Annotated in this window: 48 protein-coding genes and 1 pseudogene (1 of these 49 only partly in view); 28 read left to right on the forward strand and 21 right to left on the reverse strand. The window is 69.2% G+C overall.

The window, feature by feature from the left end; translation table 11 throughout:
• The 3 genes from LMJ29_RS05275 to LMJ29_RS05285 form a co-directional block, all read left to right on the forward strand.
• A partial coding sequence (locus tag LMJ29_RS05275; protein WP_417715021.1) for a calcium-binding protein occupies window positions 1–3339 on the forward strand: 3339 nt, incomplete at its 5' end.
• 106 nt (window positions 3340–3445) lie between these two features.
• Window positions 3446–3622 carry an IclR family transcriptional regulator domain-containing protein gene (locus LMJ29_RS05280; RefSeq protein WP_229604465.1) on the forward strand — a complete coding sequence of 59 codons (177 nt, stop codon included), beginning with the start codon at window positions 3446–3448 and terminating at the stop codon, window positions 3620–3622.
• A gap of 148 nt (window positions 3623–3770) precedes the next feature.
• Window positions 3771–4436, forward strand: a complete 666-nt coding sequence (locus LMJ29_RS05285; protein WP_229604466.1) for a glycine-rich domain-containing protein — start codon at window positions 3771–3773, stop codon at window positions 4434–4436.
• Between the two features lie 77 nt (window positions 4437–4513).
• Here LMJ29_RS05285 and LMJ29_RS05290 read toward each other — a convergent pair whose 3' ends face one another.
• The 3 genes from LMJ29_RS05290 to LMJ29_RS05300 form a co-directional block, all read right to left on the reverse strand.
• Window positions 4514–5200, reverse strand: a complete 687-nt coding sequence (locus LMJ29_RS05290; protein WP_229604467.1) for a spermidine synthase — start codon at window positions 5198–5200, stop codon at window positions 4514–4516.
• A gap of 153 nt (window positions 5201–5353) precedes the next feature.
• Window positions 5354–6283 carry a transporter gene (locus LMJ29_RS05295; RefSeq protein WP_229604468.1) on the reverse strand — a complete coding sequence of 310 codons (930 nt, stop codon included), beginning with the start codon at window positions 6281–6283 and terminating at the stop codon, window positions 5354–5356.
• 139 nt (window positions 6284–6422) lie between these two features.
• Entirely contained in the window at window positions 6423–6971 is a 549-nt protein-coding gene (locus LMJ29_RS05300) for a VOC family protein (protein WP_229604469.1), read from the reverse strand.
• A gap of 369 nt (window positions 6972–7340) precedes the next feature.
• Here LMJ29_RS05300 and LMJ29_RS05305 point away from each other — a divergent pair, with 369 nt between their 5' ends.
• A complete protein-coding gene (locus tag LMJ29_RS05305) occupies window positions 7341–9305 on the forward strand; it encodes a sigma-54-dependent Fis family transcriptional regulator (protein WP_229604470.1) in 1965 nt (654 codons plus the stop codon).
• A gap of 195 nt (window positions 9306–9500) precedes the next feature.
• Here LMJ29_RS05305 and LMJ29_RS05310 read toward each other — a convergent pair whose 3' ends face one another.
• On the reverse strand, window positions 9501–10214 hold the full coding sequence (locus tag LMJ29_RS05310; RefSeq protein ID WP_229604471.1) for a lipoate--protein ligase family protein: 714 nt from the start codon (window positions 10212–10214) through the stop codon (window positions 9501–9503).
• A 297-nt stretch (window positions 10215–10511) separates the two neighbouring features.
• Here LMJ29_RS05310 and lipA point away from each other — a divergent pair, with 297 nt between their 5' ends.
• Together lipA and tatA are read left to right on the forward strand one after the other, a co-directional pair.
• Complete coding sequence (gene lipA / locus LMJ29_RS05315) at window positions 10512–11477, forward strand: lipoyl synthase (protein ID WP_229604472.1); 966 nt, start codon at window positions 10512–10514, stop codon at window positions 11475–11477.
• Window positions 11478–11508: 31 nt separating this feature from the next.
• Window positions 11509–11679, forward strand: a pseudogene (gene tatA / locus LMJ29_RS05320) (twin-arginine translocase TatA/TatE family subunit); the annotation flags it as partial.
• A gap of 179 nt (window positions 11680–11858) precedes the next feature.
• Here the strand turns inward: tatA and LMJ29_RS05325 are convergent.
• The 7 genes from LMJ29_RS05325 to LMJ29_RS05355 are packed head-to-tail and all read right to left on the reverse strand — an operon-like array spanning window position 11859 to window position 18143.
• Window positions 11859–12566: a 2-oxo acid dehydrogenase subunit E2 gene (locus tag LMJ29_RS05325; RefSeq protein ID WP_229604474.1), complete on the reverse strand. Its 708-nt coding sequence runs from the start codon at window positions 12564–12566 to the stop codon at window positions 11859–11861.
• A 2-nt stretch (window positions 12567–12568) separates the two neighbouring features.
• On the reverse strand, window positions 12569–12802 hold the full coding sequence (locus LMJ29_RS05330; RefSeq protein WP_229604475.1) for a lipoyl domain-containing protein: 234 nt from the start codon (window positions 12800–12802) through the stop codon (window positions 12569–12571).
• A gap of 3 nt (window positions 12803–12805) precedes the next feature.
• Window positions 12806–13831 carry an alpha-ketoacid dehydrogenase subunit beta gene (locus LMJ29_RS05335; RefSeq protein ID WP_229604476.1) on the reverse strand — a complete coding sequence of 342 codons (1026 nt, stop codon included), beginning with the start codon at window positions 13829–13831 and terminating at the stop codon, window positions 12806–12808.
• 24 nt (window positions 13832–13855) lie between these two features.
• Window positions 13856–14929 carry a 2,3-butanediol dehydrogenase gene (locus LMJ29_RS05340; RefSeq protein ID WP_229604773.1) on the reverse strand — a complete coding sequence of 358 codons (1074 nt, stop codon included), beginning with the start codon at window positions 14927–14929 and terminating at the stop codon, window positions 13856–13858.
• 56 nt (window positions 14930–14985) lie between these two features.
• Window positions 14986–15975 (reverse strand): thiamine pyrophosphate-dependent dehydrogenase E1 component subunit alpha, encoded by a 990-nt coding sequence (locus LMJ29_RS05345; RefSeq protein ID WP_229604477.1) that lies wholly within the window; start codon window positions 15973–15975, stop codon window positions 14986–14988.
• Between the two features lie 21 nt (window positions 15976–15996).
• Window positions 15997–17577: a GMC family oxidoreductase gene (locus LMJ29_RS05350; protein WP_229604478.1), complete on the reverse strand. Its 1581-nt coding sequence runs from the start codon at window positions 17575–17577 to the stop codon at window positions 15997–15999.
• Window positions 17578–17615: 38 nt separating this feature from the next.
• Complete coding sequence (locus LMJ29_RS05355) at window positions 17616–18143, reverse strand: gluconate 2-dehydrogenase subunit 3 family protein (protein ID WP_229604479.1); 528 nt, start codon at window positions 18141–18143, stop codon at window positions 17616–17618.
• A gap of 334 nt (window positions 18144–18477) precedes the next feature.
• Between LMJ29_RS05355 and LMJ29_RS05360 the strand changes: the two genes are divergently transcribed.
• The 3 genes from LMJ29_RS05360 to LMJ29_RS05370 all read left to right on the forward strand — a co-directional run bounded on the left by LMJ29_RS05360 (window position 18478) and on the right by LMJ29_RS05370 (window position 20083).
• Window positions 18478–19038 (forward strand): histidine phosphatase family protein, encoded by a 561-nt coding sequence (locus tag LMJ29_RS05360; protein ID WP_229604480.1) that lies wholly within the window; start codon window positions 18478–18480, stop codon window positions 19036–19038.
• A gap of 69 nt (window positions 19039–19107) precedes the next feature.
• Window positions 19108–19551: a GNAT family N-acetyltransferase gene (locus LMJ29_RS05365; protein WP_229604481.1), complete on the forward strand. Its 444-nt coding sequence runs from the start codon at window positions 19108–19110 to the stop codon at window positions 19549–19551.
• Window positions 19552–19627: 76 nt separating this feature from the next.
• A complete protein-coding gene (locus LMJ29_RS05370) occupies window positions 19628–20083 on the forward strand; it encodes a hypothetical protein (protein ID WP_229604482.1) in 456 nt (151 codons plus the stop codon).
• A gap of 182 nt (window positions 20084–20265) precedes the next feature.
• Here the strand turns inward: LMJ29_RS05370 and LMJ29_RS05375 are convergent, their stop codons facing one another.
• The gene (locus tag LMJ29_RS05375; RefSeq protein ID WP_229604483.1) at window positions 20266–21018 is read right to left on the reverse strand and encodes a Mut7-C RNAse domain-containing protein; all 753 of its coding nucleotides are present in this window, start codon (window positions 21016–21018) and stop codon (window positions 20266–20268) included.
• Window positions 21019–21052: 34 nt separating this feature from the next.
• Window positions 21053–21997 carry a sensor domain-containing diguanylate cyclase gene (locus LMJ29_RS05380; RefSeq protein ID WP_229604484.1) on the reverse strand — a complete coding sequence of 315 codons (945 nt, stop codon included), beginning with the start codon at window positions 21995–21997 and terminating at the stop codon, window positions 21053–21055.
• Window positions 21998–22251: 254 nt separating this feature from the next.
• On the opposite strand from LMJ29_RS05380, the gene LMJ29_RS05385 reads away from it, so the two are divergent.
• Complete coding sequence (locus LMJ29_RS05385) at window positions 22252–23271, forward strand: M14 family zinc carboxypeptidase (RefSeq protein ID WP_229604485.1); 1020 nt, start codon at window positions 22252–22254, stop codon at window positions 23269–23271.
• Window positions 23272–23425: 154 nt separating this feature from the next.
• A complete protein-coding gene (locus LMJ29_RS05390; protein ID WP_229604486.1) occupies window positions 23426–24193 on the forward strand; it encodes an alpha/beta fold hydrolase in 768 nt (255 codons plus the stop codon).
• Between the two features lie 94 nt (window positions 24194–24287).
• On the opposite strand, the gene LMJ29_RS05395 is transcribed toward LMJ29_RS05390, so the two are convergent.
• The gene (locus LMJ29_RS05395) at window positions 24288–25220 is read right to left on the reverse strand and encodes a DMT family transporter (protein ID WP_229604487.1); all 933 of its coding nucleotides are present in this window, start codon (window positions 25218–25220) and stop codon (window positions 24288–24290) included.
• Window positions 25221–25300: 80 nt separating this feature from the next.
• Here LMJ29_RS05395 and LMJ29_RS05400 point away from each other — a divergent pair, with 80 nt between their 5' ends.
• The 4 genes from LMJ29_RS05400 (at window position 25301) to LMJ29_RS05415 (ending at window position 32001) form a co-directional block, all read left to right on the forward strand.
• Entirely contained in the window at window positions 25301–25831 is a 531-nt protein-coding gene (locus tag LMJ29_RS05400; protein WP_319942211.1) for a helix-turn-helix domain-containing protein, read from the forward strand.
• A gap of 451 nt (window positions 25832–26282) precedes the next feature.
• The gene (putA, locus tag LMJ29_RS05405; RefSeq protein WP_229604489.1) at window positions 26283–30218 is read left to right on the forward strand and encodes a trifunctional transcriptional regulator/proline dehydrogenase/L-glutamate gamma-semialdehyde dehydrogenase; all 3936 of its coding nucleotides are present in this window, start codon (window positions 26283–26285) and stop codon (window positions 30216–30218) included.
• A gap of 327 nt (window positions 30219–30545) precedes the next feature.
• The gene (locus LMJ29_RS05410) at window positions 30546–31040 is read left to right on the forward strand and encodes a DUF7673 family protein (RefSeq protein ID WP_229604490.1); all 495 of its coding nucleotides are present in this window, start codon (window positions 30546–30548) and stop codon (window positions 31038–31040) included.
• Window positions 31041–31116: 76 nt separating this feature from the next.
• Window positions 31117–32001, forward strand: a complete 885-nt coding sequence (locus LMJ29_RS05415) for a LysR family transcriptional regulator (RefSeq protein WP_229604491.1) — start codon at window positions 31117–31119, stop codon at window positions 31999–32001.
• A 9-nt stretch (window positions 32002–32010) separates the two neighbouring features.
• On the opposite strand, the gene LMJ29_RS05420 is transcribed toward LMJ29_RS05415, so the two are convergent.
• Complete coding sequence (locus tag LMJ29_RS05420; protein ID WP_229604492.1) at window positions 32011–33618, reverse strand: DUF4139 domain-containing protein; 1608 nt, start codon at window positions 33616–33618, stop codon at window positions 32011–32013.
• 245 nt (window positions 33619–33863) lie between these two features.
• Here LMJ29_RS05420 and LMJ29_RS05425 point away from each other — a divergent pair, with 245 nt between their 5' ends.
• A complete protein-coding gene (locus LMJ29_RS05425) occupies window positions 33864–34694 on the forward strand; it encodes a formate dehydrogenase accessory sulfurtransferase FdhD (protein WP_229604493.1) in 831 nt (276 codons plus the stop codon).
• 19 nt (window positions 34695–34713) lie between these two features.
• On the forward strand, window positions 34714–37047 hold the full coding sequence (locus tag LMJ29_RS05430) for an FdhF/YdeP family oxidoreductase (RefSeq protein ID WP_229604494.1): 2334 nt from the start codon (window positions 34714–34716) through the stop codon (window positions 37045–37047).
• A gap of 189 nt (window positions 37048–37236) precedes the next feature.
• Here the strand turns inward: LMJ29_RS05430 and LMJ29_RS05435 are convergent, their stop codons facing one another.
• From LMJ29_RS05435 to purU, 3 genes are all read right to left on the reverse strand, one after another.
• Complete coding sequence (locus LMJ29_RS05435; RefSeq protein WP_229604495.1) at window positions 37237–38727, reverse strand: helicase HerA-like domain-containing protein; 1491 nt, start codon at window positions 38725–38727, stop codon at window positions 37237–37239.
• A gap of 84 nt (window positions 38728–38811) precedes the next feature.
• The gene (locus LMJ29_RS05440; RefSeq protein ID WP_229604496.1) at window positions 38812–39231 is read right to left on the reverse strand and encodes a CBS domain-containing protein; all 420 of its coding nucleotides are present in this window, start codon (window positions 39229–39231) and stop codon (window positions 38812–38814) included.
• Window positions 39232–39312: 81 nt separating this feature from the next.
• Complete coding sequence (gene purU, locus LMJ29_RS05445; RefSeq protein ID WP_229604497.1) at window positions 39313–40164, reverse strand: formyltetrahydrofolate deformylase; 852 nt, start codon at window positions 40162–40164, stop codon at window positions 39313–39315.
• A 256-nt stretch (window positions 40165–40420) separates the two neighbouring features.
• Between purU and mvaT the strand changes: the two genes are divergently transcribed.
• The gene (mvaT, locus tag LMJ29_RS05450) at window positions 40421–40807 is read left to right on the forward strand and encodes a histone-like nucleoid-structuring protein MvaT (protein ID WP_229604498.1); all 387 of its coding nucleotides are present in this window, start codon (window positions 40421–40423) and stop codon (window positions 40805–40807) included.
• Window positions 40808–40901: 94 nt separating this feature from the next.
• Here the strand turns inward: mvaT and sbcB are convergent, their stop codons facing one another.
• Window positions 40902–42335, reverse strand: a complete 1434-nt coding sequence (sbcB, locus tag LMJ29_RS05455; RefSeq protein WP_229604499.1) for an exodeoxyribonuclease I — start codon at window positions 42333–42335, stop codon at window positions 40902–40904.
• Window positions 42336–42448: 113 nt separating this feature from the next.
• Between sbcB and LMJ29_RS05460 the strand changes: the two genes are divergently transcribed.
• The 9 genes from LMJ29_RS05460 to LMJ29_RS05500 all read left to right on the forward strand — a co-directional run bounded on the left by LMJ29_RS05460 (window position 42449) and on the right by LMJ29_RS05500 (window position 53716).
• The gene (locus LMJ29_RS05460; RefSeq protein WP_229604500.1) at window positions 42449–43156 is read left to right on the forward strand and encodes an RDD family protein; all 708 of its coding nucleotides are present in this window, start codon (window positions 42449–42451) and stop codon (window positions 43154–43156) included.
• The gene (locus LMJ29_RS05465) at window positions 43153–44121 is read left to right on the forward strand and encodes a stage II sporulation protein M (RefSeq protein ID WP_229604501.1); all 969 of its coding nucleotides are present in this window, start codon (window positions 43153–43155) and stop codon (window positions 44119–44121) included. Before LMJ29_RS05460 ends, LMJ29_RS05465 begins: the two co-directional genes overlap by 4 nt.
• Before the next feature lie 77 nt (window positions 44122–44198).
• Window positions 44199–45767 (forward strand): DUF4129 domain-containing protein, encoded by a 1569-nt coding sequence (locus tag LMJ29_RS05470; protein ID WP_229604502.1) that lies wholly within the window; start codon window positions 44199–44201, stop codon window positions 45765–45767.
• Window positions 45764–46936 (forward strand): DUF4350 domain-containing protein, encoded by a 1173-nt coding sequence (locus tag LMJ29_RS05475; protein WP_229604503.1) that lies wholly within the window; start codon window positions 45764–45766, stop codon window positions 46934–46936. The genes LMJ29_RS05470 and LMJ29_RS05475 overlap by 4 nt, the downstream gene beginning before the upstream one ends.
• Window positions 46933–47985 (forward strand): AAA family ATPase, encoded by a 1053-nt coding sequence (locus LMJ29_RS05480; protein ID WP_229604504.1) that lies wholly within the window; start codon window positions 46933–46935, stop codon window positions 47983–47985. Before LMJ29_RS05475 ends, LMJ29_RS05480 begins: the two co-directional genes overlap by 4 nt.
• The gene (locus LMJ29_RS05485) at window positions 47982–49316 is read left to right on the forward strand and encodes a DUF58 domain-containing protein (protein WP_229604505.1); all 1335 of its coding nucleotides are present in this window, start codon (window positions 47982–47984) and stop codon (window positions 49314–49316) included. The genes LMJ29_RS05480 and LMJ29_RS05485 overlap by 4 nt, the downstream gene beginning before the upstream one ends.
• 182 nt (window positions 49317–49498) lie before the next feature.
• Window positions 49499–50419 (forward strand): universal stress protein, encoded by a 921-nt coding sequence (locus tag LMJ29_RS05490; protein ID WP_229604506.1) that lies wholly within the window; start codon window positions 49499–49501, stop codon window positions 50417–50419.
• 124 nt (window positions 50420–50543) lie between these two features.
• Window positions 50544–51995 carry a pyruvate kinase gene (gene pyk / locus LMJ29_RS05495; protein WP_229604507.1) on the forward strand — a complete coding sequence of 484 codons (1452 nt, stop codon included), beginning with the start codon at window positions 50544–50546 and terminating at the stop codon, window positions 51993–51995.
• A 197-nt stretch (window positions 51996–52192) separates the two neighbouring features.
• On the forward strand, window positions 52193–53716 hold the full coding sequence (locus tag LMJ29_RS05500; protein ID WP_229604508.1) for a fumarate hydratase: 1524 nt from the start codon (window positions 52193–52195) through the stop codon (window positions 53714–53716).
• A gap of 101 nt (window positions 53717–53817) precedes the next feature.
• On the opposite strand, the gene LMJ29_RS05505 is transcribed toward LMJ29_RS05500, so the two are convergent.
• Window positions 53818–54972: a phospholipase D-like domain-containing protein gene (locus LMJ29_RS05505; RefSeq protein ID WP_229604509.1), complete on the reverse strand. Its 1155-nt coding sequence runs from the start codon at window positions 54970–54972 to the stop codon at window positions 53818–53820.
• Between the two features lie 167 nt (window positions 54973–55139).
• A complete protein-coding gene (locus LMJ29_RS05510) occupies window positions 55140–55925 on the reverse strand; it encodes an oxygen-binding di-iron domain-containing protein (RefSeq protein WP_229604510.1) in 786 nt (261 codons plus the stop codon).
• 249 nt (window positions 55926–56174) lie between these two features.
• On the opposite strand from LMJ29_RS05510, the gene olsB reads away from it, so the two are divergent.
• Window positions 56175–56680, forward strand: partial view of an L-ornithine N(alpha)-acyltransferase gene (gene olsB, locus LMJ29_RS05515; protein ID WP_229604511.1) — the 5' portion only. It continues 253 nt past the right edge of the window; 506 of the gene's 759 nt are visible here — the first part of the coding sequence; its start codon is at window positions 56175–56177; the stop codon falls past the right edge of the window.

Consider the following 56680-nt stretch of genomic DNA (forward strand, 5'->3'; position numbering starts at 1 on the left):
GTCACCGATGGCGACTCGATCATTGAAAGCCTGCTACCGGAAGGCGGTCTGGATACCGTGATCAGCAGCGCGGCCTACCTCGATCTCTATTCGGCCGGTATCGAGAACGTGGAGCTGGCCGCCGGGGCATTCGACGTTACCGCCAACAGCCTGAACAACGTCGTGACCGGCAACGAGCTGAACAACTTCATCTATGGCGGCGAAGGCGACGACACCCTCGCCGGCGCGGCCGGCGACGACTCGCTGATTGGCGACCTGGGTGATGACCGGCTGTATGGCGGTGATGGTTTTGACCTGCTCGATGGCGGCAATGGCAACGACCTGCTGGATGGCGGCGCCGACTCTGACGTGATGATGGGTGGCATTGGCGACGACACATATGTCTACACCGCTGGTGACACGATCTTGGAGTCCGTGATGCCCGAAGGAGGCGTGGACACTGTGATCAGCACCGTCGAATACCTGGAATTGTGGCAGCTCGGAGGGGTGGAGAATGCGGTTCTCTCCGGCAATGCCATTGCGGTCAAGGGTAATGAAGGCAACAACGAGCTGACCGGCAACGCACTGGACAACTATCTGGAAGCCGATAACGGCGACGACTCCTTGTACGGTGGCGCAGGCAACGACTACCTAAGTGGAGGCCACGGTAACGACTACCTCGAGGGCGGCGACGGCAATGATACCCTGGAAGGCGGCGACGGCGACGACACCTACCTCTACACCGCTGGCGACACAATCTGGGAGTCCGTGCTGCCCGAGGGCGGCGTGGACACCGTCATCACCTCCGAGGAATACGTCAACCTGTGGGATTGGCAATTCCAAGGCATCGAAAATGTGACCCTGACCGGCAATGGCTGGGGCATCTGGGGCAACGACGCCGACAACGTGCTGACCGGCAACGCGCTGGACAACCACCTGGTAGGCAACGCCGGCAACGACACCCTGGATGGCGGCGAAGGCATCGATATGCTGGAAGGCGGCGAAGGCGACGACATCTACGTCTACACCGCCGGCGACGTCATTTACGAAAGTTGGATGCCCGAGGGCGGCGTGGACACCGTCATCACCTCCATGGAATACGTCAGCCTGTGGGATTGGCAGTTCCAGGGCATCGAAAACGCCACCCTGACCGGCAACGGCAGGGAAATCTGGGGAACCGACGCCGACAACGTGCTGACCGGGAACACCCTGGATAACCACTTGGTCGGCAATGCCGGCAACGACACCCTGGATGGCGGCGAAGGCATCGACACCCTGGATGGTGGCGCAGGCGACGACACCTACGTCTACACCGCTGGCGACATCATTTACGAAAGCTGGTGGCCCGAGGGCGGCGTGGACACCGTCATCACCTCCCTGGAGTACGTCAGCCTGTGGGATTGGCAGTTCCAGGGCATCGAAAACATCACCCTGACCGGCAATGGCAGGGAAGTCTGGGGTAACGACGCCGACAACGTGCTGACCGGGAACGCCCTGGATAACCACTTGGTCGGCAATGCCGGCAACGACACCCTGGATGGCGGCGAAGGCTTCGATGTGCTGGAGGGCGGTCAAGGCGACGACACCTACGTCTACACCGCCGGCGACACGATTTACGAATACTGGATGCCCGAGGGCGGCGTGGACACCGTCATCACCTCCCTGGAGTACGTCAGCTTGTGGGATTGGCAGTTCCAGGGCATCGAAAATGTGACCCTGACCGGCAACGGTTGGGGCATCTGGGGTAACAACGCCGACAACGTGTTGATCGGCAACGCGCTGGACAACCACCTGGTAGGCGAAGCCGGCAACGACACCCTAGACGGCGGCGAAGGCATCGACATGCTGGACGGCGGCGAAGGCGACGACATCTACGTCCACACTCAGGGAGACATGATCTTGGAGTCCATGATGCCCGAGGGCGGCGTGGACACCGTCATCACCTCCCAGGAATACGTCAACCTGTGGGATTGGCCTTTCCTAGGCATTGAAAACGTCACCCTGACCGGCAATGGCAGGGAAGCCTGGGGTAACGAGGCCGACAACGTGTTGACCGGCAACGCGCTGGACAACCATCTGGTGGGTGGTTTCGGCAACGACACCCTGGATGGTGGCGAAGGCATCGACATGCTGGAAGGCGGCCAAGGCAACGACACCTACGTCTACACCCAAGGCGACATGATTTACGAAGACTGGATGCCCGAGGGAGGCGTGGACACCGTCATCACCGCCATGGAATACATCAACCTGTGGGATTGGCAGTTCCAGGGCATCGAAAACGCCACCCTGACCGGCAATGGCAGGGAAATCTGGGGCAACGACGCCGACAACGTGCTGACCGGCAACGCGCTGGACAACCATCTGGTGGGCAACGCCGGCAACGACACCCTGGACGGCGGCGAAGGCATCGACACGCTGAATGGCGGCCAAGGCGACGACACCTACGTCTACACCCAAGGCGACTTGATTTACGAAGATTGGATGCCCGAGGGCGGCGTGGACACCGTCATCACCGCCATGGAATACATCAACCTGTGGGATTGGCAGTTCCAGGGCATCGAAAACGCCACCCTGACCGGCAACGGCTGGGCCATCTGGGGTAACGATGCCGACAACGTGTTGACCGGCAACGCGCTGGACAACTATCTGGCGGGCAACGCTGGCAACGATACCCTGGACGGCGGCGAAGGCTTCGACGTGATGGAGGGTGGCGCAGGCGATGACACCTACGTCTACACCGCCGGCGACACGATCTACGAAGACTGGATGCCCGAGGGAGGCGTGGATACTCTGGTCAGCACGGTGGAGTACGTGGAGCTGTGGCACTTCACAGGTATCGAGAACGCGGTTCTCGCCGACAATGCCATTGCTGCCAAGGGTAACCAAGGCAACAACGAGCTGACCGGCAACGCGCTGAACAACTCTCTGGAAGCCGACGATGGCGACGACATCCTGCGTGGTGAGGCTGGCGATGACTTCCTCAACGGCGGCTACGGCAAGGACGTTCTCGTCGGCGGTCAAGGTATCGACTTCATGGACGGTGGCGAGGGCGAAGACCAGTACGTCTTCACCAACCTGCTCGACCTGAGCGTGGACGAAGTGATGACCATCGACACCATCGTGTTCGACGGGCTGGATCGCATCGACCTGTCCGGCGTAGATGCCAACGTCTTCACCAGTGAGAACGAGGCTTTCAGCTTCATCGGCGAAAGCATGGCCTTCACCGACATCGGCCAGCTGCGCTTCAGCGACGGCCAGCTGTTTGGCAACGTCGATGGCGATCTGGATGCCGATTTCGCGATCAGCCTCGTCGGTGTCACCAGCGGGGATGTCCTCACTCCGGCCAACCTGATCGTGTAAGCCTGAGCGACGAGTTTCCGGCCATGGCCGGAAGTAAGTCCGAAGGGGGAATGACTGACGTCATTCCCCCTTCGCTTTTTCGGCCCCTGTGATTTGCCGGGGCCAAGTGCCTTGCATCACTACCGGCATCCACAACCACCTGGGCGAGGTGGTCGCCGCCATCAACCTCTCCGGCCCGGACGCGGTGATGGACAGCGTGGAGTCGCAGGCGCGCTTTCGCGAGGCGCTGCTGCTGACGGCGGCGCGGATCTCGGCGGAGCTGGGTGACTGGACGACCGGCTAACACTTAGCTACCGAACTCGTCCGAAATCGAACTGGAGCGAGTCACTACATCGACTAGCCCCACCTCCATTCAGGTGTGGTCAAATCCACGGCCATCCGCCTGCGCCATCGCCCGGGCGCATTGCGCAAACAGGGATGAGGAGGAATCGATGGGCTTTGCACTGCTACTCGGGGCACTGCTGGCCGGCGGCGCCTGGCTGGTCTGGCGCGGCCGGCGGCAACGCCGCCTGGCCTTTATCGACGGCTACCGTTTCCACCCGGCGCTCAAGCGCAAGGTGCACGAGCGCTATCCGCATCTGAGCGAGGCGCAGGTGGAGCGGGTGTTCGATGGCCTGCGCGACTACTTCCATATCTGCAACCAGGCCGGCAGGCGCATGGTGTCGATGCCCTCGCAGGCGGTCGACGTGGCCTGGCACGAGTTCATCCTGTTCACCCGCGCCTACCAGGCGTTCTGCGACCGGGCGCTGGGGCGCTTTCTCCATCACACGCCCACCGAGGCGATGAAGACCCCGACCCTGGCGCAGAACGGCATCAAGCGGGCCTGGCGATTGGCCTGCGCCCGCGAGGGGATCAACCCGTCGACGCCGCTGCAGCTGCCCCTGCTGTTCGCCATCGACGCCCTGCTGAATATCGAGGATGGCTACCGCTATTCGCTGGATTGCCAGGATCGCACATCGCCGCTGTACGGCGACGGCTACTGCGCCGGGCATATCGGTTGCGCCTCCGGCTGCGGCGGCGACTCGGGCGGCGACGGCGATGGAGGCAGCGACGGGGGTGACGGCGGCGATGGCGGGGGCGGCTGCGGCGGCGATTGAGGGCCAACAGGGGGCGGCAACCTCAGCGGGTGGCATACGCCGGACCGAAGTCCGGCATGCCACGGCATGGCTCGGCCTCAGCCCTGGCGCTTTTCCGCGATCCAGATGGTGTGGCGGGTGCCCTTGTTGCCGTGGGCGTAGACCTTGACCTCTTCGGCCTTGAAGCCGGCCTGGTTGAGCCGGGCGGAGAACGCGCGGTCGGCGCTGGCCGACCACACGGCGAGGATGCCGCGCGGACGCAGGGCGCGGGCACAGGCGTTGAGACCGTCCAGCGAATACAGCCAGTTGTTGGCCTCCTGGGTCAGCCCTTCGGGGCCGTTGTCGACATCCAGCATGATCGCATCGAAGCCGTGCGGCTCGTCCTGCAGCACCTTGGCGACATCGGCGTTGACGACCTGAGCGCGCGGATCGCGCAGCGGGTTGCCGGACTTCTCGCCTAGCGGGCCGCGGTTCCACTCGATCACCCCGGGCACCAGTTCGGCCACCACCGCTTCGCCGTTCTCGCCCAGATGCCTGAGCGCCGACGCCAGGGTGAAGCCCATGCCCAGGCCGCCGATCAGCACCCGCGGCCTGGGGCGCCCGGCGACCTTCCTGCAGGGGATCTCGGCCAGGGCGTCTTCCGAGCCGTGCATGCGTGTGTTCATCAGCTGGCCGCCGTGGCCGCCCTGGATCTTGATCACAAAGTCGTCGCCGTACTCGAACAGGCACAGGGCGCCGCCGTTGTCGGGAATCGGGGCGGTGTCGAGCAGGACAAAACGTTTCATGGGCAGTCTCGCGTGGGGGTCGAAGGCCTCGACCCGGAGGTGGCTTTGGCAACCACGGCGGCCGTCATTGCCAAAGCCCTGCATTCTAGCGGCTATCCGGCGGCCCATGCGGATCGACTCGACGCAGCATGGCCGGCGCACCTGGGCGGCCGCTCAGAACGCATACAGCAACCGCAGATTGACCCGGCTGTCCTCGCGGAAACCATTGTCCACGGTGAGGTCGCGGCCGACGGTGGCGGCCAGCTGGGCATCGGGGCGGAAGAACCAGGCGAAGCCCGCCGACCACTTGCCGGTGCGCTGGCTGTCGTTCAGCCAGGAACTATCCAGGCAGTTCTCGCCGCCGTGCTGCCAGGACAGTCCGGCGCGCAGGTCGAGGGTGTCGCCGAGCGGGTAGCGCAGGAAGCCTTGGTACTGGTAGCTGGGCTTCTGCTCGTGGTGGCGCTTGCGCGGCCCGTAGTCGTCGTTGTCGCCGTAGAAGGTCACGTCCGCCGCCAGGTCGAGCGCCAGCTTCTCGCCCAGGCCGGTGACGTAGCCGGCCTGCAGGGTCAGCTTCCAGCGGTTTTCGCCGAGGTTGAGCGGCTGGTCGTGGTCGTAGCGGCCGGCGGGGATGAACAGGTACGGGGTGATGCCGAAGAAGCGCCGCCGCTCGGGCTGGTTGAGCAGCCACACCGGCATGGCCAGGATCGGATCGGCCAGGCCGCTGCTGTCGCCCAGCGCATTGCCGTCGTGGCGACCGTCGAGACGGCCGAACGGCAGGAGGATCTGCGGTGCGACCCGATAGCCGCCGAGGTCGGCGTAGTGCACCAGGCGCAGGATGCCGATCTGCGAATCGAGCCCCGGCGAGTCGGCCAGGCGGTGGCCGTCGCGGTACAGGTGATCGCGTTCGGCCTGCTGCAGGTAGAGCAGGCCGAGGGTGGTGCCGGCGGCGGCCGGCACGTAGTCGCCGGCATCCAGGTCCAGCGCGCTGGCCGGACGACTGCAGGACAGGCCGGCGCCGAGCAGCACGAGGCCCCACAGGATGATCCACAGGCGCGCGTCGAGGCGCGCGACTCCGGGCAGGCGGGTCAGACTGATGGACAACATGGTGCATCCTCTCTTGTTGTTATTCACCGGCGCACGGCTGGCCGCACGGGCCTGGCGCGCGTGTCCGGGGATGGCTGGGGAAAACCGGGATGGCGGGCGCCGCGACCTGCGCCTGGGCAGGCCGCGGTGCGCGCGCGGCCTATTGCGCCGGGAAGCGCGGGTCCCAGAGCAGGCGGGTGTGCGCCTCCTCGTAGCGCATGCCGTCGGGGAAGCTGACCAGCTCCAGCTGCAGGCCCCAGGGGGCGAGGAAGTACACCCAGGTCAGGCCGGCGGCCGGGCCGTCGGTGAAGGTGCTCGGGCTGTCCAGCACGCGTACGCCCTTGTCCTTGAGGTAGGCGATGGCGGCGTCCATGTCGTCGACGTAGAAGGCCAGGTGGTGGCCGCCGATGTCGCTGTTGCGCGGCGGACGCAGGTACTGGTCCGGCGCGCTGTACTCGAAGATCTCCAGGTTGGTGCCGTTGCCGCAGCGGACCATCTGGAAGTCGCGGATGGCGGCGCGCGGGTGCACGTTCAGATGCCGCTCCATCCAGTCGTCGTCGAACTTGAACTCGCCGAAGGTGAAGTACGGCTCGCAGCCGAGCACCTCGACGAAGAAGGCCACCGCCTCGACGAGGTTGGGTACCGTGATGCCGATGTGCTGCATCCCGCGCATGCCGGGCAGGCCGCGCGCTGGGGTCGCGAAAGTCATGGGAATGCTCCTGTTCTTGTTGTCGGCGTGCCGGCCTGGCGGCGACACGCAACGCCCATCGCAGGAGCCGTGCCAGGCCCCGTGCTGCCCAGCCAAGTCGCTGATTCGGCTAGGCTTTTCCCGCCCTGGAGAAAAGTGGCGAAACACTCCTCCGGCGCCCGCGGCTGTCAACCCGGCTTACAGCTGTAACGCCCGCCGTGACAGGCATTACAGGCTTCGCAGCGGCGCCGCGACGGGGGTAGACTGGCGACTCGTTGCCCATATCGATGGCGCGCCCGCGCGGCCCGCCGCCACAAGAACAAGATCGACACTGCGGATCCCGACGGCCTGCCCCAGGCCGCTGCTGTAGCGGTGATCCGAGGAGGCCGCATGCGAATTACCCTGCCCGGCAGTGCCCACATCGACGCCGTCCTCGCCCATGCCGACGCCACCCCGCCCCTCGCCGGCCCCGGCTCCGACCCGCTGATCTCCCGCTCGTGGAAACGCTGCATCGAGGACTACGGCCTCGACCCGGCCAAGCCGGCGCCGCCGCGCTTCGTGCCGCGCCAGGTGCTGCTCGACCACCAGGACCAGGCCGACGAACTGCTCAACGTGGCGCGCGCCGGCGTCGAGCAGCTGTACCGGCACATCGCCGAGCTGGGCTACGTGGTGCTGCTCACCGACGCCCGCGGCATCACCGTGCAGTTCCTCGGCAACCCCGACGACGAGGCCGCGCACCGCAAGACCGGCCTGTACCTGGGCGCCGACTGGAGCGAGGACCATGCCGGCACCTGCGCGGTGGGCACCTGCATCAAGGAACAGCAGGCGCTCACCTGCCACCACCGCGACCACTTCAGTGCCCACCACATCAGCCTGACCTGCACCGCGGTGCCGATCTTCAATCCGCAGGGCCAGTTGCTCGCCGTGCTGGACATCTCCGCGCTGCACTCGCCGCCGTCCAAGGACTCGCAGACCTTCGCCCTGCAGCTGGTGCGCCAGTACGCGCGGATGATCGAGGACGCCTACTTCCTGCGCCGCTACCGCGAGCAGTACATCCTCTGCCTGGACAACTCGCGCGAGTTCGTGCTGATCAACCGCCACTACCTGCTGGCGATGGCCGAGGACGGCAGCCTGCTGGCCGCCAACACCGCCGGCCGCCAACTGCTCGCCCAGTGCGGCCTCGAGCTGCCGGCGCGGCCCTCGGCGCTGGCGCCCCGGGTGCGGGTGCAGCAGCTGTTCGACTGCGAGCTGGAGGACATCTTCGGCATTCCCTATGCCAGCGCCGACCACGTGCGCGCCTTCCGCACCCACCGACAGAACGCGCTGTACTTCGCCGCGCTGATGGAGCCGCGCCGCGCCGCGCCCACGGCGACGCCCACCAGCCTTGAGGCGCCGCGCTGCGCGCTCGACGAACTGGCCGACGACGACCCGCTGATGCGCAAGATGCTCGCCCGCGCCAAGCGCCTGTGCGACGAGCCGCTCAACGTGCTGCTCAACGGCGAGACCGGCACCGGCAAGGAGCGCCTGGCGCGCGCCCTGCACGACAGCAGCCGGCGCGCCCGCGCGCCGTTCGTGGCGATCAACTGCGCTGCGGTGCCGGAATCGCTGATCGAGAGCGAGCTGTTCGGCTACCAGCCGGGCACCTTCACCGGCGCGCGCAGCAAGGGCATGCGCGGGCTGATCCAGCAGGCCGACGGCGGCAGCCTGTTCCTCGACGAGATCGGCGACATGCCGCTGCACCTGCAGACCCGCCTGCTGCGCGTGCTGGCCGAGCAGGAGGTGATGCCGCTGGGCGCCGACAAGCCGGTCAAGGTGGACATCCGGGTGATCGCCGCCAGCCACCGCGACCTGCGCCAGATGATCGACGCCGGGCAGTTCCGCGAGGATCTGTTCTACCGCCTCAACGGCGCCGTGCTGCGCCTGCCGCCGCTGCGCGAGCGGGCCGACAAGGGCTACCTGATCGAGAAGGTGTTCGCCGAGCTGAGCCAGCAGCGCCAGCGCCCGGCGCGCATCCGCGGCGACGCCATGAGCGCGCTGCTCGGCTACGCCTGGCCGGGCAATATCCGCGAGCTGCGCAACGTGCTGCAGTACGCGCTGGCCACCTGCGAGGAGGGCGAAGTCACCGCCGCCGACCTGCCCGAGGAATGCCTGCAGGGCGTCGGCGCGCGCCAGCCCGAAGCGCCGGCACCGGTGCTCGAGGTGGCCGCCGGCGACCCGGCCGCGCAGTTCACGGAAACCCTGCGCCGCCACCGCTGGAACGTCAGCGCCGCCGCCCGCGAGCTGGGGCTGTCGCGGCCGACCGTGTATCGCTGGATGAAGGTCTACAACATCGTGGCGCCCAACGCCCAGGGTTGAGTAGCGCCCTCCGCGCAGGTCAATTCCTGTAGGGGCGAATTCATTCGCCAAGCAGGCCAACGGCCTGCCCCTCATGGCTCCGGGGGGCCCTTCGCACCCCTTGGCGAATAAATTCGCCCCCACAAGAGCAATCGGCTTCGTGCGCTTGCCCGGTCCATTTCCAGGGCAGTCGTACCAATGCCTTCCAGGCCCGCTCTACGCCGGCTCCGGCAACCCCGCCAGCGCCAGATTGCGCCGGTAGCAACCTTCCAGCGCCTGCGTCGCCGTCCAGGCGTCCTCCACGCACTCCGCCAGCGCCACGTGGCTGCCCGCCCGGCAGCGGGTGTCCAGCGCGCAGTCGCGGTAGAAGGCGTTGACGACCTCCACCATCTCCTCGCGCAGGTTGTCCATCAGGATGGCGCCGTGCGCCAGGGCCACGTGGCGGCCGTCGCTGCCGCGCTTGCGCCAGCGCTGCGCGGTGCCGACCAGCTTGCGGCCGGCCAGGTTGACGTTGAAGCGGCCGTCGCAGAAGGCCCCGTCCACCGCGCCGAGGTCCGGCGCCAGGCCCAATTCCAGAAGCCAGTCGCAAAGCGGATCGCACAGGCGCAGGTAGGCGTTCTCGATGCGCTTGTGCTCGTCCTCGCCCACCGGCACCGCCCAGGCCAGGGCGACGTTGAGCACCGCCGGCGACTGCGGCACCGGCTCGCCGCCGGTGTCGCGCAGGGCCACCGGCCAGCCCGTTTCGGCGCAGCTCGCCGCGGCGCGGGCGAAGCCCTCCAGCCGCTCCAACCGGCGCGGCATCACCAGCGCCGCGTCCTGCGGACGCCACAAGAGCAGCGCGCAGTCGATCTCGCCGGCGTGCACCTGCGCCAGCAGCGCGCGCTCGGCATCCAGGCCGGCCTCGACCGGCAGGTTTCGTATCAGGGTCATAGCACCTCGCTGTTGTCGATTCGCCGCCCCGGGGCGGACTGACTGCCCGAGGCAGGATACGTGCCAGGGGCCGGCCAGCGCCCGAACCCGGGCCGCGCCGGCGCATCCGGCGGCATCGCCCGCGCCATCGACCGCCGCCCGTGCGTGCAACCCGGCAAGCGGGCTGTAAAGACGCTTACAACTGTAACGCCGCGCAATCCCTGCGGATCGCCGGCCAGGCCGCGTATTCCGGGCCTTCGGCGCCTGGCCCGCGTCTTGCTGAGTCCTCGGCGCATCCACCACATTTCGGAGATCGACGTGGAGTCCCAGCACAGCGCCGGCAAACCGGCCAAGGTAATCACCGGCACCAAGCTGCGCGGCGCCGACAAGGTGGCGCGCATTCCGGTGAAGATCATTCCCACCGAGGAGCTGCCGCGCAAGCCGGACTGGATCCGCGTACGCATTCCGGTCACCCCCGAGGTCGAGCGCATCAAGCAGCTGCTGCGCCAGCACAAGCTGCACAGCGTCTGCGAGGAAGCCTCCTGCCCCAACCTTGGCGAGTGCTTCTCCGGCGGCACTGCCACCTTCATGATCATGGGCGACATCTGCACCCGCCGCTGCCCGTTCTGCGACGTCGGCCACGGCCGCCCCAATCCGCTGGATGCCGACGAGCCGAAGAACCTCGCGGCGGCCATCGCCGACCTGCGCCTGAAGTACGTGGTGATCACCTCGGTGGACCGCGACGACCTGCGCGACGGCGGCGCCCAGCACTTCGCCGACTGCCTGCGCGAGATCCGCGCGCTGTCGCCCAACGTGCAGCTGGAAACCCTGGTGCCGGACTACCGCGGACGCATGGAAATCGCCCTCGACATCACCGCCACCCAGCCGCCGGACGTGTTCAACCACAACCTGGAAACCGTGCCGCGCCTGTACAAGTCGTCGCGCCCGGGTTCGGACTTCGAGTGGTCGCTGGATCTACTCGAGGAGTTCAAGAAGCGCGTCCCCGGCGTGCCGACCAAGTCGGGCCTGATGCTGGGCCTTGGCGAGACCGACGAGGAGGTGATCGAGACCATGCAGCGCATGCGCGAGCACGAGATCGACATGCTCACCCTCGGCCAGTACCTGCAGCCCTCGCGCAGCCACCTGCCGGTGCAGCGCTTCGTCCATCCCGACACCTTCGCCTGGTTCGCCGAGCAGGGCGAGCAGATGGGCTTCAAGAACGTCGCCTCCGGTCCGCTGGTGCGCTCGTCCTACCACGCCGACCGGCAGGCCCACGGCCTGTAAGCGGCACCCACTCCATAGAGGAGCAGCAAACATGGGTATTTTCGACTGGAAACACTGGCTGGTGATCCTGCTGGTCGCAGCGGTTCTGTTCGGCGGCAAGCGCCTGCGCAGCCTGGGCAGCGATCTGGGCGAGGCGATCAAGGGCTTTCGCAGCTCGGTGGCGGACGACAAGGAGCAGCTGTCCTCCCCCGAGGAACGCCCCTGAACCATCGCCGCCGGCGCGGCGGCCTGCCGAGCTAGCCGCCGCGCCGCGCTTCAAGCTCTCCCCGCTCCGTACCGCGCCCCTGCGCGGCGCCGGCGTTGGCCACAAACGCCGAGGCCGGCATGGCAGCCGGCCTCGGGAAAGGGGTGGAGCGCCGCCCTCCGTGGCGGCAACGCGGATCAGGAAGCGGCGGCTTCGCCCCCCTCGATCCGCCGGCACAGCGCATCGAGGAAGTCGGCCGCCGGCGCGCCGTTGACCGCGCGGTGGTCGAAGGTCAGCGACAGGCCGAGGAAGTCGGCCTCCACCAGGCTGCCGTCGGCGGCGCGCTGAAGGCGGCGCTGGCTGCAGCCGATGCCGACGATGGCCACCTGCGGCACGTTGAGGATCGGCGTGAAGTGGTGCACCCGCGACAGGCCCAGATTCGACACGGTGACGGTCGCCCCGGTCAGCTCGCGCACCGACAGCTTGCCGGCCAGCGCCTTGCCGGTGAGCACCCGGCGCGCCTCGGCCAGGGCCTCGAGGTCGAGCGAGCCGGCGTCGAACAGCGCCGGGGCGACCAACAGGTCGCCCGGCAGCGGGATGGCCACGCCCAGGTGCACCGCGCCATGCAGGGTGATCACCTCGTCCTCCAGGGTGGCGTTGAGCGCCGGATGCTCGCCCAGGGTGCGCACGATGGCGTGCAGCAGCAGGTCCTGCAGCGAGACCTGGCTGCCGGCCGCCTTGAGGCGCGCCCGCCACGCCTGCAGGGCGGTCAGCTCGCACTCGGCATGCAGGGTCAGCTGCGCGGCGGTGTGCAGGCTCTCGCTCATCTTCGCCGCGATCATCTTGCGCATGCCCTTGAGCGGCAGGCTGCCGCCGGCCAGCGGCGGCGTGTGCATCTGGCCCATGGCTAGGCCACCACGCCGATGGTGGCGCCCTTGCCGATCACCGCGTCCTCGCCCGCGAGGATCTTCAGCACGCCGGCCACCGGCGCCTCGATTTCGAACTGGGCCTTCTCCGACATGATCTCGGCAACCAGGTCGCCCGGCGCCACCTCGGCGCCGTCGCTGACCAGCCAGGCGGTGATCACCGCCTCGGCGTCGCCGTCCCACAGGTCATCGGCAATCACGATTGGGGTCGACATGGTTTATTCCTCGCTTTTCAGGTTGTGGTAGGCGGCCACGATCTTCTCGGCACTGGGCAGCGCCCACTGCTCCATGACCGGGGTGAAGGGGATCGGGATATCGGGGAAGGCCACCCGCTGCGGACGCGCCTTGAGCATGCCGAGGTCGTGCTCGACCACGCTGGCGATGATCTCGCCGCTGACGCCGTAGCTGTGATAGTCCTCGTCGACCACGATCAGCCGGCCGGTCTTGCGCACCGAGGCGATCACGTGTTCGCGGTCCAGCGGCACCAGGCTGCGCAGGTCGACCACCTCGGCGCTGACGCCCTCCTGCTCCAGCTGCTGGGCAGCGCGCAGGGCGTGGTGCACGCCGGCACCGAGGCTGACGATGGTCACGTCGCTGCCCTCGCGCACGGTCTGCGCCTTGCCGATCTCGACGGTGTAGGACTCCTCCGGCACCGCCACCGTGGCGCCCTTCTCGGTGCCCAGCCAGCCCATGCCCTGCAGGGCCTTGTGGAACAGGAAGATCACCGGATTGTCGTCGCGGATCGCCGCGGTCATCAGGCCCTTGGCGTCATAGGCGTTGCTCGGCACCACCACCTTCATCCCCGGCAGGTGGGCGAAGGTGCCGTACAGGCACTGCGAGTGCTGGCCGGCGTCCGAGTAGCCGGCGCCGGTGGAGGCCATCAGCACCATCGGCACGCGCACGTTGCCGCCGGAGAAGTAGGTGTTCTTGGCCATCAGGTTGTAGATGGCGTCCATGCATACGCCGAAGAAGTCGACGAACATCAGCTCGACGATCGGCCGCATGCCGTCGGAAGCGGCGCCCACCGCGGCGCCGATAAAGGCGGTTTCGGAGATCGGCGTATCGCGCACCCGCGCGCCGCCGAACTCCTCGTACAGGCCGCGGGTGTTGCCGAACACCCCGCCGAGCTGGCCGATGTCCTCGCCCATCACGAACACCCGCGGGTCGCTGCGCATTTCCTGGGCCACCGCCTCGGCCATGGCGCGGGCGACGGTGAGCTTGCGTTCTTTGATCACAGTGGACATGTCTTGATTCCTCCAGCGATGGGCTCAGACCGCGGCAGGCGCGGACGGCCTGACGATGATCTTCACGTTGCGGTCCTTGTGGTTCACCAGCTCCTCGAAGCCCCGTTCGAGGATGTGCTCCAGCTCGATCCGCCCGGTGATCAGCGGGGCGACGTCGAGGCGGCCGTCGGCGATCAGGGCGATGACGTCGGCGAACTCGCCGTTGTAGGCCAGCGCGCCGATCACCTGCTTCTCGGTGGCGACGATGTCGAAGAAGTTGAACTCGCTGGGCTCCTCGAAGATGCCGAGCATCACGCAGCGGCCGCCCTTGCGGATCACGTCGAGGGCCAGCTTGGCGGTGGCCTTGTGGCCGATGCATTCGAAGGACACCGCGGCGCCGTAGCCCTCGGTGAGTTCGCGCACCGCGGCGATGGCGTCGCCCTGGCTGGGGTCGATGACCTCGCTGGCGCCGACCTCCAGCGCCTTGGCCTTGCGCGCCGCGGACATCTCCAGGGCGATGATCCGCGCCGCGCCGGCGGCGCGGGCGCACATGATGGTGCACAGGCCGATGGTGCCGGCGCCGACCACCACCACGGTCTGGCCGAGCAGGCTGCCGGCCTTCTTCACCGCGTGCATGCCCACGGCGAGCGGCTCGATCAGCGCGCCGGCCTCGCTGGGGAAGCCCTCGGGCAGGCGGTACAGCAGGTTGGCCGGGACGTTGACCAGCTCGGCGAAGGCGCCGTTGTTCATCAGCCCGGTGAAGGCGAGGTTCTCGCACAGGTTGTACTGGCCCTGGCGGCAGAACCAGCAGTCGCCGCAGTGCTGGCAGGCGTCGGCGGCCACCCGCTCGCCGACGGCGAAGCCGGCGACGCCCGCGCCCAGGGCGACGATCTCGCCGCTGAACTCGTGGCCGAGGATGCACTGGCCCTTGAGGCCGGTGAGCGGATGGGCGCGGTCGGTGGGGATGAACACCGGCCCGGCCAGGTACTCGTGCAGGTCGGAGCCGCAGATGCCACACCAGTGCACGCGGATCTGCACCCAGCCGGCTTGCGGCGCCGCCGGGCGGGCGACTTCCTGCAGGCGGATGTCGCGTCGGCCGTGCCAGACCGCGGCCTTCATCGTCGATTGTTGGCTCATGGCGATTTCCTTGTTGTCGTTTGCGGGGAGGGCCGGCTTCACACGAACACCATTTCCAGCGCCTCTTCCGGCGCCGGATAGGCGCTCTCGCGGGCGAACAGCACGGCCTCGTCGACCCGGCCACGAGCGCGCGCGGCGATTTCCTCGGCCTGGGCTTCACCGAGCACACCGGCGTCGAGCAGGCGCTGGCGGTAGGCCGGGATCGGGTCGCGGGCCAGCAGCGCCTCCTTCTCGCCGGCCGGGCGGTACTGCTCGCCGTCGCCCATGAAGTGGCCGGCCAGGCGCGAGGTCTCGATCTCGATCAGGCTCGGCCCGCCTCCGGCGCGCGCGCGGGCGATGGCCTCGCCGGCGGCGGCGAAGATGGCGTCGGCGTCGTTGCCGGGGACGAACACCCCCGGCATGCCGTAGGCGGCGGCGCGCACGTAGTTGCGCTCGATCGGCGTGGAGGACTGCTTGGCCACCGAGATGCCCCAGGCGTTGTCCTCGATGACGAACACCACCGGCAGCTTCCACAGCGCGGCCAGATTCAGCGTCTCGTGGAAGGCGCCCTGGTTGGCGGCGCCCTCGCCGATGTAGGCCACCGCGACGCCGGGCTTGCCCTGCAGCTGGCGCGACAGCGCGGCGCCCACCGCCGGGCCCATGCCCTGGGCGATGATCCCCGAGCAGCAGAAGTTCACCCGCGGGTCGAACAGGTGCATGTGCCCGCCGCGCCCGCCGGACAGCCCGGTCTTCTTGCCGAAGATCTCGGCGACCATTTCGTTGAGGTCGACGCCCTTGGCCACGGCGATGTGGTGCGGGCGGTGGGTGGCGGTGACCACGTCCTCGGCGGCGAGGTGCGCGCAGACGCCGACGGCGCACGGCTCCTGGCCGTTGGACAGGTGCATCTCGCCGGGGATCGGCCCCTTGGCCATGTTGAAGACCGGGGTCTTGCCTTCCATGTAGATGCGCTCGATGGACTCTTCCAGGTAGCGGCTGACGAGCATCTGCTCGAACATCCACAGGCGCTGGGCATGGTTCGGTGCGGTCATGAGATCGGCTCCGTATCGGATTCAGAGGGCGCGCTGGCTGAACAGCTTGCCGATGTGCTCGGCCTGGCGCAGGGCCAGGGCGACGATGGTCAGGGTCGGGTTCTGCCCGCCGCTGGTGGTGAACTGGCTGCCGTCGGAGACGAACAGGTTGGGAATGTCGTGGCTCTGCCCCCACTTGTTGACCACCCCGTCGGCGGCCCTGGCGCTCATCCGGTTGGTGCCCATGTTGTGACTGGCCGGATAGGACGGCAGGCGGATCACCTCGGTGGCGCCGACCGCCTCGTAGCACTTGCGGGTCTGCTCGACGCCGTGGTCGCGCATGGCGTTGTCGAAGGCGTGGTCGTCCTTGTGCACCACCGGCACCGGCAGGCCGTACTGGTCCTTCTCGCTGGCGTGCAGGGTGATGCGGTTGCTCTCCACCGGCAGGTCCTCGCCGCACAGCCAGACCCCGGACATGTGGTCGTAGCGCTCCATGCGCGAGGCGAAGGTGCGCCCCCAGCCCTGCGGGGTCGGGTCGAGGAAGGCGGACATGAACGGCAGGCCGAGGGAGAGGATCTCCAGCCGGTAGCCGCCGACGAAGCCGCGCTCGGGCTTGTTGTAGGACTCGTCGGAGATGATCCCGGCGACCGTGGTGCCGCGGTACATGTGCACCGGCTTGGGCATCACCGCGTAGATGCCGGCGGTGGTATGGCACATGTAGTTGCGCCCGACCTGGCCGGAGGAGTTGGCCAGGCCGTCCCTGAACATCGACGACTCGGAGTTGAGCAGCAGACGCGGCGACTCGATGGAGTTGCCGGCCACGCACACCACCCGCGCCTTCTGGCGCTGCTGGCGGCCCTCGGCGTCGGCGTAGACCACCGCGTTGACCCGGCCGCGGGCGTCGTGCTCGATGCGCAGCGCCATCGACTGCGGGCGCACCTCGCAGTTGCCGGTGGCCTCGGCGCGCGGGATGTCGGTGTACAGGGTCGACCACTTGGCGCCGATGCGGCAGCCCTGCATGCAGAAGCCGGCCTGCATGCAGCCGGGGCGCTCGTCGTAGGGCTGGGTGTTGATCGCCATCGGCCCGGAGAGGATCTCCTTGTAGCCGATGCGCTGGGCGCCGCTGGCCAGCACCTTGAAGGAGTTGTGCCACTGGTGGTACGGCATGCCGGTGCTCGGCCCCGTCACCCCCATGTGCTTCTCGGCCTTGACGTACCAGGGCTCCATTTCCGCGTAGCTCACCGGCCAGTCGAGCAGGTTGGCGCCCTTGATGTCGCCGTTCTCGCTGCGCATGCGGAACTCGAAGTCGCGAAAGCGCAGGGCCACGCCCGCCCAGTGCATCGAGCTGCCGCCGACCGCCTTGACGATCCACGCCGGCAGGTTCGGATGGTTGCGTGCCACGTCCCAGCTGCCGGTGGCGATGCGTTTGTCTAGCCAGGAGATCTTGTTGAACATCGCCCACTCGTCGTTCTCGATGTCGGACATCGCGAAGCGCTTGCCGGCCTCCAGCACGACCACGCGGATGCCCTGCTTGGCCAGGGCGTTGGCCAGGGTGCCGCCGCCGGCGCCCGAACCGATGATCACGACGACGTCGCCGTCGTCCTGGGAGAATTTCGCTGCCATGAAGTCAGCCCTCGTTGTTGGAGTTGTTGTGAGGAGGCTCAGAGCCAATCGATGTCGTTGAAGCCGCGGTTGACGTAGCCGCCCTTCTCCACCGAGGAGCCTTCGTAGCCGAACAGCGGGAACAGCGCCTTGTTGTCGTAGATGCCGAACATCAGCGCGCTGCGCACCTCGCGGAAGAACGGCCCGGTCTCGATGGCGCGCAGCAGGGCGACGCGGTCGTTCTCGGCGAGCGCCTCGAAGGCCTGGCCGTGACGTTCGCGGGCGCTGCCCTGCAGCGCCTTGAGGCCCTCGCGGACCAGCGCGCCCTGCTTGTCCAGCAAGGCGGCCAGCGGCTTGGCGTAGTGCAGGTCGCCCAGGCGGTCGTGGGGGAAGATGTCGCGGCCCATGCGCAGGAGGCCCGCGGGCAGCTCGGGCAGCGCCTCGGGGCGCGCCTCGTCGGCGAGCAGGGTGACCGGGATCAGCTGGCTGGCGACCGCGCTGGCGCCGAGCAGGGCCAGCGATTGGGCGGACAGGGACATGAAGCGCCGGCGGCTGAGGCCGGCGCCCGGGGCGGAAGAGTCGTGCATGGCAGCGCTCCAGACTGTTGCCGGCGCGCCCGCAGGGTGGGATCGGGCAGCTCGGCGTTCATTGTTCTGTTGTCGGAGGAGCCGGTTGCGACTCCCTGAACAGACCAGAGCAGCTTGTGTGCCAAGCCCGAAAAACAATCACAAGCCATTGTTTTTATTGATATTTATCGTGAATCTCAGGCTTTGCGGAACGCCCTGCCGACGCGTCCGCCTGTAAAAGCCCGGCCTTACAGCTGTAAAACGGTTGTAAGGGTATTACAGGCGATGAGCTGCTGCTGCCGACCGGCGGAAGCCGGCGTATAGTGCGCAGACCAGTCGCATGCGGGGTGTCCCCATGCAGATCATCCTGACCCGCCACGGCAAACCGGACTTGCACCTCGACTCCTGGTTCGCCCCGATGGCGATGGGCGACTGGCTTCGCCATTACGATCAGGCCGGGGTGGTCCCCGGCGCGGCGCCGGCCACCACCCGCGCCCAGGCGCAGGCCGCCCGGCTGGTGGCGAGCAGTACCCTGCCGCGCAGCGTGCAGTCGGCGCAGCGGCTGGCGCCGGAACGCGAGGTGCTGCGTGACCCGCTGTTCTGCGAGGCGGAAATACCCTGCCCCCCCTGGCCCAGTCCCCGCCTGCCACCGCTGGCGTGGAACGCCATGTTCCGTCTGTTCTGGGTCTACGGCTTCTCGCTGCCGACCGAGCCGCTGCCGCAGACCCGCTGGCGCGCCCACCAGGCGGCGCGGCGCCTGGTCGAGCTGGCCCGCGAGAACGACTCGGTGCTGCTGGTCGGCCATGGCCTGATGACCGTGCTGATCGCCCGCGAGTTGCTCGCCCTCGGCTGGCACGGGCCGAAGCGGCCGGTCGGCGGCTACTGGCACTGCGCCGTGTACCGCGAGATGGGCTGAAAGCCGGCCTGGCGAACTGGCCCGCTTCCTGCAATCCAACCGGCTTTTCCCCTTGCCGGAACCTTCGCCATGGCCATCCGCCTCGCCACCCCCAACGACCTGCCGGCGCTGTGCGCCCTGCTCGACCAGTTGTTCGCCCAGGAGGCCGAGTTCTGCCCGGACCGCGCCGCGCAGACGCGCGGGCTCGCGGCGATCATCGCCGACCCGCGGGTCGGCGAGATCCTCGTGGCGGTCGAGAACGGCCGCGTGCAGGCCATGGTCAATCTGCTCTACACGGTGTCCACCGCTCTCGGCGCGCGGGTCGCGCTGCTCGAGGACATGGTGGTGGACACCGAGGCGCGCGGCGGCGGGCTCGGCTCGGCGCTCCTGGAGGCGGCCATCGCCCATGCCGAACAGCGCGGCTGTGGGCGCATCACCCTGCTCACCGATGGCGACAACCAGGCGGCGCAGCGCTTCTACCGGCGCCACGGTTTCCAGAGTTCCTCGATGCTGCCGATGCGCCGGGCGCTGTGAAGCTGGACTAGTCTGCAGAACGACAAGGGCGCGCGACGCGGCGGCACCGCCGGTCCCGCCCGGGAGGCAGGCGACCATGACGCTTCACACCTGGCTACTGCTCGCCGGCGCGGTGCTCGCCGTCACCGGCTGCGCGTCCCCTGGCGACGACGGGCAGCGGCAGATCCTCGACGTTCCGCTGCAGGCGACGCGCTACAACGCCGGCGAAATCGCCCGCGCCACCCTGGTCGGCCAGGGCGAACGCACCGGCATCACCTTCTTCGTCGGCGGCGTGCCCTCCGGCACCGCGCGGCCGGTGCACCTGTACAGCTTCATCTACCCGGGGCGCTGCACCCAGCTGGGCAGCCAGCCGGCCTGGGAGATGAACGAGATCGTGCTCGCCACCCGCATCGGCGTCGCCCAGGCCGGCTGGCGGCTGAACAAGTGGGTGGAGGTGCCCCTCGCGCAACTGCGCGGCGGCCGCTACAGCCTGCTGGTGCGCGCCAGCCCGATCGACGGCGGGCGCGATCTGTTCTGCGGGGAAATCGACTAGTGGCCTGTGCGATTAGTTGGTTAACTCAAGTTCGGATGCCCCTTTACTCAACCAAATAATAGTTCCGAGACAAGGCGCCGCGACGAGTCATAGCAGGGCTATGGCGAGGAGTGGCAACGCAGTATCGGGGCCATGGGCGCCGAAATTGACTAACTGAACTAACCAAACAGGCCACTTGCTGTTCACGGCTCGTGCGGCGGCTCCAGCAGCGGGCCGAGCAGCGCGCACATGCTGCGCCAGTGCGAGCCCTGCCAGTACAGGCGCTGGCAAGCGTCGCAGCCGAGGAAGTGCGAGTAGAGCATGGCCGCGCGCGGCGGCACGCGCGTGCGGGCCAGCTCGGGGTCGACCTCGTGCAGCGGCAGGTTGCAGTGCACGCACAGGCTGAACGGCCGCGCGCTGCGCGCGAGGTCGAGGCGTTCGAACAGCTCGCGCAGCTGCAGCGCCGGCTTGAGCGCATGCACGTAGCAGCCGTGGCTGACCAGGCGCCGCTTGAGCAGTTCGCGGTCGCGGGTCAGCACGATGCGCCGCTGCGCGGCGGCCAGTTCGGCGATCTGGCCGTCCTCGAAATTGTTGTCGTAGAGGGTATCGAAGCCGCTCATGCGCAGCAGGCTGGCCAGCCCGCCGAGGTGGGCGTCGGCGATGAAGCGCAGCTCGCGCAGCGGCTGGGCGCGCACCTTGAGCAGCGGGCGGATGTCCAGCGCCTCGAAGCGCGGATAGACGGCCACCCGGTCGCCGTCGGCGACCTGGCGGGCGAAGTCCACCGAGTCGCCGTTGACCAGGATCAGCTCGACCTCGGTGTGCGGCACGCCGAGCGCCTCGATCATGTGCTTGACCGTGGCCGCCCGTGCGCACGCGCAGGTGAACGCCTGCCCGCGCCGCTCGGCGGGCAGGAAGTCGTTGAGTTCCTCGTAGAAGCGGAAAGTCGCGCTGACCATCCTCGAAGTATGGCAGCGCTGAGCCGCCGGCGGCTCAGCGCGTGGCGATAAGGCGCAGGTGCTTGTGCTGGTACATCAGCCGGTCGGCCCGATCCCAGGCGTCCTGGAGGCCGCGGCCCGCCTCGCGCTGGGCGAGGCCGATGGAGGCGCGGATGCCGGCGCTGTCCAGCTCCGCCTCGATGCGCCGGCGCAGCGTCTCGCCGCCGGCGCGGTTGCAGCCGACGCAGATGATGCCGAACTCGTCGCCGCCCAGGCGCGCGACTATGTCCACCTCGCGCACCGCCAGGCGCAGCGCCAGCGCGGTGCGCACGATCAGCGCATCGCCGGCGGCGTGGCCCTGGCTATCGTTGACCCGCTTCAGCTCGTCGAGATCGATCACCAGCACCGCCGCCGCATGGCCGTAGCGCCGGCAGCGCGCCTCTTCGGCCTCGAGCAGCTGCGTCCAGCCGCCGCGGTTGTACAGGTGGGTCATGGCGTCGGTCAGCGCCTCGGCCTGGAAACGCTCGGCACGGCGCGCCTCCTCGGCGATGCGCAGCTCCAGCTGCAGGGTGGTGCTGAGCATCTCGCCCAGCTGCGCCAGCAACGGCAGCTCGGCGAGGATCGCCTCCGGCTGCGGACGCGGGTCGATGGCGCACAAAGTGCCGAACACGCTGCCGTCGGCACGCAGCAGCGGCACGCCGAGGTAGGCGCCGATCACCAGGCTGCAGCCGAGCGCGGCCGCCGCGTAGGCCGGCACCTGGGTTACGTCCGGCGCGATGTGCGGACCGTTGCCACGCACCATCTGCGCGCAGTAGGAGTCGGACCATTGGAATGGCGTGCCCGGGGCGATGCCGTAGCCGCGGTCGTCGGCCAACAGCACCAGGCCCTCGTCGCCCTCGACCCGGGTAACCATCCACAGGTCGAAACCGAGCCGCTCGCGCAGGAAGGCCATCACGGCCCGCGCCGAGGCTTCGAATTCGCAAAAGTTGAGGGTATCCATCGCGTTTCCTTCGTCCCCTGAATGAAAAACCGCTGGACTGTGGCCACCGCTCTTCCCACCAGGCGCCGGGCGAGCGCCTAAACTGGGAATCGAACGGGTGCATCCGGGGGTACGACCGACACGCGGCACGACCGCCGACCCAAAAGATGGCCCGGCAACCGACCTGATCGCTGTCGGCTATTCAAAGCGTATCAGCCAAGTCCGAAAATGCGACCGCAACCGGCCCGGTTTTCGTCTTCTGCGGAGGAGATCGCATGTCCGGCCACGATCCCAGCGAGCTCGTCGAGCTGGAACGGCTGCTCGACAAGCTCGGTCACCTGCTGCACACGCGCGAGCTGTGCCGGGTGACGGTAGGCGAACGACAGTTGCCGGTGTACGCCATCAGCCTCGGCAACCCGGCGCCGGAGGCCCCGGCGGTCGGCTATTTCGGCGGAGTGCACGGCCTGGAGCGGATCGGCGCCAGCGTGGTGCTGGCCTTCCTGCGCAGCGTCGCGGCGCGGCTGAGCTGGGACACCCTGCTGCTGCAACAACTCGAGCGCATGCGCATGGTGTTCATGCCGGTGGTCAATCCCGGCGGGCTGTGGCGCGGCACCCGCGCCAACCCGCAGGGCGTCGACCTGATGCGCAACGCGCCGGTGGAGGCCGAGCAGCGCGCCGCCTTCCTGGTCGGCGGCCAGCGCCTGAGCGCGCGGCTGCCCTGGTATCGCGGTCCGCGCAGCGCACCGATGCAGGCCGAGAGCCAGGCGCTGTGCACGGTGGTCGAGGAGGAACTGCTCAGCCACCGCTTCAGCATCGCGGTGGACTGCCACTCGGGCTTCGGCCTGCACGACCGCATCTGGTTTCCCTACGCGGGCACCCGCACGCCCATCCCGCACCTGGCGGAAATCCACGCCCTGAGCGAGGTGCTCGACCAGACCCACTGCTACCATCCCTATCTGTTCGAGCCGCAGAGCTGCCAGTACCTGACCCACGGCGACCTCTGGGACCACCTGTACCGGCGCGCCTGCGGCGACCCGCAGCGGGTGCACCTGCCGCTGACCCTGGAGATGGGCTCCTGGCTGTGGGTGAAGAAGAACCCGCGCCAGCTGTTGTCCCTGCAGGGCCTGTTCAACCCGCTGCTCGATCACCGCGAGGCGCGCGTGCTGCGTCGTCAGGTGGAATGGCTGGATTTCGTCGGCCGCGCTGCCTGCGGCCACCGCGGCTGGTGCCCGGTCGGCGAGGCGCGCGAGCAGCACCGCCAGCAGGCGCTGCAGCGCTGGTATCCATGGCACTAGGGGCCGGCGCGGTGCGTGACCTGACGCAGGTTCGGATGCGCGGGACTGCGCGACCCGGCGCCGCGCCGCGTCATGGCAGGACGCTGACGAGGCGGAGCAACCCGGCCTCGGCGCCGCGGGAGCCGAGATTGACCAATCGAACAGGCCACTACACATGGCGACCTGGATCCTGCTGCGCGGCCTGACCCGCGAGAGCGGCCACTGGGGCGAGTTCCCCGCCGCGCTGGCGGCGCGTCTGCCCGACGCGCGCACCCTCACCCTCGATCTGCCCGGCAATGGGGGCCGCCACCGCGAGGCGAGCCCGGCGGCGGTGGCCGGCATGCTCGCCGCCTGCCGCGCCGAGCTGGCCGCGCAGGGCGTCGCCGGTCCGGTGCACCTCTTGGCCATGTCGCTGGGCGCGATGGTCGCGCTGGCCTGGGCCGCCGCCCATCCCGCCGAGGTGGCCGGCGCCGTGCTGATCAACAGCAGCTTCGCCGGCCTCAGCCCGTTCCATCGCCGCCTGCGCCCGGCGAGCTACCCCATCCTGCTCGGCGTGCTGACCGGTACCGACGCCCGCGCGCGCGAGTCGGCCATCCTGCGCCTGACCAGCGCACGCGCCGATCCGGCGGTGCTGGATGCCTGGGTCGCGCTGCGCCACAACCACCCGGTCAGCCCCGCCAACGCCCTGCGCCAGCTGGCCGCCGCGGCGCGCTTTCGCCTGCCGGCGCAGCGCCCGCAGGTTCCGCTGCTGGTGCTCAGCGGTCACCGCGACGCGCTGGTCGATCCGCGCTGCTCGGCAGCGCTGGCCGCGCGCTGGCGCCTGCCGCACGCCGAACACCCCGCCGCCGGCCACGACCTGCCGCTGGACGACGGCCACTGGGTGGCCGAGCGCATCGCCGAGTGGCTGCAGGTGCGCGCCGTCCCGCACTGCAGCGCCGGGTGAATGGCCGGCCGATAGCGCCGAGCCCGTCCCTTTGCCACGCAGCGGTCTTCGCCCTTCGCCCGGGTCAGGCGGGACGGAGACGACCACCTGCGAGCTACCCCAGTACCGTGGGCTCCCCTTCGCGCAGTCCGTTCCCGACCTGCCCGGAGGTGCGCTTTCTCACCCACTTCAGTTCGCTGACGATCACTCCCGCCACGATCAAGGCGCCGCCCAGAACGGCGAGGAGGGGCAGCCGCTCGCCTGCCAGCCTGCCCACGATGCCTGCCCAAACCGGCTCGCCGGCGTAGATCAGCGTGGCCCGGGTCGGCGACACGGACTTCTGCGCCCAGTTCATGGTGAGCTGGATCAGCGCACTGGCCAGCCCCAACCCGCCGGCCAGTGCGATCAGCGTCCAGGAGAACGGCGGGAGCGGCTCGCCGGCGACCGGCATGCAGGCGAAGGCAAGCGCGGAGGCCACCAGCAGCTGGATGACGGTCACCCGGCGGATATCCACGCTGCCGGCGAAACGGCCGATGAGCAGGATCTCTGCGGCGATCGCCAAGGCGCTCACCAGGGTCAGCAGCTCCCCCCTGCCGGCTTCGAGGCCGCCGGCCTGCGGGCCGGCCAGCAGTACCAGTCCGCTGAAGGCCAGGGCGATGCCGACCCAGGCCATCGCTCGGGGCGGCTGGCGGAGAATGGCCCACTGCAGCAGGGGCACCATGGGCACGTACAGGGCGGTGATGAAGGCGGACTTGCTGCTGGAGATGGTCTGCAGGCCCATGGTTTGCAGCTCGTAGCCGAGGAAGATCGCGATGCCGATGGCCGCCCCCGCCATCAGCTCCCTGACCGTCAGCCCTTTGAGGACGTGCAGCGAGAGCATGAGGGTGCACAGGGCCGCGACGGCGAAGCGCAGCCCCACGAAGAACAGCGGACCGCTCGCGGCGAGGGCATACTGCACAGCCAGAAAAGTGCCGCCCCAGACCATGGTGACCAGGATCAACGCGACTTCCTGGCGGCTGAGCGCCAAGCCCAGATGCTTGATTGCCATCACTCACCCCTGTAGCAAAGTGCAGAATATTGCACATTATGAGGTGCAGAATATTGCACAATCAATCCGAAGATGAAGTCTTGTCCCACGTCGGCGCGAATGTGCGCCGGCTCCGGCTGCAGAACGGCCTGAGTCAGGTCGCCCTGGCCGAAGCCGCGGGCATCAGCAGACGCACGCTGATCGGCGTCGAAGCCGGCGACGCCAACGTCAGCCTTACCGGGCTGAACCGGATCGCCACGGCGCTGGGCGTCAGCTTCTCCGAGATCGTGCGCGAGGCCGGCACGGATCCGGCGCAGCCCATCCACGCGCTGACCTGGAAGGGCCGGTCGAAGCTCAGCCGGTCGGTCCTGCTCGGTTCGGCGCCCGCCCGGCACGAGGCCGAACTGTGGGACTGGGTCATGGATGTCGGCGAGAAGTACGTCGCCGAGCCCGATCCCAAGGACTGGCGCGAGATGATCTACGTGGTCGAGGGCACCCTGCGGATCACCCTGAGCGAAACGCCGCATACGCTGCGCAAGGGCGACTTCCAGGTCATCGACACCTCGCAGCCCTACGAGTACGAAAACATCGGCAGCGATGTTCTCCACTTCATTCGCACCGTGGTCTATTGAGATCGATGCGGCAGCCGGGAGGGGCTGCCGCCGGAAATGATGTGCGCGGGCGGGCCGACTTCGCTCGCAAGGCTCGAGCGGCCCGCGGCCATTCCCTCGCGCGGCCACCGGCAGCGGTTGCGAGCGCTTATCCCGGTTGCACCGCCCCTCCCTAGCGAACAACTCCACCCCTGGGTGCAACCCATAACCCACCCATCATAAAACCGGGTTTCACCACTACCCTCTTCCGGCAACCCGACCAGCGCCCTCGCGGGGCGGGCGATTTCACCTATCCTTCCTCCAGGCCCGCACCCGGCGCCACCGCCGCCACCGGCCCGCGCAGCGCACTCGCTTGTACAACTCGTCGGTACGCCACGGGCAAAAAGGTTGCACCGGGTTGCACCTGATCGCGGATTGCGCTTAATCTTCCGCCACGCACCACCTGCGCCCCACAACAAGACAGGACTCCGCCATGGCCAGCACCACCCTCGGCGTCAAACTCGACGACGCCACCCGCGAACGCCTCAAGCAGGCCGCCCACTCGATCGAGCGCACCCCCCACTGGGTGATCAAGCAGGCGATCTTCAACTACCTCGAGCAGATCGAGAACGGCGCCACCCCGGCCGAGCACAACGGCTTGGCCGTGGCCGCCGGCGAGGAGCCGCTGGAGGCGCTGAGCGAACAGGGCCTGCAGGTGTTCCTGCACTTCGCCGAGAGCATCCTGCCGCAGTCGGTGCTGCGCGCCTCGATCACCGCCGCCTATCGCCGCCCGGAAACCGAGGCGGTGCCGATGCTGCTGGAGCAGGCGCGGATGCCCCGCGAGCTGGCCGACGCCAGCCAGAAGCTGGCGCTGAACCTCGCCGAGAAGCTGCGCAACCAGAAGAACGGCAGCGGCCGTCAGGGTCTGGTGCAGGGCCTGCTGCAGGAGTTCTCGCTGTCCTCGCAGGAAGGCGTGGCGCTGATGTGTCTGGCCGAAGCCCTGCTGCGCATCCCCGACAAGGCCACCCGCGACGCGCTGATCCGCGACAAGATCGCCAACGGCAACTGGAGCCAGCACCTGGGCCAGAGTTCGTCGATGTTCGTCAACGCCGCCTCCTGGGGCCTGCTGATCACCGGCAAGCTGGTTTCCACCCACAACGAGGGCGGCCTGAGCGCCTCGCTCAACCGCCTGATCGGCAAGAGCGGCGAGCCGGTGATCCGCAAGGGCGTGGACATGGCCATGCGCCTGATGGGCGAGCAGTTCGTCACCGGCGAGACCATCGCCGAGGCGCTGGCCAACGCCGCGACGCTGGAGGCCAAGGGCTTCCGCTACTCCTACGACATGCTCGGCGAGGCCGCGCTGACCGCGGAGGACGCCAAGCGCTACCTGGCCTCCTACGAGCAGGCCATCCACGCCATCGGCAAGGCCTCCCACGGCCGCGGCATCTACGAGGGCCCGGGCATCTCGATCAAGCTGTCCGCCCTGCACCCGCGCTACAGCCGCGCCCAGTACGAGCGGGTGATGGGCGAGCTGTACCCGACCCTGCTCGGCCTGACCCAGCTGGCCAAGCAGTACGACATCGGCATCAACATCGACGCCGAGGAAGCCGACCGTCTGGAGCTGTCGCTGGACCTGCTCGAGCGCCTGTGCTTCGAGCCGTCGCTGGCCGGCTGGAACGGCATCGGCTTCGTCATCCAGGCCTACCAGAAGCGCTGCCCGTACGTGATCGACTACGTGATCGACCTGGCCAAGCGCAGCCGCCACCGCCTGATGATCCGCCTGGTCAAGGGCGCCTACTGGGACAGCGAGATCAAGCGCGCCCAGGTCGAGGGCCTGGAAGGCTTCCCGGTGTACACCCGCAAGCCGTACACCGACCTGTCCTACATCGCCTGCGCGCGCAAGCTGCTGGCGGTGCCGGAGGCGATCTACCCGCAGTTCGCCACCCACAACGCCCACTCGCTGTCGGCCATCTACCAGCTCGCCGGGCAGAACTACTACCCCGGCCAGTACGAGTTCCAGTGCCTGCACGGCATGGGCGAGCCGCTCTACGAGCAGGTGGTCGGCAAGGTCGCCGAGGGCAAGCTGAACCGTCCGTGCCGCATCTACGCCCCGGTGGGCAGCCACGAGACGCTGCTCGCCTACCTGGTGCGCCGCCTGCTGGAAAACGGCGCCAACACCTCGTTCGTCAACCGCATCGCCGACCACAGCATCTCGCTGCACGACCTGGTGGAAGACCCGGTGGCGCAGGTCGAGCAGATGGCCGCCCAGGAAGGCACCCTCGGTCTGCCGCATCCGCGCATTCCGCTGCCGCGCGCCCTGTACGGCGCGGCGCGGGTCAACTCCAGCGGCATCGACCTGGCCAACGAACATCGCCTGGGCTCGCTGTCCTCGGCGCTGCTGTCGAGCGTCAACCAGCAATACCAGGCGCGGCCGATGCTCGGCTGCGACCTCGCGCAGCCCGGCGAGGCGCAACCGGTGAAGAACCCCGCCGACCACCGCGACGTCGTCGGCCAGGTGATCGAGGCCAGCGTCCAGGACGTGCGCAACGCCGTGCTGTGCGCGGTGTCCAGCGGGCAGATCTGGCAGTCCACCCTGCCGACCGAGCGCGCCGCCGTGCTGGAGCGCGCCGCCGACCGCATGGAAGCCGAGATCCAGCAGCTGATGGGCGTGCTGGTCCGCGAGTCCGGCAAGACCTTCGCCAACGCCATCGCCGAGGTGCGCGAGGCGGTCGACTTCCTGCGCTACTACGCGGCGCAGGCGCGCCAGCAGCTGGCCAACGACAGCCATCGCCCCCTCGGTCCGGTGGTCTGCATCAGCCCGTGGAACTTCCCGCTGGCGATCTTCAGCGGCCAGGTGGCCGCCGCGCTGGCCGCCGGCAACACCGTGCTGGCCAAGCCGGCCGAGCAGACCCCGCTGATCGCCGCCCAGGCGGTGCGCATCCTCCTCGAGGCCGGCGTGCCGGCCGGCGCCGTGCAGCTGCTGCCGGGCCGCGGCGAGACCGTCGGCGCCGCGCTGATCGCCGACGAGCGCATCCGCGGCGTGATGTTCACCGGCTCCACCGAGGTCGCCGGGATCATCCAGCGCAACCTCGCCGGCCGTCTCGACGCCCAGGGCCGCCCGCTGCCGCTGATCGCCGAGACCGGCGGGCAGAACGCCATGCTGGTCGACTCCTCGGCGCTCACCGAGCAGGTGGTGGTCGACGTGATCGCCTCCGCCTTCGACAGCGCCGGCCAGCGCTGCTCGGCGCTGCGCGTGCTGTGCGTGCAGGAGGACGTCGCCGACCGCGTGCTGACCATGCTCAAGGGCGCCATGGCCGAGTACAACCTCGGCAACCCGGAGCGCCTGTGCACCGACATCGGTCCGGTGATCGACGAGGAGGCCAAGGCCAACATCGAGCGCCACGTCCAGGCGATGCGCGACAAGGGCCGCAAGGTGTACCAGCTGTCGCGCGCCAACGGCGAGGAGATCAAGCGCGGCACCTTCGTGCTGCCGACCCTGATCGAGCTGGACAGCCTCGACGAGCTCAAGCGCGAGATCTTCGGCCCGGTGCTGCACGTGGTGCGCTACCGCCGCGCCGAGCTGGGCGCGCTGCTCGAGCAGATCAACGCCAGCGGCTACGGCCTGACCCTGGGCGTGCACACCCGCATCGACGAGACCATCGCCCAGGTGGTGGATACCGCCAAGGTCGGCAACCTCTACGTCAACCGCAACATGGTCGGCGCGGTGGTCGGCGTGCAGCCGTTCGGCGGCGAGGGCCTGTCCGGCACCGGCCCGAAGGCCGGCGGCCCGCTGTACCTGTACCGCCTGCTCGCCACCCGCCCGCAGGAGGCGGTCAGCCGCCAGCTGCAGGATGGCGAGGCGCAGCGCAGCGACGTCAAGGGCGCGGCCTTCGCCGCCCTGCTGGAGTGGGCGCGCAAGCAGCAGCCGGGCCTGGCCGAGCTGGCCGAGCGCTACGCGGCGCTGTCGGTCAGCGGCGTCAGCCAGTTGCTGGCCGGCCCGACCGGCGAGCGCAACACCTACAGCCTGCTGCCGCGCGAGCGCGTGCTGTGCCTGGCCGACGACGCCCAGGACCTGCTCGTCCAACTGGCCGCCGCGCTGGCGGTAGGCTGCACGGTGCTGTGGAGCGACAACGCGGCCAACCGCAAGCTGCTGGCCCAGCTGCCCAGCAGCGTGCAGCAGGGCATCCAGCTGATCGGCGACTGGGCCGCCGGCGATCTGGCGTTCGACGCCATCATCCACCACGGCGACTCCGACCAGCTGCGCGAGGTCTGCCAGCTGGCCGCCAAGCGCCCCGGCGCGATCGTCGGCGTCAACGGCCTGAACAAGGGCGACACCGACATCCCGCTGGAACGCCTGCTGATCGAGCACGCCCTGAGCGTCAACACCGCCGCCGCCGGCGGCAACGCCAGCCTGATGACCATCGGCTAAGCGTCCCGGCGCCTGCGGGGCGGCATTGCGCCGCCCCGCAGGCGTTGCTTCCCCCGCCGGCCGGTGTCCTGCCTGCCGCCCCCCTCTTCTGGCCATGCGCCAAACAATCGGCGACCAATAAGTGCCGCCATTCTTTTCTTCCGTCACACCACCGCAGACGCGTCCTACCTTTTATGATGACCGCTGAGCGGACCCCCTTCCGTTTGTCGTCAACTTTTGGGCGTCAACTTGACTTGAGGGTGGCGCCGTTCACACTTGCTCCCGTGGTTCCGTGGAAGACCGATGGCCGAGCGAATCCGGCGGTCGGTGAGAAGTGGGAGGTTTTTCATGCGAAACGATGATGCGGTTCCCCTCCCGATCAAGCGCCCGGCCAACGACATAGAGCGCGCGCGCCGCGCCCGCGACGAAGCCGAGATCGAACGCGCTATCGAAGCGCGCATGGCGCAGTACGAATCCTGGCGCTCGCAGCAGCGCAGCCAGATCCCCTACGCGCAGCAGGCCCTGGTCAGAGTGCTGCACGCCGCCCTGCAGGGCAGCGGCGATAGCCAGAGCGAGGTCTGCCGGGATTTCCTGCTCGGGCTGTGGAACGGCCAGGAGCATCCCTTCAACCTGTCACGATTACGTCGCCTGGAAATCGAGCAGTGGCAGGACTGCATGACGGTGCTGCAGCTGCAGCAGTACTCGCTGTCGCCGATCCACCTGTGTATCCAGGATGGCGAACGCATCTGGCAGCACCTCAGGGGCAACCGGCCGCCACAGGGCGCCCGGCGCCATGACGAGGATGAGGGCCCGACCTGCCGCGCGGCCAGCCAGTCCGAGTGAAGCGTGGGCGCCGACGGTGCGCCGGGCGCCGGCTTGTGGCAGAGTCGCGGCCATTCCCGCTCGGACTGGCCCCGCGATGGACATCAAGCAGCTGCGCTTTCTGGTCGCCCTCGACGAAACCCGCCACTTCGGCCAGGCGGCGGCGCGCTGCCACGTCACCCAGCCGACCCTGTCGATGCGTCTGCGCAATCTGGAGGAGGAACTGGGCATCGAGCTGGTGCGCCGCGGCCAGCGCTTCGAGGGTTTCACCGCCGAGGGCGAACGTATCCTCGCCTGGGCGCGCAGCCTGCTCGCCGCCCAGGAAGGCCTGTACGCCGAGGCGGCGGCCTGCCGCGGCCAGTTGGTCGGCACCCTGCGCCTGGGCGTGGTGCCGCTGGCCAGCTTCGACCCGATGCGCCTGGTCGGCCTGTTCGCCGAACGCCACCCGGAGCTGCGCTTCCAGCTGTGCGCGCTGAGCAGCGAGCGGATCCTCGAGGACCTGGCGCGCAACCGCCTGGACCTCGGCCTCTCCTACCTCGACCGTCTCGCCCCGCAGCACTTCGAGTGCCTGGAGCTGGCCGATACGCGCATGGGCCTGCTGCACGACCGCCGCCACTTCCGCTTCGGCGCCGGCCCGCTGGCCTGGAAGGCGGTGGCCGCCCTGCCGCTCGGCCTGCTGTCGGCGGGCATGCACTTTCGCCAGTCGATCGACCACGCCCTGCGCAGCCACGGCCTCGATCCGCAGCCACGCCTGGAAACCGACGCCGTGCATCAGTTGTTGCAGGCGGTCAGCGCCGGCCTGTGCTGCGCGGTGATGCCGCTGGACAGCGGTCTCGACGCGCTCACCGAGCACCTCGCGCTGACGCCCATCGAAGACGCCCAGACCCTCGCCCCGCTCGGCCTGATCCTGCGCCGCAGCGCGCCGCGCTCGGCGCTGGCCGAAGCCTGCTTCGCCGAGGCGCGTCGCCTGCTGCAGGGCTGATCCGGCGCGCTACTCAAGCCCGCCGACCCTCCCCTCCCGCGGATATTCGATGCGGTAATCGACGGCGAACTTGGCGCTTTCGCCGGCCGCCAGCCGGCGCTCCCAGGCGACCACCCCGCGGCGCTGCTGCCAGGCCTGCACCGTCGGCGCCGGATCGAACACGGCGCGCACCTTGATCTCCTCCGAGCCGCTGACCGGCGACGACTCGAGCAGCAGCACGTCCACCGGCTGTCTGTGGGTGTTGGTGAGGGTGAACATCTCGGCGACGCGTCGCTCGTTGCGCTTGTCGAACACCCCGGTGCTGCCCGCCTGGCCCTCGACCTGATCGACCGCCACGCGCAGCTGCTCGTCGCGACCGAAGGAAAACACGAAACGCTCGGCGCTGGCCGGTTCCCAATAGGCCGAGCCCACGTAGCTGCCATCGCGCAGCAGCTGGGTGTCCCCGGGCAGCCAGACGCCCTCGGGACGCTCGGCCTCGGCAGTCACCACCGCCGCTCTCTCCAGCCGCGGCGCAATGCGCAGATGGTGTTTGGCCGGCAACGTCTCCTGCGCCAGGCTGACCGACACTTCGCGGCCATCGGCCGGCAGGCTGACCGGCGTCGGCACCACGAACTCGCTGGCGAAGGCGCCGTGATTGGCGAAGGTCGGCGGCTGGTAGCCGGTTTCGTCGCTGCCCGCCTCGCGCGCGGGGGCGAGCGCCGCCGGTGCCGCCATGTCGTTGGCCCGCGCCTTGGACTCCATCGCCGACATCTGCGCCGGCTGCGGCGGCTGCCAGGTGAGCACCCAGGGTTGCGGCTCGGGGCCGGCCGGCGACAGCCGCGGCTGGGTGGTGGACAGGGTCAGCTTGACGTTGCTCCAGTCCTCGCCGGTCTTCTGCGCCACCGTGGCCAGGCGCTCCAGCTCCAGGCGCGATGCCGCGGTATCCAGCGCCGCCCGGTAGGCCGGCCTCCAGCCGGCATTGGCCACCTGGTAGCTGAGCCTCAGCTCGCCGGCGCGTTGCGCACTGAGCTGCACGGTGACGCTGCGCGTATCGCGCACGCCGCTGCGCAGCTGGCCCAGATCGCGCTGCAGCACGTCGGCCTGCCGGGCCAGCTCGCGCTTCTGCACCGTCAGGCGCTGGATCTTGGCCAGCGACTCGCTCGCCCCCTGGCCGATGGCGGCGAGTAGCCCGGCAAGGACCTTGGGATCGCTGGGCAGGCCCTGCTGCTCGCCCTCTGCGCCAGTGCCGCTGCTGAAGCGCTCGAGGTAGCGCTTGACCAGCTCGGCCGAGGCGATCTCGGCATCCAGCGCCGCCTGCTGGTCCTGCAGGGCGAGGATGCGCGCCTCCAGTTCGGCCTCGGCGGGGTTGAGTGCGGTGGCGCCGGCGGTCTCCTGGGTAACGATCTGGCCCACACGCACCTGCGGCCCGGCCTCCGCGCGCAGGGTCTGCACGTCGAAGCGGGCCGGCAGCCCGGAGAACACCACCTCGGTCATCTCGGGGCTCACCTGGGCAGTGCGCACCACGGTGGCGCTGCCGGGGTGCAGCACTACGGCGGTGATCGGCGGCGCGGGCGCGGCGAGAACCGCGCTGCTGAGGGTGGCGGGGAATAACAGGACGACGGTCGCGTTCAGGCGCATGAGGGGCTCCTCCCCTGGCTGGTCGACAAGAACCGGAGGAGCGGCACGGGCGGCCGTCCCTGTCCCGGCTGCTGGAGGCTATGCCAGGCGCGCGGGCCTGTCCATGCGCCAGATCGCGGTCACCGCGACCCGGCGGAAGTGAGCTGATAAACCCGCTCGATCAATACATCGGCAACAGCGATTGGACGCCCCGCCGCCGCGCGGCCTAGGCTGGCTGGGTCGAATTGTCGCAGAGGGCTTCGCCCATGCCACGCGCTCCCGGTCTCCCCGCCACTGCGCCGCTCGCCAGCACGCCGGCGGCGGGCTACGCCTATGCCGAACTGGCGCCGGACGCCACGGTGGCCGCCGCGCCGCTGGCCGAGGAATGCGCGCTGGCGATCGCCTACAACGGCCTCAACCAGGCGGTGATGATGGTCACCCCACGGGATCTCGAGGACTTCGTGCGCGGTTTCACCCTGAGCAGCGGCATCATCGACGGTTTCGATGAGATCTACGACCTGACGCTCCACGGCGAAGGCGCCGCGTGCCGCGCCGAGGTGCAGATTGCCAGCCGCGCCTTCTGGGCGCTCAAGCGCCAGCGCCGCCAGCTGGCCGGCACCAGCGGCTGCGGCCTGTGCGGCGTCGAGGCCCTCGATCAGGCGCTGCCGTCGCTCGTCGAGCTGTCCGGCCAGCCGCTGCCGCCGGCCGAACATCTGGCCGGCCTGCGCGAACGCATCGCCGGCGCACAAAGCCTGGCCCGCCACAGCGGCGCGGTGCACGCCGCGCTGTACGTCGATGCCAGCGGCGACATCGCCCTGTGCCGCGAGGATATCGGTCGCCACAACGCGCTGGACAAGCTGATCGGCGCGCTGCCCGGCGCCGGCCTCGAACCGGCCGCCGGCTTCGTCGCGGTCACCAGCCGCTGCAGCCTGGAGCTGATCCACAAGGCGGTGCGCGCACGCATCGCCACCCTGGTGTGCCTGTCGGCGCCTACCGCACTCAGCGTGCAGTGGGCGCGCGCGCACCGCCTCAACCTCATCCACCTGCCCCACCACAGCGCGCCACGGGTCTACAGCCCGGCGCCGCCCGCCGCCTGATTCGCGCAAGGAAACCCCCATGGCCGACCGCTTCCAGCCCACCGCCCGCTTCCAGACCTACCCCGGCCCGGCCGGCGGCTGGGGAGCGCTGCGCAGCGTGACCCGCGCCTGGCTGGGCAGCGACAACGCGCTGAAGAACATCCGCACCCTGCTGAAAACCAACCAGAACGGCGGCTTCGACTGCCCCGGCTGCGCCTGGGGCGAGGCACCCGGCAAGCACGCGGTGAACTTCTGCGAGAACGGCGCCAAGGCGGTGAACTGGGAAGCCACCAAGCGCGGCATCGGCGCCGAGTTCTTCGCCCGCTACAGCGTGCGCCAGCTCGCCGCGCAGAGCGACTACTGGCTGGAATATCAGGGCCGGCTGACCGAGCCGCTGCGCTACGATCCGGCCACCGACCACTACGTGCCGATCGCCTGGGACGCGGCCTTCGCGCTGATCGCCGGCGAACTCCAGGCCATGGCGCACCCCGACCAGCTGGAGCTGTACACCTCCGGGCGGGCCAGCAACGAGGCGGCCTTCCTCTACCAGTTGCTCGGCCGCGCGCTGGGCACCAACAACTTCCCCGACTGCTCGAACATGTGCCACGAGGCCAGCGGCGTCGGCCTCGGCCAGAGCCTGGGGGTCGGCAAGGGCACCGTCACCTACGCCGACTTCGCGCACGCCGACGCCATCTTCGTGATGGGCCAGAACCCCGGCACCAACCACCCGCGCATGCTCGAACCGCTGCGCGAGGCGGTGCACCGCGGCGCCCAGGTGGTGTGCTTCAACCCCCTCAAGGAGCGCGGCCTTGAGCGCTTCCAGCATCCGCAGAAGGCCCTGGAGATGCTCGCCAACGGCGACGCGCCGACCCACAGCGCCTACTTCCGCCCCAAACTCGGCGGCGACATGGCGGCGCTGCGCGGCATCGCCAAGTACCTCCTGCTGTGGGAGCGCGAGGCCCTCGCGCAGGGCCTGCCGGCGGTGTTCGACCATGCCTTCATCGCCGAGCACACGACCGGCGTGGACGACTATCTGGCGGCGGTGGACGCCACACCCTGGGCGCAGATCGCCGAGCAGTCGGGCCTCGCTCTGGCCGAGATCGAGCAGGCAGCGCGCATTTACCGCAACGCCGAGCGGGCGATCGTCTGCTGGGCGATGGGCATCACCCAGCACCGCCATTCGGTGGCGACCATCCAGGAGATCGTCAACCTGCTGCTGCTGCGCGGCAACGTCGGCAAGCCGGGCGCCGGCGCCTGCCCGGTGCGCGGCCACAGCAACGTGCAGGGCGATCGCAGCATGGGCATCAACGAGCGGCCGCCGGCGGCGCTGCTCGACGCCATCGAGCGGCGCTTCGCCTTCCAGGTGCCGCGCAAGGACGGCCACAACACCGTCGAGGCCATCGCGGCGATGCTCGCCGGTCAGGTGCGGGTATTCATCGGCCTGGGCGGCAACTTCGCCCAGGCCACCCCGGACACCCCGCGCACCCACCAGGCGCTGCGCAATTGCGCGCTGACCGTGCAGATCAGCACCAAGCTCAACCGCAGCCATCTGGTCACCGGCAGGCAGGCGCTGATCCTGCCCTGCCTGGGACGCACCGACATCGACTCCCAGGCCGGCGGCCCGCAGGCGGTGACGGTGGAAGACTCGTTCAGCATGGTGCATGCGTCCTGGGGCCAGCTCGAACCGCTCTCCAGGCAGATCCGCTCGGAGCCGGCGATCGTCGCCGGCATCGCCGCCGCCGCGCTCGACCGCCGCCCGGTCGACTGGCTGTGGCTGGTCGAGGACTACGCGCGCATCCGCGCACTGATCGGCGAGACCATCCCCGGCTACACCGACTTCGAGCAGCGCCTGGCGCAGCCGGGCGGCTTCTACCTGGGCAACGCCGCGGCCCAGCGGCAGTGGAATACCGCCAGCGGGTGCGCGGAGTTCCGCGATCACGCCCTGCCGGACGATCTGCTGCCCGAGCAGGTGCGCGGCCAGACGCAGCAGCCCGACCTGATCCTGCAGACCCTGCGTTCCCACGACCAGTACAACACCACCCTGTACGGCCTCGACGACCGCTACCGCGGGGTCAAGGGCATGCGCGAGGTGGTGTTCGTCAATCCCGAGGACATCCAGCGCCTGGGTCTGCAGGCGGGGCAGAAAGTCGACCTGCTGTCGCTGTGGGACGACGGCATCGAGCGGCGGGTGAGCGGCTTCACCCTGCTCGCCTACGACACCCCGCCAGGCCAGGCGGCCGCCTACTACCCGGAAACCAACCCGCTGGTGCCGCTGGCCAGCGTCGGCGAAGGCAGCCACACGCCGACTTCCAAATTCGTCGCCATTCGCGTGTTGCCGGCGCGCGAGTCGGGGCTGATCGTGCAGGCCAGTTGAGCCGGAATCGAATGCAGCCAGGCCTGCGGCCTGGTTGGTGGGTTACGGCCGGAGGCCTACCCACCCTACGTCCGTGATACCTACACGTTGGCGAAGGCCCTGCACCCGTAGGGTGGGTTAGCCGCTCTGCGGCGTAACCCACCTGCGCGACCGCCAGGTCGCGTCACTCGGTGACGTCGAACCCGCGGCTCAACGCCGCCGCTTGCCGCCGAGCAGCGAGCCCATCAGCCCGCGCACCAGCTCGCGGCCGATCTGGTTGGCGGCCTGGCGCACGGCGCTCTTCATCGCCTGGCCCACCGCGCTGCCGAGCAGGTCGCCGGCCATGTCGCCGAACGATTGCTCGCCTTCAGCCGTGGCCGCCTTGCCCTTGACCACAGGCGCCTCGGCTTGGGCGGCGCGTGCAGTGAGCAGCTCGTAGGCCGACTCGCGGTCCACCGGCCGGTCGTAACGCCCGGCCAGCGCCGACTGGCGGATCAGCGCAGCGCGTTCCGCCTCGCCGAGCGGGCCGATGCGCGACTGCGGCGGAGCGATGGCCACCCGCTGCACCATGGCCGGGGTGCCCTTCTCTTCCAGAGTGCCGACCAGCGCCTCGCCGATGCCCAGCTCGGTGAGCACCGCCAGGCAGTCGAACTGCGGATTGGGACGGAAGCCGTCGGCCACCGCGCGCAGGGCCTTCTGCTCCTTGGCGGTGAAGGCGCGCAAGCCGTGCTGGATGCGCAGACCGAGCTGGGCGAGGATGTCGTCGGGCAGGTCGCCCGGCGACTGGGTGACGAAGTAGACGCCGACGCCCTTGGAGCGGATCAGCCGCACCACCTGCTCCAGGCGCTCCTGCAGCGCCCTGGGGGTGTCGGCGAACAGCAGGTGTGCCTCGTCGAAGAACAGCGCCAGCAGCGGCCGATCGGCGTCGCCGCGCTCGGGCAACTGCTCGAACAGCTCGGCGAGCAGCCAGAGCAGGAAGGTGGCGTAGACCTTGGGCGCCTCGTGAACCAGGCGGCTGGCATCGAGCAGGTGGATGCGCCCGCGGCCGTCGGCGGTCGGCTGCAGGAGGTCCTCCAGCTGCAGCGCCGGCTCGCCGAACAGCGCCTCGGCGCCCTGCTGCTCGAGGGTCGCCAGGCGGCGCAGCAGCGCCTGGCCGGAGGCGCCGGTGAACAGCGCGCGCTCGTCGCCAAGCACTTCGGGATGGGCCTGCAGGTGGTTGAGCAACGCCTTGAGGTCCTTGAGATCGAGCAGCAGCAGACCGTCGCGGTCGGCCACCTGGAAGGCGGCGTAGAGCGCGGCCTGCTGGCTGTCGGTCAGCTCCAGCAGCGCGCCGAGCAGCAGCGGCCCCATCTCGCTCAAGGTGGTGCGCAGCGGATGGCCGCTCTGCCCGGCGACGTCCCACAGGGTGACCGGATAGGCCTGCGGCCGATGGCCGAGCCAGGGCATGGCGGCGATGCGCTCGGCGATCTTGCCCTTGGGCTCGCCGAGCGCGCCGAGGCCGCACAGGTCGCCCTTGATGTCGGCGGCGAACACCGCGACGCCGGCGTCGCTGAAGGCTTCGGCGAGACGCTGCAGGGTGACGGTCTTGCCGGTGCCGGTGGCGCCGGCGATCAGGCCGTGACGGTTGGCCAGACGCAGCAGCTGGCCGACGGGCTGGCCGGCGGGATCGGCGCCAAGCAGCAATTGCACGGATTCGGGCATCTTCCACTCCCTCGCTGGTGATGAGGCCAGTACCCCGCCCCCCACAGGACCAGCGGGCTGGCTGTGTGGCGCGCCGGCAGGCGCTCAGTCCCCTCGGTCGGTATCGTGCCAGGCGAACGCCTTGACCGCACGCAGCACGTCGTGGCGACTGAGGACGCCGACCAGACGGCCGTTATCGAGCACCGGCAGGCGCTGGCGCTGGTCGAGCAGCAAGCCTTCGGCGGCCTTGATGATGTCGGCATCGACGTCGATGGTGTCCGGCACCACCGTCATGTACTGGCCCACCGCGCCGTGGGCGTCGTCATGGTAGGCACCGGCCAGGGTGGCCCGCAGGCAGTCGGCCTCGGACAGGATGCCGATCAGTTCCCCTCGGGCATCGACCACCGGCGCCGCCGTCAGGCCGTGCTTGAGCAGGCGCTCGATGGCGGTGAACAGATCCATCTCCGGGCGGAAGGTCAGCGGGTGGCGGGTCATGTACGACCGCACCTTGATCGACTTGAGCATGGGCTCGTTCCTCTATCCTTGTAGTTGTCGCAGGCGCATCCGCGCGCCTGTCCGAAGCCTTCGCCGACCGGGCGCGGTGTCTCAGTCGAACACCACGGTCTTGTTGTCGTGGACTACTACCCGATCTTCCAGGTGATAGCGTAGACCACGCGCCAGCACCCGCCGCTCGACGTCCTTGCCGATGCGAACCATGTCCTCGGCCTGCTGCCGGTGTGTGACGCGGGCGACGTCCTGCTCGATGATCGGGCCGGCGTCGAGCTCCTCGGTGACGTAGTGGCAGGTCGCGCCGATCAGCTTGACCCCGCGCTGGGCCGCCTGGTGGTAGGGCTTGGCGCCGGCGAACGAGGGCAGGAAGCTGTGGTGGATGTTGATCACCCGCCCGGCGTAGTCCTCGCAGAGGGTCGGCGGCAGGATCTGCATGTAGCGCGCCAGCACCACGCAGTCGGCCTGATGCTCGGCGATCAGCCGGGTGACCTCGGCGAAGGCCGGGGCCTTGTCCTTGGGGTCGACCGGCACATGGAAATAAGGAATGTCGTGCCACTCGACCATGCTGCGCAGATCGTCGTGGTTGGAGATGACGCAGGGAATCTCGCACTCCAGCTCGCCGCTGTGCCAGCGGTGCAGCAGGTCGGCCAGGCAGTGCGACTCGCGGCTGGCCATCAGCACCACGCGCTTCTTCACCGCCGAGTCGTAGACCTGCCAGCGCATGCCGAACTCGCGGGCGATCGGTGCGAAGGCATGGCGGAAACCCTCTAGATCGAAGGGCAGCGAGTCGGCGCGAATCTCGTGGCGCATGAAGAACCAGCCATTGTCGAGGTCCGAGTGGTGGCTCGCTTCGGTGATCCAGCCGTTGTAGGTGGCCAACAGGTTGCTGACCTTGGCCACGATGCCGACACGGTCGGGGCAGGCGATGACCAACCGGAAAGTACGCATGGGGTAACTCCGCAAACATCGAAAGAAGCCATTCTAGCCAGCCGGGCGAAAAACTACAGCAGTGCCGGCAGGCCAACTGACCGCGGCACTTGGCGCGTTGCGCAAATGTGCCGCCGCGCACGGCCAAGCATCGCTGCGATTATTTTCCTCCGAGTTGTTAATAATGCTTCATCCGCTATTTACTCGATAAATGGCTGTGTCTATTATTTGTTTAGTGCCGTATTTCCTGCAGACCTGCCTTCACAAGGTAATCAACATGTCCCTGATCAACGAATATCGCTCGACCGAAGCTGCCATCAAGCAACTGCAGGAACGCCTGCAAGCCCTCAAAGAGGACGACAAACTGCAGAAGGAACTGGACTTCGAAGCCAAGCTGCGCGAACTGATGGCTCAATACGGCAAGTCGCTGCCGGATATCCTCGCCCTGCTCGACGCCGAAGGCAAAGTCGCCAAGGCCGGCCGCCCGGCCCGCGCCGCCAAAGTTGAAGCACCGGCCAAGCGCACCCGCAAGGTCAAGCAATACAAGAATCCGAACACCGGCGAAGTCATCGAAACCAAGGGCGGCAATCACAAGACCCTGAAAGAATGGAAAGCCACCTGGGGCGCCGATACCGTCGAAGGTTGGGCTACCCTGCTCGGCTGATTTTCCGGCCTGCCGATCGCGGAATAAAAAAACGCCAGCACTGCTGGCGTTTTTTTATTGTGCCGATTTTTCCGAGTTCGCAGCGCTTACGGCCTCAAGCCAGGCCGTAGCGCTGGCGCAAACCCTCGGCGTGCACCCGCCAGGCGCCCAGCAGCGCCTGCTGGCGCGGTTCGGCGCCGACCAGCAACTTGCCCGCGGCCTGCTCGAAGGCCGCCAGGGTATTGGGCGCCCCGGCCTGACTGTCGCTCAGGCGCGCCCGGCAGAATTCGATCCAGCGCTGCTGCTCGGCGGCGCTCAAAGTTTCCGGGAAGTTGCGTGCCCGGTAGCGGAACAGCAACTCGATCAGACGCTCGTCGGCAAACTGACGCTCATATTGGGCCAGCTGTTGCGGATCGCTCTCGCGCACCTGGATGCACAGGCCGCGATCGCGATCGCCAATAAAACCGTCGTACAGGCGCTGCTCCGGGTCCGCGCTGACGGCAAATCCATTTTCGGCAAAGATCCGCGGAATCTTTTCCGCCCATACCGCCCGCTGTTGTTCCAGCAGCTGCGCCCGCGCGTTGCACTGCGGCATATCCACGCCGAGGCGCTCGCGATCTTCCGCGCGCAATACCGTCAGCGGCGCCAGAATCGGGCAACGATTGACCTGCACCTGCTTCAGCGGCACCGGAAGTTCATCCTCGGCCAGTTCTTCGCGGCGGGTATACAGGCGCTCGGCGAGAACTTCTCCCGGCAATTCCAGCAGCGGCGAAATATCCGCCTGCAGGTCGCAGACGATCAGCGCGTTGCGGTTGCGCGGATGCCAGGCCAACGGCAATACCACGGAAAGGAAATGCCGCTGCGCGGAAAAACGTCCGGAAATATGCACCATGGGTTGTAGCAAACGGATCTGCTCCAATACCCGCGCCTTGCTGCGCAACTGATAACACCAGTCGTAAAGACGCGGCTGACGTTCGCGCAGCAGGCGGGCCAGGGCGATGGTGGCGCGCACGTCGGCCAGCGCATCGTGGGCCTGACCGTGATCGATGCCGTTGGCGGCGGTCAGCCTTTCCAGCTTCAGGGTCAGCCGGCCCTCCTCCTGCGGCCATTCGATGCCTTGCGGGCGCAGCGCGTAGGCGGTGCGCAGCAGGTCGATCAGATCCCAGCGACTGTTGCCGCCCTGCCATTCGCGGGCGTAGGGATCGAAGAAGTTGCGGTACAGGCTGTAGCGGGTGACTTCGTCGTCGAAGCGCAGGCTGTTGTAGCCGGCGCTGCAGGTGCCGGGGCGGACCAGTTCGGCGTGCAGGCGGGTCATGAACTCGGCCTCGCCGAGGCCCTGGCGCTCCAGGTGGGCGGGCGCGATGCCGGTGATCAGACAGGACATCGGGTGCGGCAGGATGTCGTCGCTCGGGCGACAATAGAGGTTGAGCGGCTCGCCGATCTCGTTGAGCGACTCGTCGGTACGGATGCCGGCTACCTGCAGCGGCCGGTCGCGGCGCGGGTCGATGCCGGTGGTTTCATAGTCGTACCAGAAGATGCTTGCGGTCACGGGACGGGCTCCAGGGTCGAGGACTGCGGCAGTCTAACGCAGCGCGCGGAAACCATTGCCGCCGCCGACTCCGCCTCGCTAGCATCGCCTTTTTTACCGGACCCTTTGCCGCCATGCCCGCCACCTCGCCCGCCAGCCTGCTGCTGGATACCCGCCTGCGGGTGGAAACGCCCGAGGGAGTCGACCTGCTGCTGTCGCCCGCCGGCCCGCTGCCCCGTGCGCGCGCCTTCGCCGTCGACCTGGCGCTGCGCGGTGCGCTGTCGCTGACCGCGCTGCTGGTGCTCGGCCGCCTCGGCGACCTGGGCATCGGTCTGGGCCTGATCCTGCTGTTCCTGCTCAACTGGTGGTACATGGTGCTGTTCGAGGTGTTCAACCAGGGCCGCTCGCCCGGCAAGCAGCTGCTCGGCCTGCGCGTGGTCCACGAGGACGGCACGCCGGTGGGCTGGGGCGCGGCGCTGCTGCGCAACCTGCTGCGCTTCGTCGACATGCTGCCGCTCGGCTACTGCTGCGGCCTGCTCGCCAGCCTGGCCAACCGGCGCTTCCAGCGCCTCGGCGACCTGGCCGCCGGCACTATGGTGATCCACCAGCCGCGCGCGCCGCGGGGGTCGCCTCTGGAGCCGGTCGCCCCGCTCGCCGCGCCCTTCGCCCTGAGCGCCGAGGAGCAGCGCAATCTGCTCGACTTCGACGAGCGCCAGCGCCAGCTGTCGCCGGCGCGCCGCGACGAGCTGGCCGGCCTGCTCGCCCCGCTGCTGGGCGTGCCTCCCGCCGAGGCGGCCGTGCGCCTGCAGCGCATCGCTGCCGGCCTGCGGGGTGGCGTATGAAACAGGCGCAGTTCGAGGCCCTGCACCAGGACGAATGGCGTGCGCTGGAAGAGCGCCTCGCCATGCTGGAGAAGACCCGCGCGGCCTCGCCGCAGGCCGCCGGCTTCGCCGCCGCCTACCGGCGGCTGTGCCAGCAGCTGGCCCTGGCGGAAAGCCGCGCCTACAGCGTCAGCCTGGTCGAGCGTCTGCAACAGCTCAACCTGCGCGCCCACCAGCAGCTCTATCGGCCGCGCCAGCACCTCGGCGCGCGCCTGCTGACCCTGGTGTTCGCCGGTTTCCCGCGCCAGGTGCGGGCGGCCTGGCGCAGCATCCTGCTGGCCAGCCTGCTGTTCTATGGCAGCCTGCTGGGCATGGGCCTGCTGGTCTACCTGTTCCCCGACCTGATCTACAGCCTGCTGTCGCCCCAGCAGGTGGCGGGCATGGAACGGATGTACGACCCCGACGCCAGCCGCCTGGGCCCCTACGCCGGACGCGCCAGCAGCGACGACTGGATGATGTTCGGCTATTACATCATGAACAACATCGGCATCGCCTTTCAGACCTTCGCCAGCGGCCTGCTGCTGGGTGTCGGCTCGCTGTTCTTCCTGCTTAGCAACGGCCTCAACATCGGCGCCATCGCCGGTCATCTGCTGCGCATCGGCTACGACGAAACCTTCCTGAGTTTCGTGATCGGCCATGGCGCTTTCGAGTTGACTGCCATAACCTTCGCCGGCGCCGCCGGCCTGCAGCTCGGCGGCGCCCTGCTGATGCCCGGCCCGCGCAGCCGGCGCGTCGCCCTGCATGCCGCGGCTAAAGACTGCGTCGGCCTGCTCGCCGGGATCATCGGCCTGCTGCTGATCGCCGCGTTCATCGAGGCCTACTGGTCGTCGATCACCCGTTTCACCCCGGGCGTGAAGTACGCCGTCGGCGCGGCACTCTGGCTGCTGGTCGCCGCCTACTTCCTGCTCGGTGGACGACGCCGCTGAGCGTCGCCGAGAAAACCACAGGGAGCCGTAGTGACCATCCATCCATTCGCCTGCCCGCCGTCCCCGCGGCGTCCCGCATGCCACTGAGCAGCGCCGAGGCGGCCCTGCGCCCGCGCAACCCCTGGGAAGCCGTCGACCTCGGCGTGCACCTGGCGCAGCGTCATGCCGGCCTGCTGCTGGGCAGCTGGGCGGCGCTCACCCTGCCGCTCCTGGGCGTGCTGAGCCTGCTGCTGTGGCGCTGGCCGGGCGTGGTCCTGCTGCTGTTCTGGTGGCTGAAGCCCGCCTTCGAGCGCCTCGCGCTGCACGTGCTGGCACGCGCCCTGTTCGGCGCCACGCCGACCCTCGGCCAGGCCCTGCGCGCCTGGCCCGGCCAATTGCGCGGCGAGCTGCTGGCCAGCCTGACCTGGCGACGTTTCAGCCTCAGCCGCAGCTTCACCCTGCCGCTCACCCAGCTGGAGAACCTGCGCGGCCCGGCCCGCCACCAGCGCCTGCACGCTCTCGGCCGGCGCAGCGGAGTGGCGCGCTGGCTGACCATCCTCGGCATGCACATCGAACTGGTGCTGTGGAGCGGTCTGCTGGCGCTGATCTGGCTGTTTCTTCCCGATCAGCTCAGCGAGCCGCGCAACTGGCTGAGCCTGCTGCTGCGCCCGCCGCAGGAGCTGCTCTGGCTGGAACACCTCAGCAATGCCTGCTACGCGCTGGTACTGGTGGTCTGGGAGCCGGTCTACGTCGCCTGCGGCTTCAGCCTCTACCTCAACCGGCGCAGCGAACTGGAGGCCTGGGACCTCGAATTGGCCTTCCGTCGCCTGGCCGAGCGCCTCGGCGCAGTCGGCCAGGCGCTGCTGCTGACCCTCGCCGTCGGCCTCGCCACGCTGCTGGCCAGCCCGCCGGCGCTGGCCGGGGAGACGGAGCCCGCGGCAGAGGCCGCCAGCGCCCTCTGCCCGCTGCCCGGCGAGGACAACCCCGGTCCGGATACCCCGCGCCTGACCCATCAGCCGCTGACCAGCCGCCAGGCACAGGCGGAAATCTACGTCCTGCTCGACCAGCCGCCGTTCCACCGCGTCGAAGAGCGCTTCGACTGGAACTGGCCGGAGCGGGACGATGAGCAGCCGAACGACGCCAGCCCGCCGCCGGCCTGGCTGCAGGACGTCGCCGAAAGCGTCGAGGTCCTGCTGTGGAGCCTGCTGGCGGTCGCCGCCCTGCTCGCCTGGCGCTACCGCGACTGGCTGCGCCTGTTCGCCGCGCGCGCGCGCGGCAGCGCGGCGGCCGACGCGCCACCGCCCACCCGGCTGTTCGGCCTTGCCGTCGACCCGGCGAGCCTGCCGGACGATCTGCCCGCCGCGGTCGAGCGCCTGTGGGCGACGGATCCCCGCGCCGCCCTCGCCCTGCTCTATCGCGGCCTGCTCAGCTACCTGCTGCACCGCCGCGGGGTGCCGCTCAAGGACGCGCATACCGAAGGCGAGGTGCTGGTGCTGGTGCAGCGCCTGGGCGATGCGCCGCTCGCCGCCTTCGCCGCCCGCCTGCTGGCCGCCTGGCAGGCACTGGCCTACGGCAGCCGACCGCCGCCGGCCGATCTCGGCGCCGAGCTGGGCGCCGAGTGGCGCCAGCTCACCGCCGCCACCCCGCCCCGCGAGGTGAGCGCATGAGCGCCCGGCAACGCCAGTGGCTGGTCCTCGCCGGGCTATGCCTGCTCGCTGCGCTGGCCTTCGTGCTGTTCGGCGAACTCATCCCGCAACGTCGCCTGGTCGATCTCGGCCCCGGACCGGAGGCGCGCGCCAACCCCTGGCTGGCCGCCGAGCGCTTCCTGCGCCAGCGCGGCCTGGCGGTCAGCCGCACCGACAGCCTCACCGCCATCCTCGACGACACCCCGGCCGCCGGTCACAGCCTGCTTCTGCTCGGCTCGCGCCAGCAGCTGAGCGCCGCGCAGAGCCAACGCCTGCTCGACTGGAGCGCCAACGGCGGCCACCTGATCGTGATCGCCGAGGCCAACTGGAGCGACCAGCGCCAGCGCAGCAACGACCTGCTGCTCGACCTGCTGCAGGTGCACCGCCTGCCGACCAGCAGCCTGAAGGACGAGGACGCGCCGACCCCGCAGGTCGAGGACCCCTGGCCGCAGCTGACCCGCCTGTACCTGGAGAACGAGGACGCCCCGGCCTACTTCGCCTTCGACACCCGCTACCACCTCGAGGACGCCGGCAACCGCGCCCAGGCCTGGGCGGGCAGCGCCGGGGCCACCCACCTGCTGCAGCTGGCCTGGGGCGACGGCCTGGTCACCGTGCTCAGCGACGCCAACCTGTGGCGCAACGAACGCATCGGCGAACACGACCATGCCTGGCTGCTCTGGTACCTGACCCAGGACAGCGAGGTGATCTTCCTGCAACGCATCGAGGCCGACCATCTGGTCACCCTGCTGCTGCGCCACTTCTCCGCGGCGCTGCTGGCCCTGGGCCTGCTGATCGTCCTGCTGCTCTGGCGCTTCGGCCTGCGCCACGGCCCGCTGCAGACGGACCCGCTGCCTGCGCGCCGCCAGCTCGGCGAACACCTGCTGGCCTGCGCCGAGTTCCTGCGCCGCCACCAGGGCCACGCCAGCCTGATCGGCCAGCTGCAGGCCGAGATCCGCCAGCGGGCCCGCCAGCGCCACCCCGGTTTCGAACGCCTGCCGGTCACCGAGCAATGGCAACTGCTGACCCGCCTCAGTCGCCTGGAGGCGGCGCTGGTGCGCCAGGCCATGCGCCCGCTCGGCGACCAGCACCCGGACCCCACCCGCTTCACCCGCCAGGTCGCCGACCTGCAACGACTCAGGAATGCCCTATGAGCGAAGACTCCTCCACCCAGCCCATCGACCAGGCCGACGCGAACGAGCACGCCCCGGCAGCCGCCGGCAGCGACGGCCGGGCGGCGGCCAGCCAGCTGCAGCGCGCCACCCAGCTGGTCCAGGCGGTGCGCGACGAACTCGGCAAGGCGCTGATCGGCCAGCAGGCGGTGATCGACGAGGTGCTCTGCGCCCTGCTTGCCGGCGGCCACGTGCTGATCGAGGGCGTGCCCGGCCTCGGCAAGACGCTGCTGGTGCGCGCCCTGGCGCGCTGCTTCGGCGGCCAGTTCGCGCGTATCCAGTTCACCCCCGACCTGATGCCTAGCGACGTCACCGGCCACGCCGTCTACGACCTGGCCAGCGAGCAGTTCAAGCTGCGCCACGGCCCGGTGTTCACCAATCTGCTGCTCGCCGACGAGATCAACCGCGCGCCGGCCAAGACCCAGGCCGCGCTGCTCGAGGTGATGCAGGAACGCCAGGTCACCCTGGAGGGCAACGCCCTGCCGGTGCCGCGGCCGTTCATGGTCCTGGCCACCCAGAACCCCATCGACCAGGAAGGCACCTACCCGCTGCCCGAGGCCGAGCTGGACCGCTTCATGCTCAAGCTGCGCATAGACTATCCCGAGCACGAGCAGGAGCTGGAACTGGTGCGCCAGGTGACCCGCTCGCCGCGCAGCGACATGCTCGAGGTCGCCGCGCTGCGCCCACTGCTGCGCGAGCGCGACGTGCCGGTGCTGCAGAAGATCTGCGCCGAGCTGCCGATCGACGCCCAGGTGCTCGACTACGCCGTGCGCCTGGTGCGCGCCAGCCGCGACTGGCCGGGCCTGGCGTTCGGCGCCGGTCCCCGCGCCTCCATCGCCCTGGTGCGCTGCGCGCGCGCCCGCGCCCTGCTGCACGGCGGCGAGTTCGTCACCCCCGACGACCTCAAGGCCTGCGCGCCGGCGGTGCTGCGCCACCGCGTGCGCCTGGCGCCGGAACTGGAGATCGAGGGCCGCGACGTCGACCAGGTGCTCGCCCAACTGCTCGACCAGGTGGCCGCGCCGCGCTCATGAAGCCCACGCCCCGCCTGCTCGGCCTGACCGCCGCCCTGCTGCTGGCGGCCGTCCTGCTCGGCGCCCTGCCGCTGCTCGGCCTCGCCCTGCCGGAGTGGAGCGCGCGCCTGTGGCAGGTCGCCCTCTTCACCCTCGCCCTGCTGGGGGGGCTCGACGCCCTGTGGCTGCGCCGCCTGCCCTCGCCCGGCGTGGAGCGCGTGCTGCCCGGCCACCTGGCGCTGGATCGCTGGAGCGAGGTGGTGCTGCGCGTCAGCCCCGGCGCCCTGCCGCTGCCCTGGCTGGAGGTGTTCGACCACGTGCCGGCCGAGCTGGAGTTCCAGGACCTGCCGCGCCGCATCGCCCTGCCGGACGCCCAGGGCGTCGAGCTGCGCTACCGGGTGCGCCCGCGCCAGCGCGGCGACAGCCGCTTCGCGCGCTGCGAGATCGGCCTGCCCAGCCGCCTCGGCCTGTGGCAGGCGCGCCGCTACCTCGAGCTGCCCGGCCTGACCCGCGTCTATCCCGACTTCGCCCGCCTGCACGGCGCGCAGCTGATGGCGGTGGACAGCTGGCTCGGCCGCCTCGGCGTGCGCCAGCGGCCGCGCCGCGGCAGCGGCCTGGAGTTCCACCAGCTGCGCGACTTCCGCCAGGGCGACAGCCTGCGCCTGATCGACTGGAAGGCCACCGCGCGCAAGCACCAGCCCATCGCCCGCGAATACCAGGACGAGCGCGACCAGCAGATCATCTTCCTGCTCGACAGCGGCCGACGCATGCGCAGCCAAGACGGCGATCTCAGTCATTTCGACCATGCCCTCAACGCCTGCCTGCTGCTCGCCCACGTCGCCCTGCGCCAGGGCGACGCGGTGGGCCTCTTGGCCTTCGCCGGCGAGGAGACGTCGCGCTACCTGCCGCCGGCCAAGGGCCAGCAGCAGCTCAACGCGCTGCTCAACCGCGTCTACGACCTGCAGCCCGGACGCCTGCCCGGCGACTATCAGGCCGCCGCCGGCGAGCTGCTCGCCCGCCAGTCGCGCCGCGCGCTGGTGGTGCTGCTCAGCAACCTGCGCGACGAGGACGACCAGCAGCTGCCGCTGGCCGCCGCGCAGATCGCCCGCCGCCACCGCCTGCTGATCGCCAGCCTGCGCGAGGAAGTGCTCGACCGCCAGCGCCTGCAGCCGGTGGACAACTACCAGCAGGCGCTGGCCTATTGCGGCACCATCGACTACGCCGAGGCGCGCGCCGCCCTGCACGAGCGCCTGGCCGCCCAGGGCCTGCCGGTGCTCGACGTGCGCCCCGGCGAACTGGGCCCGCAACTGGTCAGTCGCTACCTGCAGTGGAAGGCCGCCGGTGCGTTCTGAGCCGGCGCTTCGGGCTACCATCCGGCACCCGTTCGCGGCGCCGGCCGATGGCCCGGTCGGCCTGCGCGGAGCGCTCTGCCATGCGCCCGTCACCGGTTTGCATGTCCACTGTCGCTGGCGCTAGGCTGAGCGCATGCAAGCCGACCGCCGGCGGCGTCACCCATCCGGCCGAGGAATCCGACATGCAACTCCACCAGCTGCTGGTGATCATCGATCCCACCCAGAACCCGCAACCCGCGTTGGAGCGCGCGGTCTGGATCGCCCAGCGCAGCGGCGCCGCCCTCGAGCTGCTGATCTGCGAATTCAACAGCGCCCTGGACAGCGGCCTGCTGTTCGACGCGCCGGCGCTGGAGAAGGGACGCCACTCGCTGCTCAAGCAACGCCACGAGTGGCTGGAGCAACTCGCCGCGCCGCTGCGCGAGGCCGGCCTCAAGGTGACCAGCGAAGTGCGCTGGGGCAAGCCGCTGCACAAGATGATCATCGCCCGCACCGAGGAGCTCAAACCCGACCTGGTGCTGAAGACCGCCCACAGCCACGGCCTGCTGCACCGCCTGCTGCTCAGCAACACCAGCTGGCAACTGATTCGCAGCTGCCCGGTGCCGCTGTGGCTGGTCAAGCCGCACGGCGAATGGCACGGCCGGCAACTGGCGGTGGCCCTCGATCCGACCCACAGCGCCGACAAGCCGGCGGCCCTCGACCATCAGTTGATCGAAGTGGGGCAAAGCCTGGGCCAGGCGCTGGGCCTGGAGGAACACTACCTGCACAGCTATGCGCCGCTGCCGCGCACCCTGGTATTCGATGCCGAACTGGTCGCCGATTACGAGTACTATGTGGAGCGCACCGGCGAACACCACCGCCAGGCCTTCGACCAGCTCCTCCAGGATCACGCCATCGACCCGGCGCACACCCACCTGCTGCAAGGCTTCGCCGAGGAAACCCTGCCGCGCTTCGTCGAGGAGCAGACCGTCGACCTGCTGGTGATGGGCGCCATCGCGCGCGGCCACCTCGACACCGCGCTGATCGGCCATACCGCCGAGCGGGTGCTCGAAGGCGTCAACTGCGACCTGCTGGTGCTCAAATCGCAGACTGTCGCTGCCCCCTGAGGCGCAGCGCTCTTTACCGGACTATCGGCCACGGAGGCCGGACTCCGCGCGAACCCCATGTCCGCCGCCCGTCGCCACAAGCGCAGGCGCCGGCGTTTTCCCGTTATCGACCAGGAGATCCCTGATGCCCTTTCGCCGTACCAAGATCGTCGCCACCCTCGGCCCAGCCAGCAGCTCGCCGCAAGTGCTCGAGCAGCTGATCCTCGCCGGGATGAACGTCGCGCGCCTGAACTTCTCCCACGGCACCCCCGAAGAACACAAGGCCCGCGCCCGCCTGGTGCGCGAACTGGCCGCCAAGCACGACCGTCACGTCGCCCTGCTCGGCGACCTGCAAGGTCCGAAGATCCGCATCGCCAAATTCGCCAACAAGCGCATCGAGCTGCAGGAAGGCGACGAATTCCGCTTCTCCATCACCCACCCGCGCGACGCCGGCACCCAGGACGTGGTCGGCATCGACTACCCGGACCTGGTCAAGGACTGCAAGGTCGGCGACGAGCTGCTGCTCGACGACGGCCGGGTGATCATGCAGGTCGAGCAGGTCACCGCCAACGAGCTGCTGTGCCGGGTCACCGTCGGCGGCCCGCTGTCCGACCACAAGGGCATCAACCGCCGTGGCGGCGGCCTCACCGCGCCGGCGCTGACCGACAAGGACAAGGCCGACATCAAGCTGGCCGCCGAGATGGAGCTGGACTACCTGGCGGTGTCCTTCCCGCGCGACGCCGCCGACATGCAGTACGCCCGTCGCCTGCGCGACGCGGCCGGCAGCGACGCCTGGCTGATCGCCAAGATCGAGCGCGCCGAGGCGGTGGCCGACGACGAGTCGCTGGACGCCCTGATCCGCGCCAGCGACGGCGTGATGGTCGCCCGCGGCGACCTGGGCGTTGAAATCGGCGACGCCGAGCTGGTCGGCATCCAGAAGAAGATCATCGCCCACGCGCGCCGCCTGAATAAGGTGGTGATCACCGCCACTCAGATGATGGAGTCGATGATCCACAGCCCGATGCCGACCCGCGCCGAGGTCTCCGACGTGGCCAACGCCGCGCTGGACTACACCGACGCGGTGATGCTGTCGGCCGAGAGCGCCGCCGGCGACTACCCGGTGGAAGCGGTCAAGGCCATGGCCCGCGTCTGCATCGGCGCCGAGAAGCATCCGACCAGCCAGAAGTCCACCCACCGCATGGGCCTGAGCTTCGAGCGCTGCGACGAGAGCATCGCCCTGGCCGCCATGTACAGCGCCAACCACTTCCCCGGCGTCAAGGCGATCATCGCCCTAACCGAGAGTGGCTACACCCCGCTGATCATGTCGCGCATCCGCTCCTCGGTGCCGATCTTCGCCTACTCGCCGCACCGCGAGACCCAGGCGCGGGTCGCCCTGTTCCGCGGCGTGCAGACCATCCCCTTCGACGCCGCGGCACTGCCGGCGGAGAAGGTCAGCGAGGCGGCGGTCGAAGAGCTGCTCAAGCGCGGCGTGGTCAGCCCGGGCGACTGGGTGATCATGACCAAGGGCGACAGCTACGACACCATCGGCGGCACCAACACCCTGAAGATCCTCCACGTCGGCGAGCCCCTGGCCTGACCGGCAGCGCACACGCAGAAGGCCGCCTCCGGGCGGCCTTCTGCTTTGCACAGGGCCTGCGGCCCGTTCGCCAATCGACCAAGGTCGACGGCGGGCGGGTGTCCGCACCGCCGAGCGCACGCTATACTGCGGCGCCGTTTTTTTGCGCCGCCGCGGTGGCGCGCCGTGAAGTTCCCGCCTGAAGAGGACCGTGTTCCATGGCCGTGATCAAGCAAGATGACCTGATCCAGAGCGTCGCCGACGCCCTGCAGTACATCTCCTACTACCACCCCGTCGACTTCATCCAGGCGATGCACGAGGCCTACCTGCGCGAGGAATCGCCGGCTGCGCGCGACTCCATCGCCCAGATCCTGATCAACTCGCGCATGTGCGCCACCGGCCACCGCCCGATCTGCCAGGACACCGGCATCGTCACCGTGTTCGTCAAGGTCGGCATGAACGTCCAGTGGGACGGCGCCACCCTGAGCCTGGACGAGATGATCAACGAGGGCGTGCGTCGCGCCTACAACAATCCGGACAACGTCCTGCGCGCCTCGATCCTGGCCGACCCGGCCGGCAGCCGCAAGAACACCAAGGACAACACCCCGGCGGTCATCCACTACTCCATCGTCCCCGGCGACACCGTGGAAGTGGACGTCGCGGCCAAGGGCGGCGGCTCCGAGAACAAGTCGAAGATGGGCATGCTCAACCCGTCCGACTCGATCGTCGACTGGGTCCTCAAGACCGTGCCGGAAATGGGCGCCGGCTGGTGCCCGCCGGGCATGCTCGGCATCGGCATCGGCGGCACCGCCGAGAAGGCCGCGCTGATGGCGAAGGAAGTCCTGATGGACGAGATCGACATCCACGAGCTGAAGGCCCGCGGCGCGCAGAACCGTGTCGAGGAGCTGCGTTTGGAGCTGTTCGACAAGGTCAACCAGCTGGGCATCGGCGCCCAGGGCCTCGGCGGCCTGACCACCGTCCTCGACGTCAAGATCAAGGACTACCCGACCCACGCCGCCTCGCTGCCGGTGTGCATCATCCCCAACTGCGCCGCCACCCGTCACGCCCACTTCGTGCTCGACGGTTCCGGCCCGGCCAGCCTGGAGGCGCCGAGCCTGGACGCCTACCCGGACATCGTCTGGGAAGCCGGCCCGAGCGCCCGTCGCGTCAACCTCGACACCATCACTGCCGAAGAAGTGCAGAGCTGGCAGCCGGGCGAGACCATCCTGCTCAACGGCAAGATGCTGACCGGCCGCGACGCCGCGCACAAGCGCATGGTCGACATGCTCAACGCCGGCGAAGAGCTGCCGGTGGACCTCAAGGGCCGCTTCATCTACTACGTCGGCCCGGTCGATCCGGTGCGTGACGAGGTGGTTGGCCCGGCCGGCCCGACCACCGCGACCCGCATGGACAAGTTCACCCGCCAGATCCTGGAAAGCACCGGTCTGCTGGGCATGATCGGCAAGTCCGAGCGTGGCCCGATCGCCATCGACGCGATCCGCGACAACAAGGCCGTGTACCTGATGGCCGTCGGCGGCGCCGCCTACCTGGTCGCCCAGGCGATCAAGGGTGCCAAGGTGCTGGCCTTCCCGGAACTGGGCATGGAAGCGATCTACGAGTTCGACGTGAAGGACATGCCGGTCACCGTGGCCGTCGACACCAAGGGCGAGTCGGTGCACATCACCGGCCCGGCGATCTGGAAACAGAAGATCGCCGACAGCCTGGCGGTGGAAGTGAAGTAAGCCTTCCCCGCACTAGGGAAAACCCCGGAGCGGCCCTGCCCTCCGGGGTTTTCTTTTGCCTGGTGGTTGATGCCGGGCCGCTCGCCGCGCGGCACCGCGCCTCAGCGCCAGCGATCCAGCAGGTTCACCACCACCCGATCCAGCCAGCCCCACAGACGCTGCGAGACGCGCATCGCCAGCGGACGGGAGAACCAGTCGTCGAGGGTGATCTCGCGGCTGCGCGCGAAATCGGTCGCGAAGCTCTCCGCCAGCGCGGCGGTCAGACCGGGATCGAGCGCCTCGAGGTTGGCCTCCAGGTTGAAGCGCAGGGTCCAGTGGTCGAAGTTGCACGAGCCGATGCTCACCCAGTCGTCGACCAGCACCGCCTTGAGATGCAGGAAGCGCGGCTGGTACTCGTAGATGCGCACGCCATTCTTCAACAGGCGCGGGTAGTAACGCTGCCCGGCGTAACGCACCTGATCGTGGTCGGTGAGCCGGCCGCTGAGCAGCAGGCGCACGTCAACGCCGCGCTGCGCCGCCTTGCGCAGGGCCTTGCGCACCCGCCAGCTGGGCAGGAAGTACGGCGTGGCCAGCCAGATGCGCCCGCGCGCGCGGGCGAGATTGCGCAGCAGCGAGCGCAGGATGTCGCGGTGCTGCAGGGCGTCGGCATAGGCGACCCGGCCCAGCCCGGTCCCCGACGCCGGCCGCGGCGGCAGATGGCGCAGCGGCCGGATGTACGGCCGCCAGCTCTGCGGTTCGACGGCGGCCTGCCACTGACGCTCGAACAGCGTCTGCCAGTCGGCCACCGCCGGCCCGGCCACCTCCACCATCAGCTCGTGCCAGCGGCTGTCGCCCTGCTCCGGCAGCCAGAAGTCGTCGGTGGCGCCGGTACCGCCCACCCAGGCCTGCGCCTCGTCGACCAGCAGCAGCTTGCGGTGGTCGCGGAACAGGTTGCCCAGTCCGCGCCGCCAGCCGATCGGGTTGTACAGCCGCAGCTCGACGCCGGCGCCACGCAGCTGGCGGCTGAGCCGCGCGCCGATACCGCGGCAACCGAAAGCGTCGAACAGGCAGCGCACCGCCACGCCGCGCAGAGCCGCGCGCTCCAGACAGGCGACCAGCTGCTCGGCGCAGCTGCCGGCCTCGACCAGGTACAGCTCCAGTTCGACCTGCCGCTGCGCGCGGTCGATGGCCGCCAGCATGCGGGGGAAGAACTGCTCGCCATCGATCAGCAACAGGAAGCTGTTGCCTTCGCGCCAGGGAAAAACCGCGGGATGCACGACGCTAGCGCCATGCCGGAAGAAAGGGGGAAACGGGGGGCATCGGGTCCTCGCCTGACAAATTCCTCAGCGCAACATAGCCGGGGAGCGAGGCGCGCTCAAGGCGACGGACGGCAGAAACGACGACGCCGGCGCCCCGAAGGACGCCGGCGTCGCGGCGGGAACGATCAGCGCGGCAGGGCGTAGTCGGCCGGACCCATCAGGTCCATGCCGCACTCGAGCTGGGAGATCCAGTCGAGGAAGGTGTTGATCATGGCCTTGCCGACGAAGGGACGGCCGTGCTGCGGCACGATCATCTCGACGTCCATCTTGCGCACCATGTCGGCCCACAGGCGGCAGATCTTGTTGCTGGCCATGTAGCGGCGGTGGAAGCCTTCCATGCTCGACAGGTGAGCGGCGAAGTCGGTGACCGGCTGGGCGTCGTCGACCAGGGAGGCGCCCATGTCGCCGGAGAACAGGATCTTGCTGATCGGATCGTAGATCTGGAAGTTGCCCACCGAGTGCAGGAAGTGCGCCGGCACCGCCTTGAGCTGGCACTTGCCGAGCGGCAGCGACTGGCCGCGGTCGGGCAGCGCGATGATGCGGTCGTAGGTGGAGATGCCGTGGCTGACGGCCAGGTAGTTGGCGGTCAGGTGCGGCAGGAAGCGCGCCCACAGGCGCGAGCAGATCACCTTGGCGCGGGTGTGCAGCAGCCACTTGTCCAGCGCGGCGATGATGTCCGGATCCTGGTGCGAGGCGAAGATGTAGGTCAGGTCCTGCACCGGGATGTGCTTGGACAGCTCGAGCGACAGGGGGGTGTAGGTCAGGTCGCCACCCGGATCGAGCAGCATGTATTGCTCGTTGTCGACGATCAGGAACTGGTTGGTCTGCACACCCTCTCCGCTGACCAGATCATCGAAGCACAGGCACTGGTGGGTGCCGTTATCAAACAGGACTATGGGTTCGCGACGCATGGCAACCTCGAATTCTTAGGCCGGATCAGCTTAGCGGAGCGCGCCGGCGAAGGCACTGACCTGCATCAAGCAGGCCAGCGGGGCTGCCGCCACGCAAATTCATCCCACTCTACTGCGCCGCCATCCCAGGGGCTGGGCGGCCAGTCACAGAAGCATCACCGCGGCGTCACCGCCGCGACATTCGCGCTTGCCAGCATGGCCATGCACACAACAAGGAAGCGGCCACCCTCGGCTGCCCGGAGGATCTGCATGTCCGCCACTGCACTATCCCGCGACACCAGTCCCACCCGTCGCCTGCAGGCCGAGCGCCTGCACGGCACCGAAGCCCTGCTGGAAGCCCAGGGCCTGCGCTACCGCGTGTTCGGCGAGGAGTTCGGCGCCCGCCTGGATGGCGCCGAGCAGGGCCTCGACTGCGACGGTTTCGATGCCCACTGCAGCCACCTGGGCGTACGCGACCTCGCCAGCGGCGAACTGGTCGCCACCACCCGCCTGCTCGATCACGGCATCGCCCGGCGCCTCGGCCGCTTCTACAGCGAGGGCGAGTTCCGCCTGCAGGGCCTCGCCCGCCTCGATGGCCCCACCCTGGAGATCGGCCGCACCTGCGTGGCCGCCGCCTACCGCAACGGCGCGACCATCGCCGTGCTGTGGAGCGCGCTGGCGGAAATCCTCAACGAGGGCGGCTACCGCTACCTGATGGGCTGCGCCAGCATTCCCATGCGCGACGGCGGCATCCAGGCCCGCGCGGTGATGCAGCG

The organism is Pseudomonas oryzagri, assembly GCF_020831405.1.
In the GTDB taxonomy this organism is placed as follows: Bacteria; Pseudomonadota; Gammaproteobacteria; order Pseudomonadales; family Pseudomonadaceae; genus Geopseudomonas; species Geopseudomonas oryzagri.

What these genes read in the sequence shown, in the direction of transcription:
- LMJ29_RS05370 (WP_229604482.1), top strand. Translation starts at nt 19,628, where the DNA reads ATGACGCTTCACACCTGGCTACTGCTCGCCGGCGCGGTGCTCGCCGTC.
- LMJ29_RS05460 (WP_229604500.1), top strand. Translation starts at nt 42,449, where the DNA reads ATGCCCGCCACCTCGCCCGCCAGCCTGCTGCTGGATACCCGCCTGCGG.
- LMJ29_RS05350 (WP_229604478.1), bottom strand. Translation starts at nt 17,577, where the DNA reads ATGGCAGCGAAATTCTCCCAGGACGACGGCGACGTCGTCGTGATCATC.
- LMJ29_RS05500 (WP_229604508.1), top strand. Translation starts at nt 52,193, where the DNA reads ATGGCCGTGATCAAGCAAGATGACCTGATCCAGAGCGTCGCCGACGCC.
- LMJ29_RS05365 (WP_229604481.1), top strand. Translation starts at nt 19,108, where the DNA reads ATGGCCATCCGCCTCGCCACCCCCAACGACCTGCCGGCGCTGTGCGCC.
- LMJ29_RS05380 (WP_229604484.1), bottom strand. Translation starts at nt 21,997, where the DNA reads ATGGATACCCTCAACTTTTGCGAATTCGAAGCCTCGGCGCGGGCCGTG.
- purU (WP_229604497.1), bottom strand. Translation starts at nt 40,164, where the DNA reads ATGCGTACTTTCCGGTTGGTCATCGCCTGCCCCGACCGTGTCGGCATC.
- LMJ29_RS05295 (WP_229604468.1), bottom strand. Translation starts at nt 6,283, where the DNA reads ATGTTGTCCATCAGTCTGACCCGCCTGCCCGGAGTCGCGCGCCTCGAC.
- LMJ29_RS05355 (WP_229604479.1), bottom strand. Translation starts at nt 18,143, where the DNA reads ATGCACGACTCTTCCGCCCCGGGCGCCGGCCTCAGCCGCCGGCGCTTC.
- LMJ29_RS05345 (WP_229604477.1), bottom strand. Translation starts at nt 15,975, where the DNA reads ATGACCGCACCGAACCATGCCCAGCGCCTGTGGATGTTCGAGCAGATG.
- LMJ29_RS05390 (WP_229604486.1), top strand. Translation starts at nt 23,426, where the DNA reads ATGGCGACCTGGATCCTGCTGCGCGGCCTGACCCGCGAGAGCGGCCAC.
- putA (WP_229604489.1), top strand. Translation starts at nt 26,283, where the DNA reads ATGGCCAGCACCACCCTCGGCGTCAAACTCGACGACGCCACCCGCGAA.
- LMJ29_RS05335 (WP_229604476.1), bottom strand. Translation starts at nt 13,831, where the DNA reads ATGTCCACTGTGATCAAAGAACGCAAGCTCACCGTCGCCCGCGCCATG.
- LMJ29_RS05325 (WP_229604474.1), bottom strand. Translation starts at nt 12,566, where the DNA reads ATGGGCCAGATGCACACGCCGCCGCTGGCCGGCGGCAGCCTGCCGCTC.
- LMJ29_RS05480 (WP_229604504.1), top strand. Translation starts at nt 46,933, where the DNA reads ATGAGCGAAGACTCCTCCACCCAGCCCATCGACCAGGCCGACGCGAAC.
- LMJ29_RS05440 (WP_229604496.1), bottom strand. Translation starts at nt 39,231, where the DNA reads ATGCTCAAGTCGATCAAGGTGCGGTCGTACATGACCCGCCACCCGCTG.
- LMJ29_RS05310 (WP_229604471.1), bottom strand. Translation starts at nt 10,214, where the DNA reads ATGACCCTGATACGAAACCTGCCGGTCGAGGCCGGCCTGGATGCCGAG.
- LMJ29_RS05415 (WP_229604491.1), top strand. Translation starts at nt 31,117, where the DNA reads ATGGACATCAAGCAGCTGCGCTTTCTGGTCGCCCTCGACGAAACCCGC.
- LMJ29_RS05330 (WP_229604475.1), bottom strand. Translation starts at nt 12,802, where the DNA reads ATGTCGACCCCAATCGTGATTGCCGATGACCTGTGGGACGGCGACGCC.
- LMJ29_RS05430 (WP_229604494.1), top strand. Translation starts at nt 34,714, where the DNA reads ATGGCCGACCGCTTCCAGCCCACCGCCCGCTTCCAGACCTACCCCGGC.
- LMJ29_RS05375 (WP_229604483.1), bottom strand. Translation starts at nt 21,018, where the DNA reads ATGGTCAGCGCGACTTTCCGCTTCTACGAGGAACTCAACGACTTCCTG.
- LMJ29_RS05420 (WP_229604492.1), bottom strand. Translation starts at nt 33,618, where the DNA reads ATGCGCCTGAACGCGACCGTCGTCCTGTTATTCCCCGCCACCCTCAGC.
- LMJ29_RS05465 (WP_229604501.1), top strand. Translation starts at nt 43,153, where the DNA reads ATGAAACAGGCGCAGTTCGAGGCCCTGCACCAGGACGAATGGCGTGCG.
- LMJ29_RS05360 (WP_229604480.1), top strand. Translation starts at nt 18,478, where the DNA reads ATGCAGATCATCCTGACCCGCCACGGCAAACCGGACTTGCACCTCGAC.
- LMJ29_RS05285 (WP_229604466.1), top strand. Translation starts at nt 3,771, where the DNA reads ATGGGCTTTGCACTGCTACTCGGGGCACTGCTGGCCGGCGGCGCCTGG.
- pyk (WP_229604507.1), top strand. Translation starts at nt 50,544, where the DNA reads ATGCCCTTTCGCCGTACCAAGATCGTCGCCACCCTCGGCCCAGCCAGC.
- LMJ29_RS05385 (WP_229604485.1), top strand. Translation starts at nt 22,252, where the DNA reads ATGTCCGGCCACGATCCCAGCGAGCTCGTCGAGCTGGAACGGCTGCTC.
- LMJ29_RS05470 (WP_229604502.1), top strand. Translation starts at nt 44,199, where the DNA reads ATGCCACTGAGCAGCGCCGAGGCGGCCCTGCGCCCGCGCAACCCCTGG.
- LMJ29_RS05475 (WP_229604503.1), top strand. Translation starts at nt 45,764, where the DNA reads ATGAGCGCCCGGCAACGCCAGTGGCTGGTCCTCGCCGGGCTATGCCTG.
- LMJ29_RS05410 (WP_229604490.1), top strand. Translation starts at nt 30,546, where the DNA reads ATGCGAAACGATGATGCGGTTCCCCTCCCGATCAAGCGCCCGGCCAAC.
- LMJ29_RS05510 (WP_229604510.1), bottom strand. Translation starts at nt 55,925, where the DNA reads ATGCGTCGCGAACCCATAGTCCTGTTTGATAACGGCACCCACCAGTGC.
- LMJ29_RS05425 (WP_229604493.1), top strand. Translation starts at nt 33,864, where the DNA reads ATGCCACGCGCTCCCGGTCTCCCCGCCACTGCGCCGCTCGCCAGCACG.
- LMJ29_RS05395 (WP_229604487.1), bottom strand. Translation starts at nt 25,220, where the DNA reads ATGGCAATCAAGCATCTGGGCTTGGCGCTCAGCCGCCAGGAAGTCGCG.
- LMJ29_RS05305 (WP_229604470.1), top strand. Translation starts at nt 7,341, where the DNA reads ATGCGAATTACCCTGCCCGGCAGTGCCCACATCGACGCCGTCCTCGCC.
- LMJ29_RS05435 (WP_229604495.1), bottom strand. Translation starts at nt 38,727, where the DNA reads ATGCCCGAATCCGTGCAATTGCTGCTTGGCGCCGATCCCGCCGGCCAG.
- LMJ29_RS05300 (WP_229604469.1), bottom strand. Translation starts at nt 6,971, where the DNA reads ATGACTTTCGCGACCCCAGCGCGCGGCCTGCCCGGCATGCGCGGGATG.
- LMJ29_RS05485 (WP_229604505.1), top strand. Translation starts at nt 47,982, where the DNA reads ATGAAGCCCACGCCCCGCCTGCTCGGCCTGACCGCCGCCCTGCTGCTG.
- mvaT (WP_229604498.1), top strand. Translation starts at nt 40,421, where the DNA reads ATGTCCCTGATCAACGAATATCGCTCGACCGAAGCTGCCATCAAGCAA.
- LMJ29_RS05490 (WP_229604506.1), top strand. Translation starts at nt 49,499, where the DNA reads ATGCAACTCCACCAGCTGCTGGTGATCATCGATCCCACCCAGAACCCG.
- LMJ29_RS05290 (WP_229604467.1), bottom strand. Translation starts at nt 5,200, where the DNA reads ATGAAACGTTTTGTCCTGCTCGACACCGCCCCGATTCCCGACAACGGC.
- LMJ29_RS05340 (WP_229604773.1), bottom strand. Translation starts at nt 14,929, where the DNA reads ATGAAGGCCGCGGTCTGGCACGGCCGACGCGACATCCGCCTGCAGGAA.